The 55,132-nt window shown below is 54.6% G+C and carries 62 protein-coding genes and 1 tRNA gene (1 of these 63 cut by a window edge); 38 read left to right on the top strand and 25 right to left on the bottom strand.

Features of this window, described 5'->3' with window-relative positions; genetic code table 11:
• Window positions 1–188: the 5' end (the start) of a cell wall hydrolase gene (locus ACFOWX_RS00380; protein ID WP_381420470.1), read on the bottom strand. It extends 1,033 nt beyond the left edge of the window; only the first 188 of its 1,221 coding nucleotides appear in the window; the start codon lies at window positions 186–188; its stop codon lies beyond the left edge, outside the window.
• Between the two features lie 376 nt (window positions 189–564).
• Here ACFOWX_RS00380 and ACFOWX_RS00375 point away from each other — a divergent pair, with 376 nt between their 5' ends.
• Together ACFOWX_RS00375 and ACFOWX_RS00370 are read left to right on the top strand one after the other, a co-directional pair.
• Window positions 565–1,938, top strand: coding sequence for a class II 3-deoxy-7-phosphoheptulonate synthase (locus tag ACFOWX_RS00375; RefSeq protein WP_381420558.1), 1,374 nt, complete (start codon window positions 565–567; stop codon window positions 1,936–1,938).
• A 20-nt stretch (window positions 1,939–1,958) separates the two neighbouring features.
• A complete protein-coding gene (locus tag ACFOWX_RS00370) occupies window positions 1,959–2,492 on the top strand; it encodes a hypothetical protein (RefSeq protein WP_381420469.1) in 534 nt (177 codons plus the stop codon).
• A 38-nt stretch (window positions 2,493–2,530) separates the two neighbouring features.
• On the opposite strand, the gene ACFOWX_RS00365 is transcribed toward ACFOWX_RS00370, so the two are convergent.
• The 5 genes from ACFOWX_RS00365 to ACFOWX_RS00345 form a co-directional block, all read right to left on the bottom strand.
• Entirely contained in the window at window positions 2,531–4,825 is a 2,295-nt protein-coding gene (locus ACFOWX_RS00365) for a CHASE2 domain-containing protein (protein ID WP_381420468.1), read from the bottom strand.
• Between the two features lie 37 nt (window positions 4,826–4,862).
• A complete protein-coding gene (locus ACFOWX_RS00360) occupies window positions 4,863–6,182 on the bottom strand; it encodes a FecR domain-containing protein (RefSeq protein WP_381420467.1) in 1,320 nt (439 codons plus the stop codon).
• Between the two features lie 20 nt (window positions 6,183–6,202).
• Window positions 6,203–6,895, bottom strand: coding sequence for a response regulator transcription factor (locus tag ACFOWX_RS00355; protein WP_381420466.1), 693 nt, complete (start codon window positions 6,893–6,895; stop codon window positions 6,203–6,205).
• Window positions 6,896–7,064: 169 nt separating this feature from the next.
• Window positions 7,065–7,139, bottom strand: a tRNA-Gln gene (locus tag ACFOWX_RS00350).
• A 115-nt stretch (window positions 7,140–7,254) separates the two neighbouring features.
• The gene (locus ACFOWX_RS00345) at window positions 7,255–8,334 is read right to left on the bottom strand and encodes a branched-chain amino acid aminotransferase (protein ID WP_381420465.1); all 1,080 of its coding nucleotides are present in this window, start codon (window positions 8,332–8,334) and stop codon (window positions 7,255–7,257) included.
• Window positions 8,335–8,431: 97 nt separating this feature from the next.
• Between ACFOWX_RS00345 and ACFOWX_RS00340 the strand changes: the two genes are divergently transcribed.
• The 5 genes from ACFOWX_RS00340 to ACFOWX_RS00320 all read left to right on the top strand — a co-directional run bounded on the left by ACFOWX_RS00340 (window position 8,432) and on the right by ACFOWX_RS00320 (window position 12,642).
• On the top strand, window positions 8,432–8,950 hold the full coding sequence (locus ACFOWX_RS00340; protein ID WP_381420464.1) for a MarR family winged helix-turn-helix transcriptional regulator: 519 nt from the start codon (window positions 8,432–8,434) through the stop codon (window positions 8,948–8,950).
• Window positions 8,951–9,271, top strand: coding sequence for a phosphoribosyl-ATP diphosphatase (locus ACFOWX_RS00335; RefSeq protein ID WP_381420463.1), 321 nt, complete (start codon window positions 8,951–8,953; stop codon window positions 9,269–9,271).
• Window positions 9,240–10,244, top strand: a complete 1,005-nt coding sequence (locus ACFOWX_RS00330; RefSeq protein ID WP_381420462.1) for a Gfo/Idh/MocA family protein — start codon at window positions 9,240–9,242, stop codon at window positions 10,242–10,244. Before ACFOWX_RS00335 ends, ACFOWX_RS00330 begins: the two co-directional genes overlap by 32 nt.
• A gap of 15 nt (window positions 10,245–10,259) precedes the next feature.
• On the top strand, window positions 10,260–10,637 hold the full coding sequence (locus ACFOWX_RS00325) for a histidine triad nucleotide-binding protein (protein ID WP_381420461.1): 378 nt from the start codon (window positions 10,260–10,262) through the stop codon (window positions 10,635–10,637).
• 433 nt (window positions 10,638–11,070) lie between these two features.
• Entirely contained in the window at window positions 11,071–12,642 is a 1,572-nt protein-coding gene (locus tag ACFOWX_RS00320; RefSeq protein WP_381420460.1) for an amino acid permease, read from the top strand.
• Between the two features lie 65 nt (window positions 12,643–12,707).
• Here ACFOWX_RS00320 and ACFOWX_RS00315 read toward each other — a convergent pair whose 3' ends face one another.
• On the bottom strand, window positions 12,708–13,895 hold the full coding sequence (locus ACFOWX_RS00315) for a multidrug effflux MFS transporter (protein WP_381420459.1): 1,188 nt from the start codon (window positions 13,893–13,895) through the stop codon (window positions 12,708–12,710).
• Between the two features lie 167 nt (window positions 13,896–14,062).
• On the opposite strand from ACFOWX_RS00315, the gene dinB reads away from it, so the two are divergent.
• Complete coding sequence (dinB, locus tag ACFOWX_RS00310) at window positions 14,063–15,193, top strand: DNA polymerase IV (protein ID WP_381420458.1); 1,131 nt, start codon at window positions 14,063–14,065, stop codon at window positions 15,191–15,193.
• A gap of 53 nt (window positions 15,194–15,246) precedes the next feature.
• Window positions 15,247–15,879, top strand: coding sequence for a TetR family transcriptional regulator (locus ACFOWX_RS00305; RefSeq protein WP_381420457.1), 633 nt, complete (start codon window positions 15,247–15,249; stop codon window positions 15,877–15,879).
• A 127-nt stretch (window positions 15,880–16,006) separates the two neighbouring features.
• Here the strand turns inward: ACFOWX_RS00305 and ACFOWX_RS00300 are convergent, their stop codons facing one another.
• Window positions 16,007–16,852 (bottom strand): class II aldolase/adducin family protein, encoded by an 846-nt coding sequence (locus tag ACFOWX_RS00300; protein ID WP_381420456.1) that lies wholly within the window; start codon window positions 16,850–16,852, stop codon window positions 16,007–16,009.
• Window positions 16,853–16,961: 109 nt separating this feature from the next.
• On the opposite strand from ACFOWX_RS00300, the gene ACFOWX_RS00295 reads away from it, so the two are divergent.
• The 7 genes from ACFOWX_RS00295 to ACFOWX_RS00265 all read left to right on the top strand — a co-directional run bounded on the left by ACFOWX_RS00295 (window position 16,962) and on the right by ACFOWX_RS00265 (window position 23,140).
• A complete protein-coding gene (locus ACFOWX_RS00295) occupies window positions 16,962–17,900 on the top strand; it encodes an NAD(P)H-dependent flavin oxidoreductase (RefSeq protein ID WP_381420455.1) in 939 nt (312 codons plus the stop codon).
• A gap of 21 nt (window positions 17,901–17,921) precedes the next feature.
• Window positions 17,922–18,896, top strand: coding sequence for an NAD(P)H-dependent flavin oxidoreductase (locus tag ACFOWX_RS00290; RefSeq protein WP_381420454.1), 975 nt, complete (start codon window positions 17,922–17,924; stop codon window positions 18,894–18,896).
• A 1-nt stretch (window position 18,897) separates the two neighbouring features.
• Entirely contained in the window at window positions 18,898–19,272 is a 375-nt protein-coding gene (locus ACFOWX_RS00285; protein ID WP_381420453.1) for a ribose-phosphate pyrophosphokinase, read from the top strand.
• A gap of 86 nt (window positions 19,273–19,358) precedes the next feature.
• Entirely contained in the window at window positions 19,359–20,630 is a 1,272-nt protein-coding gene (locus ACFOWX_RS00280; RefSeq protein WP_381420452.1) for an acyl-CoA dehydrogenase family protein, read from the top strand.
• Window position 20,631: 1 nt separating this feature from the next.
• Window positions 20,632–21,063, top strand: coding sequence for a PaaI family thioesterase (locus ACFOWX_RS00275; RefSeq protein WP_381420451.1), 432 nt, complete (start codon window positions 20,632–20,634; stop codon window positions 21,061–21,063).
• Window positions 21,050–21,844, top strand: coding sequence for a TIGR03084 family metal-binding protein (locus tag ACFOWX_RS00270; protein ID WP_381420450.1), 795 nt, complete (start codon window positions 21,050–21,052; stop codon window positions 21,842–21,844). Before ACFOWX_RS00275 ends, ACFOWX_RS00270 begins: the two co-directional genes overlap by 14 nt.
• 66 nt (window positions 21,845–21,910) lie before the next feature.
• Window positions 21,911–23,140 (top strand): acetyl-CoA acetyltransferase, encoded by a 1,230-nt coding sequence (locus ACFOWX_RS00265; RefSeq protein ID WP_381420449.1) that lies wholly within the window; start codon window positions 21,911–21,913, stop codon window positions 23,138–23,140.
• Here ACFOWX_RS00265 and ACFOWX_RS00260 read toward each other — a convergent pair.
• On the bottom strand, window positions 23,137–24,603 hold the full coding sequence (locus tag ACFOWX_RS00260; protein ID WP_381420448.1) for a carotenoid oxygenase family protein: 1,467 nt from the start codon (window positions 24,601–24,603) through the stop codon (window positions 23,137–23,139). The genes ACFOWX_RS00265 and ACFOWX_RS00260 overlap by 4 nt on opposite strands.
• A 410-nt stretch (window positions 24,604–25,013) precedes the next feature.
• On the opposite strand from ACFOWX_RS00260, the gene ACFOWX_RS00255 reads away from it, so the two are divergent.
• Window positions 25,014–25,913 carry an OmpA family protein gene (locus ACFOWX_RS00255; protein ID WP_381420447.1) on the top strand — a complete coding sequence of 300 codons (900 nt, stop codon included), beginning with the start codon at window positions 25,014–25,016 and terminating at the stop codon, window positions 25,911–25,913.
• A gap of 143 nt (window positions 25,914–26,056) precedes the next feature.
• Here the strand turns inward: ACFOWX_RS00255 and ACFOWX_RS00250 are convergent, their stop codons facing one another.
• Window positions 26,057–27,217, bottom strand: a complete 1,161-nt coding sequence (locus ACFOWX_RS00250; RefSeq protein ID WP_381420446.1) for a sensor domain-containing diguanylate cyclase — start codon at window positions 27,215–27,217, stop codon at window positions 26,057–26,059.
• Window positions 27,218–27,577: 360 nt separating this feature from the next.
• Entirely contained in the window at window positions 27,578–29,239 is a 1,662-nt protein-coding gene (locus ACFOWX_RS00245; protein ID WP_381420445.1) for a vWA domain-containing protein, read from the bottom strand.
• A gap of 134 nt (window positions 29,240–29,373) precedes the next feature.
• Here ACFOWX_RS00245 and ACFOWX_RS00240 point away from each other — a divergent pair, with 134 nt between their 5' ends.
• On the top strand, window positions 29,374–29,973 hold the full coding sequence (locus ACFOWX_RS00240; RefSeq protein WP_381420444.1) for a 2-hydroxychromene-2-carboxylate isomerase: 600 nt from the start codon (window positions 29,374–29,376) through the stop codon (window positions 29,971–29,973).
• A gap of 9 nt (window positions 29,974–29,982) precedes the next feature.
• Here the strand turns inward: ACFOWX_RS00240 and ACFOWX_RS00235 are convergent, their stop codons facing one another.
• Window positions 29,983–30,789 (bottom strand): ion transporter, encoded by an 807-nt coding sequence (locus ACFOWX_RS00235; RefSeq protein WP_381420443.1) that lies wholly within the window; start codon window positions 30,787–30,789, stop codon window positions 29,983–29,985.
• Window positions 30,790–30,933: 144 nt separating this feature from the next.
• Between ACFOWX_RS00235 and ACFOWX_RS00230 the strand changes: the two genes are divergently transcribed.
• The 7 genes from ACFOWX_RS00230 (at window position 30,934) to ACFOWX_RS00200 (ending at window position 36,761) form a co-directional block, all read left to right on the top strand.
• A complete protein-coding gene (locus ACFOWX_RS00230; RefSeq protein WP_381420442.1) occupies window positions 30,934–31,353 on the top strand; it encodes a hypothetical protein in 420 nt (139 codons plus the stop codon).
• 33 nt (window positions 31,354–31,386) lie between these two features.
• A complete protein-coding gene (locus ACFOWX_RS00225; RefSeq protein WP_381420441.1) occupies window positions 31,387–33,408 on the top strand; it encodes an alpha/beta hydrolase family protein in 2,022 nt (673 codons plus the stop codon).
• A 67-nt stretch (window positions 33,409–33,475) separates the two neighbouring features.
• On the top strand, window positions 33,476–33,862 hold the full coding sequence (gene crcB, locus ACFOWX_RS00220) for a fluoride efflux transporter CrcB (protein WP_381420440.1): 387 nt from the start codon (window positions 33,476–33,478) through the stop codon (window positions 33,860–33,862).
• The gene (locus ACFOWX_RS00215; RefSeq protein ID WP_381420439.1) at window positions 33,859–35,169 is read left to right on the top strand and encodes an RluA family pseudouridine synthase; all 1,311 of its coding nucleotides are present in this window, start codon (window positions 33,859–33,861) and stop codon (window positions 35,167–35,169) included. Before crcB ends, ACFOWX_RS00215 begins: the two co-directional genes overlap by 4 nt.
• Window positions 35,170–35,185: 16 nt before the next feature.
• A complete protein-coding gene (locus ACFOWX_RS00210; RefSeq protein WP_381420438.1) occupies window positions 35,186–35,845 on the top strand; it encodes an HAD-IA family hydrolase in 660 nt (219 codons plus the stop codon).
• Window positions 35,842–36,060 carry a hypothetical protein gene (locus ACFOWX_RS00205; protein WP_381420437.1) on the top strand — a complete coding sequence of 73 codons (219 nt, stop codon included), beginning with the start codon at window positions 35,842–35,844 and terminating at the stop codon, window positions 36,058–36,060. Before ACFOWX_RS00210 ends, ACFOWX_RS00205 begins: the two co-directional genes overlap by 4 nt.
• On the top strand, window positions 36,060–36,761 hold the full coding sequence (locus ACFOWX_RS00200) for an ATP12 family chaperone protein (RefSeq protein WP_381420436.1): 702 nt from the start codon (window positions 36,060–36,062) through the stop codon (window positions 36,759–36,761). Before ACFOWX_RS00205 ends, ACFOWX_RS00200 begins: the two co-directional genes overlap by 1 nt.
• 78 nt (window positions 36,762–36,839) lie before the next feature.
• On the opposite strand, the gene gmk is transcribed toward ACFOWX_RS00200, so the two are convergent.
• Window positions 36,840–37,505, bottom strand: a complete 666-nt coding sequence (gmk, locus tag ACFOWX_RS00195; protein ID WP_381420435.1) for a guanylate kinase — start codon at window positions 37,503–37,505, stop codon at window positions 36,840–36,842.
• A gap of 59 nt (window positions 37,506–37,564) precedes the next feature.
• On the opposite strand from gmk, the gene ACFOWX_RS00190 reads away from it, so the two are divergent.
• Entirely contained in the window at window positions 37,565–38,179 is a 615-nt protein-coding gene (locus ACFOWX_RS00190) for a DUF2585 domain-containing protein (protein ID WP_381420434.1), read from the top strand.
• 6 nt (window positions 38,180–38,185) lie between these two features.
• Here ACFOWX_RS00190 and ACFOWX_RS00185 read toward each other — a convergent pair whose 3' ends face one another.
• Window positions 38,186–38,395 carry a hypothetical protein gene (locus ACFOWX_RS00185; RefSeq protein WP_381420433.1) on the bottom strand — a complete coding sequence of 70 codons (210 nt, stop codon included), beginning with the start codon at window positions 38,393–38,395 and terminating at the stop codon, window positions 38,186–38,188.
• 12 nt (window positions 38,396–38,407) lie between these two features.
• Complete coding sequence (locus tag ACFOWX_RS00180) at window positions 38,408–38,899, bottom strand: SspB family protein (RefSeq protein WP_381420557.1); 492 nt, start codon at window positions 38,897–38,899, stop codon at window positions 38,408–38,410.
• A 94-nt stretch (window positions 38,900–38,993) separates the two neighbouring features.
• On the opposite strand from ACFOWX_RS00180, the gene hisB reads away from it, so the two are divergent.
• From hisB to hisA, 3 genes are read left to right on the top strand one after another with little or no spacing between them, the layout of a single operon-like run.
• A complete protein-coding gene (gene hisB / locus ACFOWX_RS00175) occupies window positions 38,994–39,581 on the top strand; it encodes an imidazoleglycerol-phosphate dehydratase HisB (RefSeq protein WP_381420432.1) in 588 nt (195 codons plus the stop codon).
• Between the two features lie 3 nt (window positions 39,582–39,584).
• Entirely contained in the window at window positions 39,585–40,199 is a 615-nt protein-coding gene (gene hisH, locus ACFOWX_RS00170) for an imidazole glycerol phosphate synthase subunit HisH (RefSeq protein WP_381420431.1), read from the top strand.
• The gene (gene hisA / locus ACFOWX_RS00165; protein WP_381420556.1) at window positions 40,196–40,924 is read left to right on the top strand and encodes a 1-(5-phosphoribosyl)-5-[(5-phosphoribosylamino)methylideneamino]imidazole-4-carboxamide isomerase; all 729 of its coding nucleotides are present in this window, start codon (window positions 40,196–40,198) and stop codon (window positions 40,922–40,924) included. The genes hisH and hisA overlap by 4 nt, the downstream gene beginning before the upstream one ends.
• A gap of 78 nt (window positions 40,925–41,002) precedes the next feature.
• Here the strand turns inward: hisA and ACFOWX_RS00160 are convergent, their stop codons facing one another.
• Together ACFOWX_RS00160 and ACFOWX_RS00155 are read right to left on the bottom strand one after the other, a co-directional pair.
• Window positions 41,003–41,311, bottom strand: coding sequence for a PIN-like domain-containing protein (locus tag ACFOWX_RS00160; protein WP_381420430.1), 309 nt, complete (start codon window positions 41,309–41,311; stop codon window positions 41,003–41,005).
• Window positions 41,308–41,991, bottom strand: coding sequence for a DUF433 domain-containing protein (locus ACFOWX_RS00155; RefSeq protein ID WP_381420429.1), 684 nt, complete (start codon window positions 41,989–41,991; stop codon window positions 41,308–41,310). The genes ACFOWX_RS00160 and ACFOWX_RS00155 overlap by 4 nt, the downstream gene beginning before the upstream one ends.
• A gap of 43 nt (window positions 41,992–42,034) precedes the next feature.
• Between ACFOWX_RS00155 and hisF the strand changes: the two genes are divergently transcribed.
• The gene (hisF, locus tag ACFOWX_RS00150) at window positions 42,035–42,802 is read left to right on the top strand and encodes an imidazole glycerol phosphate synthase subunit HisF (protein ID WP_381420428.1); all 768 of its coding nucleotides are present in this window, start codon (window positions 42,035–42,037) and stop codon (window positions 42,800–42,802) included.
• 45 nt (window positions 42,803–42,847) lie between these two features.
• Window positions 42,848–43,255 carry a DoxX family protein gene (locus tag ACFOWX_RS00145; protein WP_381420427.1) on the top strand — a complete coding sequence of 136 codons (408 nt, stop codon included), beginning with the start codon at window positions 42,848–42,850 and terminating at the stop codon, window positions 43,253–43,255.
• Window position 43,256: 1 nt separating this feature from the next.
• Here ACFOWX_RS00145 and ACFOWX_RS00140 read toward each other — a convergent pair whose 3' ends face one another.
• The 6 genes from ACFOWX_RS00140 to ACFOWX_RS00115 are packed head-to-tail and all read right to left on the bottom strand — an operon-like array spanning window position 43,257 to window position 46,877.
• Complete coding sequence (locus ACFOWX_RS00140; RefSeq protein WP_381420426.1) at window positions 43,257–43,895, bottom strand: NrsF family protein; 639 nt, start codon at window positions 43,893–43,895, stop codon at window positions 43,257–43,259.
• A 10-nt stretch (window positions 43,896–43,905) separates the two neighbouring features.
• Entirely contained in the window at window positions 43,906–44,430 is a 525-nt protein-coding gene (locus ACFOWX_RS00135; protein ID WP_381420425.1) for a sigma-70 family RNA polymerase sigma factor, read from the bottom strand.
• A complete protein-coding gene (locus tag ACFOWX_RS00130; RefSeq protein WP_381420424.1) occupies window positions 44,427–44,888 on the bottom strand; it encodes a DoxX family protein in 462 nt (153 codons plus the stop codon). The genes ACFOWX_RS00135 and ACFOWX_RS00130 overlap by 4 nt, the downstream gene beginning before the upstream one ends.
• A gap of 29 nt (window positions 44,889–44,917) precedes the next feature.
• Window positions 44,918–45,670 (bottom strand): HvfC/BufC N-terminal domain-containing protein, encoded by a 753-nt coding sequence (locus ACFOWX_RS00125; RefSeq protein WP_381420423.1) that lies wholly within the window; start codon window positions 45,668–45,670, stop codon window positions 44,918–44,920.
• Window positions 45,660–46,568: an MNIO family bufferin maturase gene (gene bufB / locus ACFOWX_RS00120; RefSeq protein WP_381420422.1), complete on the bottom strand. Its 909-nt coding sequence runs from the start codon at window positions 46,566–46,568 to the stop codon at window positions 45,660–45,662. The genes ACFOWX_RS00125 and bufB overlap by 11 nt, the downstream gene beginning before the upstream one ends.
• 18 nt (window positions 46,569–46,586) lie before the next feature.
• Complete coding sequence (locus ACFOWX_RS00115) at window positions 46,587–46,877, bottom strand: BufA1 family periplasmic bufferin-type metallophore (RefSeq protein WP_381420421.1); 291 nt, start codon at window positions 46,875–46,877, stop codon at window positions 46,587–46,589.
• 256 nt (window positions 46,878–47,133) lie between these two features.
• Here ACFOWX_RS00115 and groES point away from each other — a divergent pair, with 256 nt between their 5' ends.
• The 3 genes from groES to ACFOWX_RS00100 all read left to right on the top strand — a co-directional run bounded on the left by groES (window position 47,134) and on the right by ACFOWX_RS00100 (window position 50,017).
• The gene (gene groES / locus ACFOWX_RS00110; RefSeq protein WP_381420420.1) at window positions 47,134–47,421 is read left to right on the top strand and encodes a co-chaperone GroES; all 288 of its coding nucleotides are present in this window, start codon (window positions 47,134–47,136) and stop codon (window positions 47,419–47,421) included.
• Window positions 47,422–47,453: 32 nt separating this feature from the next.
• Complete coding sequence (gene groL / locus ACFOWX_RS00105) at window positions 47,454–49,103, top strand: chaperonin GroEL (RefSeq protein ID WP_381420419.1); 1,650 nt, start codon at window positions 47,454–47,456, stop codon at window positions 49,101–49,103.
• 317 nt (window positions 49,104–49,420) lie between these two features.
• Entirely contained in the window at window positions 49,421–50,017 is a 597-nt protein-coding gene (locus ACFOWX_RS00100; protein ID WP_381420418.1) for a rhomboid family intramembrane serine protease, read from the top strand.
• On the opposite strand, the gene ACFOWX_RS00095 is transcribed toward ACFOWX_RS00100, so the two are convergent.
• Window positions 50,014–51,450, bottom strand: a complete 1,437-nt coding sequence (locus ACFOWX_RS00095; RefSeq protein ID WP_381420417.1) for an 8'-apo-carotenoid 13,14-cleaving dioxygenase — start codon at window positions 51,448–51,450, stop codon at window positions 50,014–50,016. The two genes, ACFOWX_RS00100 and ACFOWX_RS00095, sit on opposite strands and share 4 nt — an antisense overlap.
• Here ACFOWX_RS00095 and ACFOWX_RS00090 point away from each other — a divergent pair.
• Window positions 51,419–52,111, top strand: a complete 693-nt coding sequence (locus tag ACFOWX_RS00090) for a TetR/AcrR family transcriptional regulator (RefSeq protein ID WP_381420416.1) — start codon at window positions 51,419–51,421, stop codon at window positions 52,109–52,111. The genes ACFOWX_RS00095 and ACFOWX_RS00090 overlap by 32 nt on opposite strands.
• Window positions 52,112–52,204: 93 nt before the next feature.
• On the opposite strand, the gene ACFOWX_RS00085 is transcribed toward ACFOWX_RS00090, so the two are convergent.
• Window positions 52,205–52,600, bottom strand: a complete 396-nt coding sequence (locus ACFOWX_RS00085; RefSeq protein WP_381420415.1) for a hypothetical protein — start codon at window positions 52,598–52,600, stop codon at window positions 52,205–52,207.
• Between the two features lie 334 nt (window positions 52,601–52,934).
• On the opposite strand from ACFOWX_RS00085, the gene ACFOWX_RS00080 reads away from it, so the two are divergent.
• The 3 genes from ACFOWX_RS00080 to ACFOWX_RS00070 all read left to right on the top strand — a co-directional run.
• Entirely contained in the window at window positions 52,935–53,729 is a 795-nt protein-coding gene (locus ACFOWX_RS00080) for a hypothetical protein (RefSeq protein WP_381420414.1), read from the top strand.
• 15 nt (window positions 53,730–53,744) lie between these two features.
• Window positions 53,745–54,725: a GGDEF domain-containing protein gene (locus ACFOWX_RS00075; RefSeq protein ID WP_381420413.1), complete on the top strand. Its 981-nt coding sequence runs from the start codon at window positions 53,745–53,747 to the stop codon at window positions 54,723–54,725.
• A gap of 95 nt (window positions 54,726–54,820) precedes the next feature.
• Window positions 54,821–55,132, top strand: a 312-nt coding sequence (locus ACFOWX_RS00070) for an IS110 family transposase (RefSeq protein ID WP_381420412.1), incomplete at its 3' end; no start/stop codon positions are given.

Genomic DNA, 55,132 nt, shown 5'->3' with positions numbered 1-55,132 from the left:
GCAGGTGACGATGGCGCGCTGCGGCTGCTAAATCCGGTGACCTGCGCGATTGATGGGGCCAGCGCGAGCAAGCTGAAAGCGATTAAAACCAACAGGATTTCCCGGCCCCCTATCAAACGGCGGCGCGGCGCAGGCGCGGGACGCCTGCGGTTCGCATCATCGTTTTTCGGAAAGGGTTCCTGTATCATTATATCGCTTTTGCCAAAGGCCGGGGGAGAGATTCGCACTGATTTCGTCCATCCCTATACATTAGAATAATAAGCCATGGATTCGCGATTTTCGTCCTGTGCCAAGCTGGGACGCCCGCTTAACAACAGATTAACCGACGCAGAAAAGCAATATATTCAAGATGGTTAACCGCAGCGCAAAAATCGCGATCAGCCTGTTCGATAATACCTCTTTGGCCAAACGGCGGCGGCCATGGTTGATAATGAAAATGCGCTGTGCTTGTAATGAAATATTCGTATGGGATAACAAAGTTTCAAAAGACCTGTTTTGCTTGCACCTACTATACCTCTGGCCGTAGAAGGCCGCTCTTTGAACGAATCTATCGGAGTAAATATCATGGCGACAACATGGACGCCGGACAGTTGGAGACAGCATGAGGGCATTCAAATGCCCACATACCGCGATCAGGCCGCATTGGCAGCAACCGAAGAAACGCTGCGCAATTATCCGCCTTTGGTATTTGCTGGTGAGGCACGCGAGTTGAAGGATAGCCTGGCCGATGTATCGGCGGGTAAGGCCTTTTTGCTGCAAGGCGGTGATTGCGCCGAAAGCTTCGCTGAATTTCATCCGAATAATATCCGCGATACATTTCGCGTTATTTTGCAAATGGCCGTGGTGCTGACTTTTTCCGGTAAAGTGCCAGTGGTGAAATTGGGCCGTATGGCCGGGCAATTCGCCAAACCACGCTCCGCTGACATGGAGGAAGTGGGCGGCACCGAATTGCCGAGCTATCGCGGCGATATTATCAATGACATTAATTTCAACGCTGAATCGCGTGAACCCGACCCCGCCCGTATGGTCCGCGCTTATAGTCAGGCGGCGGCAACGCTGAACTTGCTGCGCGCATTTAGCAGCGGCGGCTATGCCAATTTGCATCAGGTGCACGCCTGGACCCATGACTATATGGGGCGCAGCGAATGGGCAAAAAAATATACCGAAACCGCCGACCGGATTGGTGAGGCGTTGGCATTTATGGAAGCTTGCGGGGTCACCCCGGAAACCGTCCCGCAAATTAAGGGCACGAAATTTTATACCAGCCATGAAGCATTGCTGCTGCCCTATGAACAGGCGCTCACCCGTCAGGATTCGCTCACCGGCGGATGGTATGACACGTCGGCGCATTTCCTGTGGATTGGCGATCGCACCCGGTTTGAGGGCAGCGCCCATGTCGAGTTTCTGCGCGGTATTGGCAATCCCATCGGGCTGAAATGCGGGCCAAGCTTGGCTCCCGATGCGCTGATTAAAATGCTCGATACGCTGAATCCTAATCATGAACCGGGCCGGATCACGCTGATTTCTCGCTTTGGCCATGACAAGGTAGAGGCTGGCCTGCCGCCGTTGGTGCGCGCGGTGAAAGCATCGGGCCATCCGGTGATCTGGTCCTGCGACCCGATGCACGGCAATGTCATCAAATCGGCCAGCGGATATAAAACGCGTCCGTTTGAACGGATATTGGCCGAAGTGCGCGGCTTTTTCGCGGTGCACCGTGCGGAAGGAACATTTGCAGGCGGCATTCATATCGAAATGACCGGGCAGAATGTGACCGAATGCACCGGCGGTGCGGTTGCGGTTACCGATGAAGGCTTGGCAGACCGGTATCATACCCATTGCGATCCCCGCCTGAATGCGGCACAATCGCTGGAAATGGCATTTTTGCTCGCGGAAATGCTTAATCAGGAATTTAACGAACGGGCGAAAAAGGCCGCCTGACGGAGATTGGCTGATATGCCATGAAATATGCGATCCTATTGGCAATAGCGGCATTGACACTGGCATCTTGTTCGACCAAAATCGACACAAGGGTGATGAGTAGCGGTGCGCAAAATGCTGCGGCCGCACGCTATATCCTTGTCCCACCCGCACAATTGGCATCCCCCGCGTATGATCAGGCCGGCGCCTTGGTCACCCAAAAACTGTCGGCAATGGGTTATGAAGCGGCGCAGGATGGTTCCTTATATCTGGAAGTCGGCATCGCATCGCGGCCCGCTTCGCTCGCGCTCAAAGAAGCTGGCAAGCTATTGGGGCCAGCCAGCACAAAGCGCGGATCCAGCCGCTGCAAATGGAATGAATATCGGCTCACCGTTGCGTTGACGCGGATCGCAGATGGCGCGGAAATATATCGCGGGGCGGCGGGCGAATATCATTGCAAGGAAAATATCGAGACGGTTCTTCCGCTGCTCGTCGATGCCGCGCTTGCCGACTTGGGCAACCCAAAGGGCGAATATGTAAACAGCCGCTGGGTTAAACGGCCTTTGTTTCAATAACAGCTTCGGGCTCGGGCTCGCGGCAATGCTGCGCCGATTCACTCTTCCAATGATTCCGGCAATTGGACCGTGAAGTAGGCGCCCGCTGCTTCATTATTGCCTCCCTCCACCGTGCCTCCATGACGCTCGGTCACGGCAAGGACATAGGTCAGGCCAAGGCCAGTGCCCTTGCTGCGCCCACGTTGGTTGCCGCCGGTTGCAAAACGCTGAAACAAATGGGGCAATATTTCAGGCGCAATTCCGTCACCTTGATCGGCGACGGTCACCGACAAAAATGGTCCGCTTTCCAGCTTGATCCGGTCAATGGTCACGGTGATGCTACTGTTATCCGGGCTGAATTTAATCGCATTATCGATCAAATTGGCAAAGGCACGCGACAGGCCCTGTGCCTCGGCCAATATAAAGCCGCTATCGCTATTGTCGGTGATATTGATGGTTATGCCGCGTTCCTTTGCCAGCGGCCAGTAATTGTCGGCAACATCGCGTATCAGGTCGAGCAATATCACATCCTCACCCGCAAATTCGGTTTCGCCCATGCGCGCCATTTCGACAAAATCCTGCGCCAATTGCATAGTTAGCCGGGCGTTACGTTCAATCCGTTTCTTTGCGCCGTCATCCATCGTCCCTTCCAACGAAGCGATGATTGCCGATTGCGGCGCACGCATATCATGCGACAATAGCTGCAACAGCCGCTCACGCTCCGCCTCGGCTGTGGCCAGCGCGGTGATGTCGGCGAGATAATAGATATAGCCCAAATGCGCTCCGCTGGCATTTTGTACAAGCGATTCGCGCATCACAAATGTGCCGCCGTCGGTGGTTTGGAAGCGGACAAATTCGGTGGTGATTGGCGCGGGGCCTTCAGCTTCGGTCACGCGCTGTTTCGCCTTTTTCGCATCATGGCTTTGCAGATATTTTAGCACCATGTCGCGGTGTTCCGGGATCACCACGCGCGCCATAACATCATCCAAAATATAACCGATAATACTTTGCCCCAGCCGCTTTTCGACCAGATCGCTGGTCATCGTCACGCGGGCGTTCAAATCCGTGACAACCATGGGATCGGGCAGGTCCGACATGGCATCGGAAACAAAACGCCGCAAATCGCGCATATGGTCAATCGCGCTCGCCAATGATGCAGATTGCCGGCCGACCAGATCGGCTGCATTCGCCTGACGCACTGGAATGGGGACCGTTTCGCCTTCCCGTTCCAGCTCCAATAGCTCGCTACTCATAAAATCACTCATCGCCTGTAATCGCCGCCATCCCCACAACGGATAGACGAGCAATATCCCCAATACCGCTGCGCCGGGCGGGAACCAAATGCCTGACCGCAATGCTATCGCCACCGCCGCCAGCAACAGAACGAGCATCGACAGCGACGCCAATAACGCGGTGCGCGGCAACCACCGTAAAAAGCCGATGAGCAGCAACCACATAGGCAGCAATGATAAAAGATCAGTCGTGATTTTTGGGGTGATCAGAATGAAGCTGTCATCCTTTATCGCCCGCAGCGCATTGGCCATAATCTCCGACCCTGCCAATATCCCTCCATCGCCAAAGGGAACCGGATAGGCATCGCCCAAACCGGTCGCGCTCGCCCCGATAATGACATCGCGGCCCTGTATCATGTCGGCGGGCAACTCATTATTCAGCAGGTCGCTATAGGATACTTCCCGGTGGCTGCCCCGCGCGGCATAGGGAATTAACAGCGTCTTGCCGCATCGCACGGCGCGATAGGGCCGCGATGGGTCGTTGCGGGTGACGCGGTATACCTGCTCCATCATATGCGGCCAGCTATTGCCGTTCCCTTCGGGATCGAAGCAAAGCTGCGTACGGCGCACGACGCCGTCGCTGTCAAATTCCAGATTAACATGGCCAATCCGGCTTGCGGCATCGGCAAATGCGGGCGCAGGCGGAACGACATCATAGGCCCTGCCATCGCTGCCCGGGCTGATAAAATGAAGCGGCATGATGACCGGCGCCGGGCCCTTCATCGCGGCGGCAAGAGCCGCATCTCCATCCGCATTGCCCGGTTCGCTTAAGATAACATCGAGCGTGATTGAGCGCGGTTCGGCTTTTTGCAGGCGTTCGATCATTTGCGCATGAACGGTCCGGGGCCAGGGCCATTTGCCAATTTCCGCAAGGCTGCGGTCATCAATATTGACTAGCAATATATCGGGGTCAGCGGCGGGCCGGGATATGCTGCTCAATTGGTCATAAAACAGATTGTCGAAAGAGGATGTCCCCTCCCACCGATTGGCGAAAAACACTAGCAGCGACGCAATGAGGCCGATGATGAGCCATTCAATACCCAGGCGGCGGCGCAGGTTCATCCGATTTTCTCACGCATTTGCCGGTGCCTGTCCGGCATCAGGGCGCAATGCTCAGCTTTTCAAAATCGGTCCAATTGGTGCTGACTTCATTGTCCAGATATTGCACCGCGCCGACCCGCCAAAAATAGGTACCGGGGGGGAGGTCGGATATGCTGATCTCTCCAGCGGAAAGCGCGGTTTCATCGGCGATGGCTACGCCGCCGGGTTGCCCGGAAAATAGTTGAAAATGAAAGCTGCGCTTGCCTTCGCCTTCGCTGAGCCATTTGAAATTATATCCGTCATCGCCTTTGCCAGCGCTGCCCTTCACGCCGTTGAGCCGCCGTTTGAAGGCAAAGGTAACAGGCTGCCCTTGAATGCCGCTACCGGCAATGGCGCGGGCGCGGACAAAATAATTCCCATTATCAAGGCCATCAAAAGAGGCTTGTTTATCGAGCGTTACAATATCGGCAATCTGGTCTACAAAACCGGCATCGGATGACAGAGTGAACCGGTATCCGCTTTCTCCAGCGGCTGGGTCCGCAGCAAATAGGATGGCAGGATCAGCCTGCAGCTTTCCGGGATCGATCAGCTTTGGCTCCGGCAGAAGGGCTTCGCGAATGACATTGCCATCTTGCGACAAGGCAATCCCCTGTCCGGCGGGCAAATCGGTAACGCCATCGCTGCTTGCTGTACCCACGGCCAGAGCGCCTTCGACCACTTCGGCAAAGTCGCGGTCCGTATCTGAGTCATAGCGGGATTGGAAATCTGTTCCGCGCACGGCTGAAACCGCCTTCGGCGTGCGGACACGGTAACGGTCATCTTTATTTTTATGGGGTACGACTTTGGACCGGGTGCCGCCTTTTACAATATCGAAATCATAATCAATGCTGCCGCCTAATATGTAGCTGCGCAATAACCGGACCCGCACGTCGCTATTGGAAGGAAGCGATATGCGCGACCCGTTGGAAAGCCCCAAAGTGACAAAGGATGATCCGCCTGTTGTAATGCGCATACCTTCGGCCACGATTTGACCATTTTGCGCCGCGCCGCTGCTATTGCCTGACAATAAGGTGACGTTGCCGCGAACCGACAAAATGCGGGCATTTTCGGCCTTATATTTCAAGAGGTCACGGCGGATGCGGATCGTTTGACCAATGGGCAAGAAGCGCGGATTGCGAATGGCATTTTCCCGCTGAACGATCCGGTAATTGCCGGGCGCCGCTAGGTAGTTGTTGCCAAGGCCGATTAAAGTATCGCCCCGTTTTACCGTGTAAATAATGGTATCTTCATCGGCTGCGCTGGCCGAGGTCGCCGCAAAAGCAACCGAAAATAAAGCGCAACAGGAAAGGAACAAAAATCGCCCGATAATACTCGACATCTGTTTCTTCCCCTTGGCGGTTACTTTGTTAATGACTCCAAGCGGTATCCATAGCCGAAAACCGTGAAAATCCGAAATCCGTTTTCAGGTTGCAGGTCCAGTTTTGAACGAACCCGCGAAATATGCATATCCAATGTACGCGTGGCGAGCGAGGCGGTGGTACGCCAGATTGTTTCCATGATATAATTGCGTGACAATGTGCGGTCTGCATTGCGGAAAAATAGGTCAGCGAGTTCGAATTCTTTGGCGGTCAGCGACACAGTCTCTCCATTGATTGCCACTGTCTGTTCGATCCGGTCGAGATGATATTTGCCATATATGGCGGTCGTTTCAAATGCGCCCGACCCCTGCGCATTGCGGCGGAGCATGGCGTTGATCCGCGCGGCGATGACGCCTCTATCTTCTGGTTTGGTGATATAGTCGGCGGCGCCAGCGTTGAGCGCGTCCGTAATATCCGCTTTCGCAGTGCGGTTGGTCATCATGATAACTGGCGGCTTTTCATCCAGCGCGCCATCCATCCATTTCAAAATTTCCAGCCCATCTTTACCCGGCATCATCCAATCGACGATCACAAGGTCAAATGTATCGCGGCTAAGTGCCGTGGATAACGCATTGCCGTCGGAAAATGTGACCGGCAAATGACCCAACTCTTCAACGATAGCTTTTAAAAAATCGATGACGTCTCTTTCGTCATCCGCAATTGCGATCCGCATAACCCTCAACCCATTCTATAACTCGTTGTTTCATAGCAAATAAAACAATCAATACTACAAGTTTAGAAGCATTTTTACATATAGACCAGCGCGACAGACGCGTCGTTACAACCATTTACAACTGTTAACATCGGGTTGTCAGTGGCGGAATTGTTTTTCGGGAGAAAAATGGCTGGGACGGCAGGGATCGAACCTGCGAATGGCGGCATCAAAAGCCGCTGCCTTACCACTTGGCGACGTCCCACCAGTTCCGGCCATCACAGCCAGGTGGTTACCATTTTCAGCACGGTTGAATCACCCTGCTGCGCGGCCTTATAGCGTTTCAAATCAAGATGGCAATCGTCCAATGACAGGAAATTTCAATCTATACGCTGCACCCATCCATAACGGTCTTCGGCAAGACCCCGTTGGATATTCACCAGCTGCCTGCGCAATTGCTGGGTAATTTGTCCCGGGCCGCCCGCACCAATAGTAAATTCGCCTTCTTCGCTCGCGACTGTGCCAACCGGCGTAACCACCGCTGCAGTGCCGCAGGCGAAACATTCGACCAGTTTGCCGCTTTGCGCATCATCGCGCCATTCGCTGATACTATAGGGTTTTTCTTCGACGATCAGGCCTTGGTCGCGGGCCAGTTGAATGATGGATTTGCGGGTAATGCCTTCCAATATCGTCCCGCTCGTCGGCGGGGTGATCATATGGCCGCCTTCCAATAAGAAGAACAGGTTCATCCCGCCCAGCTCCTCCACCCACTTATGCTCCGCTGCATCCAAAAATACGACCTGATCACAACCATGTGCCGACGCTTCTTGTTGCGCGATCAGGCTCGCGGCATAATTGCCGCCGCATTTGGCCGCTCCGGTGCCGCCGGGCGCAGCGCGGCTATAATGCTGCGACACCCATATTTTGATCGCGGGTGCACCGCTTTTGAAATAGCCTCCCGCTGGCGATGCAATCACCATATAGAGATATTCATTCGAAGGCCGCACACCCAAAAATGCCTCACTGGCAAACATAAACGGGCGCAGATAAATGGACCCGCCCTCAACATCCGGGAACCAGTCGCGGTCAATATCGACAAGCTTGCGGATCGATTCCAGAAATATCTCTTCGGGTAATTCGGGCATGGCCAAACGCCGCGCAGACCGGTTGAAGCGCGCAGCATTGGCATCAGGGCGGAATAACGCCATGGTGCCATCGGCCAATTTATAGGCTTTCATGCCTTCGAAAATTTCCTGCGCATAATGGAGCACGGCGGTTGCTGGATCGATAGTTATCGGCGCGCGCGCCGTGATGTGCGCATCATGCCAACCCGTGCCAGCGGTATATTTTACCATTGCCATATGATCGGTAAAATTGGTCCCGAAACCGGGATTTGATAAAATCTCCTGCCGCTTATCTGCGGGGAGGGGATTGGCGCTTGGGTTAATCGAAAAGTTCATCAGGTCACCGGTTATGATAAGAATCGTGCAATTTTATATGCAAATTATTTACGGAAATACTTGAACTGTCCTATGCTCTGCGGCAAGATACGTCAATATGGCTGTCCCATCTTCCTTATCCGGGGAAACATTGTCCCGCACGGCTTCGGCATTATTCCTTCGCGAAGGCGAGGTGCGGCGCGGCGTGGAACTGCTCTATTTCGGTTATACCCGGCTCACGCGCAGCATTGATGAAGGCCTCGCTGAACATGGCCTTGGCCGGGCGCATCACCGCGCGCTTTATTTTATTTCGCGGCAACCCGATTTAACGGTGAGCGAGCTGCTCGCTTATCTCGCCATTACCAAACAGTCGCTGGGCCGGGTGGTCAATGATCTGAACGAAAAAGGCTATGTCGAAACCCGCCCGGGCACCACCGACCGGCGGCAAAAGCTGCTCCGCTTGACCGAAGAGGGTGCGGCATTTGAGGCGCAATTATTCGATTCGCTGCGGACCAAATTGGCCAACGCCTATGCCGCCGCAGGGCAGGATAGCGTCACGGGTTTCTGGCGAGTTTTAGAAGGCCTGATCCCCGACGAAGAACGGGCCATAGTCGCTGCATTGCAAATGGAAGAATGAATGACCGGCATTATTACAAAATTGGAAGACACGATAACGGCGCGGCGCGGGGCATCGGCCGATAGCAGCTATGTCGCATCGCTATTCGCCAATGGCCGAGCAAAAATCGCCCAGAAAATCGGGGAGGAGGCGACTGAAACGGTGATTGCTGCTATGTCAGGCGACAAAGAGGAGCTAACCAAGGAAGCGGCGGATTTGTTGTTTCACTTGCTCATCCTGCTGGCCGATGGCGGCGTCACATTTGACGAAGTGCTCGCCGAATTGGAGCGGCGCGAGGGTGTGTCGGGTCATGATGAGAAAGCCGCGCGTGGCATCAAATAGCGAAAATTTGCGCATCGGCATATTGGGCGCGGCGCGGGTTGCAACCTATGCGATGATCGAGGCCGCACGCGATGTCGGCGGGGTCGAGGTCGCCGCCATAGCCTCACGCAGCCTGACCAAAGCACAAGAATATGCCGCCGCTCATGGCATAGCGCGCAGTGTCGAAGGGTATGAAGCGCTGATCCGCGATCCCGATATTGATGCCGTCTACGTGGCGCTGCCTCCCGATGTCCATGCGCATTGGTCGATCGCTGCGGCAGAGGCAGGCAAGCCGGTATTGTGCGAAAAACCGTTTACGCTGGACCCGTTACAGGTGGAAGCCATCATTGCTGCCGAAGCGCGCACAGGGATGCTGATTATGGAGGCGCAGCATAGCCATTATCACCCGATGGCGGCGCGGATGCGCGACATTGTCCGGGGCGGTATGCTGGGCGAATTGCATCATATCGAAGCCCTGTTTGAAGCAGATTTGGATGAAAGCCCCGGCGAGCACCGGTTTATTGAAGCGATGGGCGGCGGCGCTTTATGGGATTTGGGCGTCTATACCGCCTATTGGATCCGTTCGATGAGCGGCGCGGAGCCTGTTGTCCTGTCGGCTTGCGAAACCCGCCATGCGGGCGGCGCGGATTTGGCCACATCGGCGCAGATGCAGCTTCCCTGCGGCGCGTCCGCAAGCCTATCGTGCAATATGCAGGCAGGCGGCGTTGCGGCCCGGTTGATTGCCCGCGGCAGCAACGGCACACTTACCGTCAATAATCCGCTTAATCCGCAAAAAGGTCACAGCCTGATCCTCGAACTGAACGGCCAAGATGCAGTGACCGAGCAATTTACAATGCGCCCAACCTTCAGCTATCAGCTGGAGGCCTTTCGCGATGCTGTTCTGCATGGAAATCCCGTTGCGACGCGCGGAGAGGATAGTTTGAAAACGATACAGCTGCTTGACGCCATTCGGGCGAAAGCCAGAGCGCAGTGACACTAGGAATCTGATATGCCAATCGATGCGACGAAACCTTATGACGATCAAAATATCTTCGCGAAAATCTTGCGCGGGGAAATCCCAAATTCCACCGTTTATGAAGACGATCACGTCCTTGCCTTTGAAGATATAAATCCGCAGGCACCCTATCATGTGCTGGTCATTCCAAAAGGAGCCTATGTCAGCTGGGATGATTTTAGCGCCAATGGCAGCGACGCCGAAATTGCGGCCTTTATCCGCGCGGTAGGGCATATTGCGCGCGAAGCCGGATTGACCGAGCCGGGATACCGCCTGCTCGCCAATATCGGCATGGACGCCCATCAGGAAGTGCCGCATCTGCACGTCCATATCTTCGCTGGCCGGCCGCTGGGGCCAATGTTGGTGCGATAAGGACGAAGGCCGGAACAGGTCATCCTGAACTTGTTTCGGAATACCGATGGCGCTGCTTGTAAACTGTGACGCCAAGCCCCGTTGCAATTCACGTTGTAAATGATCCGAGGCCCGGACCTTTCATACAAACACGCAGTCACCCCCGCGACGGCGGGGGTCCATCACCCAAGCCATTGGTTTGATCTACCCGATGAGTTCAAAATTAGACATTAGGCGATGGATCCCCGCCTTCGCGGGGATGACGACCTTGTGTTTCGGGCTGGCACTGCTTTTTGAACCTCAACGCAACCATGGTCAGCGCCTTACAAATGACCATCTCCGCAGTTTTTCACAATATTTCGCGCATAGGCTGTTGCGCTGCGATATTTTGCGGTTAGTGTCCTTGCGATCAGGGTAGCAGGCGGGATGGCCTGCGCTTTATAGGGAGATTCCAATGTTATTTGGCCGGATTAAATCGATTGACGCCATATTGGCGACAGCGCAGAAAAAGGCGTTGCCGCGCACGCTTGGTGCGTTGCAGCTCACTTTATTCGGTGTCGGCTGTGTTATCGGCACGGGGATATTCGTGCTGACCTCCGCAGGCGCGCAAAAGGCCGGTCCCGGCCTTATGCTTGCTTTTTTGATAGCAGGGTTGATCTGTATCGTTGCGGCGCTTTGTTATGCGGAAATCGCGTCAATGCTGCCCGTTGCGGGCTCCGCCTATACCTATACCTATTCGGTGATGGGGGAGATATTGGCCTGGACCGTTGGTTGGGCGCTTGTTCTGGAATATGCTGTGGCTGCGTCAGCTGTGTCGGTCGGGTGGTCCGGCTATTTTTCGGGCACGATATTGAATGAGACCTTCGGGATACAATTACCAGCTTGGCTGGCGGGTGCGCCGCTTGCTTTTGGCGGGATTGAAGGCGGGCTGATTAACTTGCCTGCGGTCGTCATCGCGTTGCTGGTGACCTGGTTGCTGATGATCGGAACCAGCGAGTCTGCGAAAGTGAACGCGGTGTTGGTGGCGATTAAGGTGACGGCACTGACCGCCTTCATCGTTTTGACACTGCCCAAAACGGAAATGGCGAATTTCAACCCATTCTTGCCAGCAGGCGTCTTTGGCGGTTTTGGTACGGGCGTTGGCGCGGTTGGCGCAGCTGCAACGATTTTCTTCGCCTATGTCGGCTTTGATGCGGTATCGACCGCAGCAGAAGAAACCAAAAATCCGCAGCGTAACGTCCCCATCGGTTTGATCGGATCGCTGCTTATCTGTACCATATTCTATATATTGGTCGCGGCAGGCGCGGTTGGCACCATCGGCGGTCAACCGATTATGGGACCCAATGGCGTTCCTTTCCCGGCCGGTTCCGAAGAATTGGCACGGCAATGCGCCATGGCCGAACATTCGGCAAAGCTGGTATGTTCGAATGAAGCGCTCGCTCATGTCCTGCGCGAAATTGGCTTTGGCACGGTGGGTAACTTCCTGGGCTATGCGGCCTTTATCGCTTTGCCATCGGTGATCCTGATCCTGCTATTTGGACAGACACGCATCTTCTTTGTGATGGCGCGGGACGGGTTGCTGCCCGAAAGTCTGTCGAAAATCCATCCCAAATGGGGCACGCCCTATGTCGTGACCGCCATCACCGGCGGCGTGGTGGCTTTTGCAGCAGCGCTACTGCCTGTGGGTAAGCTTGCCGATGTGGCCAATGCGGGAACGCTGTATGCTTTCTTGATGGTGGCAATCGCGGTGCTGATCCTGCGGGTGAAGGAACCGAACCGCGAACGCAGCTTCCGCTCTCCGCTCATTTGGGTGGTTGCGCCTGCGACGATTGCGGGTTGTATATTTCTTTATGTCAACCTGCCGCTTGATGCGATGCTGGTCCTGCCAGGTTGGGCCGCGATCGGTATGCTGATCTATTTCCTTTATGGTTATAAGCATAGCCACGTCGGCAAAGGCATTATCGAGGTACACAGCCTTGACGATGACGCGCCGCACCGGCCGGTTGATGATGGTCCAGTGGTGTAAGTCTTTGCACTGTAAAGATAGAGGAAAAGGGGGGCTTCGGCCTCCCTTTTTTATGCATCCCGGGTTTACTCGGAAGCTTCCAAGTTCGTTCGGCGGCGGGTGAAAAGCTTGCCGCGTTCGCACCATAAAATGAAAATCAGGCTCATCCCGCCGCAGACGCAAAAACCAATGGCAATGGAGATAACGCTGCCGTCAAACTGCTGCCCAATCAGCGCGCCGATGACCGCGCCCATCATTGTGCGGACCATATTTTGAAATGACGACGCAGCCCCCGCCATGGCGCCGAAAGGCTGCATCGCGATGGACGAAAAATTGCTGCCGATAAATCCGATCATCGCCATATTGATCGTTATCAGTACCAGGAAAAGCGGCAGTGAGTTGGGCCAGATTTTCGCAGCGATTATTTGCAGCAATCCCATGAGGATGAATATAAATACCGCGCTATGCGATACGCGCCGCGCGCCAAAGCGTTCGACGATGCGGCTATTGGTGAAATTGGCGCAGGCAATGCCAATGGCGATAATTGCAAAGCCAATGGGGAAAAAATCGCGGGCGTTAAACGTCTCCCCAAATAGCTGTTCAGATGCGTTCAAATATCCGAATAAAGCGCCCTGCGCCATGCCGCTGCCCAAAACATAGCCCATGGCCATACGGTTGGTGATAATGGCTTTCCACGTTCGGGCGATGGAATCTGGCTGTATTGGGATCACATTGGCAGGGTCCAATGTTTCGGGCAGCCGCCGCCATATCCATAGCGCGAGAATGATGCCCAATGCGGCAAACATATCGAATATCACCCGCCATGGCGCGAATTTTAGGATCAGCGCGCCTAGTGTCGGGGCAATGATGGGAACGATCATAAAGGTCATGAAAATCATTGACATACGCCGCGCCATTGCGTCGCCTTCAAATTGATCGCGAATGACCGCTGCGACCAAAACACCCATGGCCGCCCCGCATAGGCCCTGACAGATACGCAGGATGAGCAATATTTCAAATGACGGAGCGTAACTGCACGCAAAGGAGAATAGGGCATATCCGATGATTGTCGGCATCATCACTGCCTTGCGCCCATAACGGTCCGACAATGGTCCGTAAAATAATGATCCGACCGCCATGCCGAGCAAATAGCTGCTGATGATATATTGCACTTGGTTGGCATCATTCAGGCCAAATGCCGAAATCATATTCGGGAAAGCGGGCAACATCGTATCGATGGCAAGTGCATTGATCGCCATCAGCGAAGCCATCATAGCTACCAGCTCATTTTCGCTGGGCGTCTTTATTTTTTGGCTTTCCGCTATGGTCATCACCCCGCTATGCCGCGTTGCCGCTATATAAGCTATAGGGAAATCACCCACAGCCGGGGGCCGCAGATTATATGCTGCATATATCCGATAAAGGCGATATTCTGCCCCCAATGCAGAGCACAAGCCGCCCGGACAATGTATCGCCGCAATCGCTGCGCAAAATCATCCATGTCGATATGGATGCGTTTTTTGCCAGTGTGGAACAACGCGACAACCCCGAATTGCGGGGTAAGCCAGTTGCGGTTGGTGGGTCGTCAAAACGCGGCGTAGTGGCCGCCGCCAGCTATGAAGCGCGCCAATTTGGTGTGAAGTCAGCGATGCCGTCATCGCGTGCGTTACGGCTGTGCCCCGACTTGATTTTTGTGCGCTCACGATTTGATGCCTACCGAGAAGTATCGCGGCAGATACGAGAGATATTTGCCCGCCATACCGATTTGATCCAGCCGCTGTCGCTCGATGAGGCCTATCTGGATGTCACCCATGACAAGCAAGGGATTGGCAGCGCGATCAAAATCGCCCGCGCCATCCGCGCTGCCATTGCCGAGGAAACTGGCTTAACCGCCAGCGCCGGGGTCAGTTACAATAAATTCATCGCCAAAATCGCCAGTGATCAGAATAAGCCCGACGGCATGTGCGTCATCCTGCCCGAACAAGGGCCGGATTTTGTCGCGAGCCTGCCGGTGCGGCGCTTTCATGGGGTGGGGCCGCGTACGGCGGAAAAAATGGCGAAGCTTGGCATTGAAACGGGCGCAGACTTGCGCGCAAAGGATCAAATATGGCTGATCCGGCATTTTGGCAGCTGGGGTGAATATCTTTATCAAGCGGCTCGCGGCATTGACGACCGGCCCGTTAACCCCGATCGCACCCGCAAATCCATCGGCGGGGAACGCACCTATTTTGACGATAAACAAAGCGAGACTGAATTGCGCAGCGCGCTCGACGAAATTATCGCGACCGTTTGGGACCGGATCGAAAATTGCGAAGCGGCGGGGCGGACGGTCACGTTAAAGCTGCGTTATGCCGATTTCCAAACGCTGACCCGTTCGCAAAGCGCGGGGCATATGATCCGAGATCGCGCAGAATTTGCCGCCATTGGCCATCAATTGCTCGGCACGATACTGCCCGCAAAAATGGGCATCCGCTTGCTCGGCCTGACCTTGTCCAATCTGGCCGGAGCAGATGGGCAAGAGGAGAATGATAACGGGCAGGCGCATTTTATCTTTGACGATATTGAAAATTGAAGATATTTTTCATATATCACAAAAGTGATTTATCCTCTTAACACAGGTGACTTATGGCCCGCCCGCAAACAGACATAGAAGCCGGCAGAAAATTGTTGCTGGCCACGGTCGAAAAATTGATCGGCGAACGCGGCGCGATGGATATTTCCATGACCGAACTGGCCGCTGCTGCGGGCATGTCGCCGTCCAATATCTACCGCTTTTTCGACAGCAAAGAGGCATTGCTGGAGGCGGTTGCAGAGGCATGGTTTGCGGACAAGGTCGCGGTGATGGAGGAGGTCACCGCCTCCGATATGCCCGCGCAGGAAAAAATGCTGGCCTTTTTTGCGCGGCGTTTTGTGCTGATGCGCGAAAGATACAACGAAGATCCCGGCCTGTTCGAAAGCTATTGCTTGCTGGGTAATCAGCATTTTGACGTGGTCAAAGGCTATGTTGATTTAGGCGATCATTATCTGGCGATGGTGGTCGCCGATGCGATGGAGGAGGGGTATTTCAAAGGCTATTCGATCGATCAATGTGTCTCGTTGATCAATCAAATGGTCAATCCTTATTGTAGCCCCGATGTCATGCGGCTGGTGCTGCATAATTTGTCAGAAGATAAATTGGCGATCATTATTGCTACGATTTTCCGCGGGCTTACTGCGGCGCAATCCGATACAGCCTCGGCCATGCGCGTGGTTTCTTAAGGGCGCGCGGTTTCTTCAGGCACAATTCGGTGGGGATCGAGCTGGAGCCGTGTTGCGCTTCAAACTTTAGCGACTGTCCAGCACATAAGTTCGTCACCCCCGCTTTAGCCAGAATGACAAACGCAGCTTAATAATCATGCCCCGGATTTGTCCGCTGCAATTTGCGCATCAAGCCCGGCCAGATCAGATTGTCGCCAAGGCCGGGTACAAATGCGCTCGCACCTTGCTGATATACGCGCTCACCCATGGCCTTGGGCTCTTCATTCAGCTTGTCTTCGCTGCCCACGGCCTGCGCCAATATTTGTGTCTTGCAGGCATTTTCGAGGAAATACATCCGCAAAAACGCAATCGCGCAATTTTGCCCAACGGTCAGCGTGCCGTGATTGCGCAACATCAAAAGGCTATGTGTGCCCAAATCCGCGATCAGCCGCTCCCGCTCATCCAGATCGAGCGCGATGCCTTCATAATCATGATAGGCCAGATCCTCCTGCACCTGCATCGAAAATTGCGAATAACGGCGCAGCCCATCTTTTTGGATCGATACGGCAATGCCATAGGGCGTGTGGACATGGATGACGCATCCGGCGTCATGCCGGGCGCTATGCACCGCGCTATGGATGGTGAAGCCGGCGGGATTGATGAAATAGGGTGTGTCTTGTTTGATATTCCCGTTCAGGTCGATTTTAACGAGCGATGATGCCGTCATCTCGTCAAACAGCACGCCGTAGGGATTGATCAGAAACCGTTCTTCGCCATCTTCATCGGGCAAGCGTGCGGAGATATGCGTGAAAACCAAATCGGTCCAACCATGCATGGCGCATAGCCGGTAGGTCGCGGCAAGGTCACAGCGCAGCCGCCATTCGGCGTCGGACACTTTGCTCTCCAGCCGCTCTATACTGGCCGGATCGGGTATATTGAAACCCGGGGCCGTGTTCATTGCATTTTGCGTTTCTTTTGCTGCGGTCGCCATCATTTCTCTCCTCACGCGAGTCCTCTTACCTCGATTAAAACATATTGACCGCTTGACGTAAACGTAAATCTCCGAAAGGTTGCAAAAAACGACTCAAATGGAGAGAGCCGCCATGATCCGCAACCGCGTTACCGAAATGCTGGGCATCGAATATCCGATTGTGCAGGCACCGATGGGCTGGATTGCGCGTTCACCTGTGGCGTCGGCCATGTCGAATGCGGGCGGGATGGGGATTATCGAAACGTCATCGGGGGAACTCGACAATATCCGCGAAGAGATATTGAAGATGCGCGACCTTACCGAAAAGCCGTTTGGCGTGAATATCGCGCAGGCTTTCGTCCGTGACCCGGGCATTGTCGATTTTGTTGCGGATCAAGGGATTAAATTTGTCACCACATCGGCGGGCGATCCCAACCGCTATTGCGGCCCGTTAAAGGAGGCGGGGCTGACCGTGTTTCACGTCGTCCCCAATTTGGCGGGCGCATTTAAAGCGATTGATGCAGGCGTCGATGGGTTGGTGGTCGAAGGCGGCGAGGGCGGCGGATTTAAGAATAAGGATGATGTCGCGTTGATGGTGCTGTTGCCGCTGATCCGGGAGAAGGTCGATGTGCCGATCATCGCGGCGGGCGGCATGACCTGCGGGCGGACAATGGCGGCGGCCTTTGCCCTCGGCGCAGAGGGCATCCAAATGGGCACGCGCATCGTTAGCTCGGCGGAAAGCCCAGTGCATGACAATTGGAAGCAGGCGATATTGGACGCCCCCGAAACCGGCACCGTCTTCCTAAACCGGCATGGGCAAGGGCCAGCGTTGCGAGCGTTAAAGACCGAGCGGACGGCGGCGATTGAGTCCAATCCGCCCGAACATATTATGATGGAGATGAGCAATGCGCTCGACCTGTATTTCGGCGGCGATATGAATGCGGCGATCGCTTTGTCGGGACAGGTCGCCGGGCGCATTGATGAGGTTAAGCCCATCAAAAGGATTGTTGACGAAGTAATTGCCGAATTTCACACCGTGATGCACAGCATGAGCGCATTGGCGGAGGCATAAATTTAGAGGGAGTTTTTGAATATGAAAACACGGATCACAGAGCTGTTCGGGATTGAACATCCGATCATTCAAGGCGGAATGCATTATGTCGGTTTTGCCGAAATGGCCGCCGCCGTATCCAATGCGGGCGGTCTTGGCATCATCACGGGCCTGACGCAGAAATCGGCGGCGGACCTCGCCAACGAAATTGCGCGCTGTAAAGATATGACCGACAAACCATTTGGCGTTAACCTGACATTCCTGCCCGTGGTCAATAGCCCCGATTATCCGGGCATGGTGAAAGCCATTATTGATGGCGGAGTCAAAGTTGTCGAAACCGCTGGTAACAACCCGGTTCAGGTGCTGCCTGCGCTGCATGACGCCGGGATTAAAGTGATCCACAAATGTACCAGCGTGCGGCATAGCTTAAAGGCGCAATCGATCGGATGCGATGCGGTCAGCGTTGATGGATTTGAATGCGGCGGCCATCCCGGCGAAGACGATATTCCCAACATGATCTTGCTGCCCCGCGCTGCTGATGAGCTGGAAATTCCCTTCGTTGCCTCGGGCGGTATGGCCGACGGCCGCAGCCTCGTTGCCGCCATGGCAATGGGCGCGGAGGGCATGAATATGGGCACACGTTTCATCGCCACCAAAGAAGCGCCGGTGCATGAGAATGTGAAAGCGGCCATCGTGGCGGCGAGCGAATTGGACACCCGCCTTGTCATGCGTCCGCTGCGCAATACCGAACGGGTGATGACCAACGCGGCGGTCGAACGCTTGCTGGAGATTGAAAAAGAAAAAGGCGATAATCTGCAATTTACCGACGTGATTGAACAGGTGGCGGGCGTCTATCCGCGGATTATGATGGAAGGCGATATGGATGCAGGCGCGTGGTCTTGCGGTATGGTCGCTGGCCTTATCAATGACATTCCGACCTGTAAGGAGCTGATCGACCGGATTATGGCGCAGGCGGAGGAGATTATTCAAAAACGTCTGGCCGGGATTGCTGCTTAATATGGAAAAGGCCGAAAATCCTGCCGCCAAAAAATCGCGGATGAATGTCGATGACGTACGCAGCTTGCTGTGTGAAGCCGCGCAGGCCGGTCAGGTTTTCAGCTATTCCGAATTGCTGATGCTATTGGGCTATAGCTTTTCGCGCCCGAAAATGCGGGCTTTGTGCAAGGTGCTCGACGCCATCGATGCCGCCGGGCGCGGTGTTGGCGAGCCGGAGCTGGCCTGCCTTGTGGTGCGCGAAGATGACGGTCTGCCCGGGCAGGGATGGTGGCTTGCCCGCCATGATTTTGTCGGCGAATTTGAAAGCCATGCCGCGCGCCGTTATTTGAAAGACGTGCAGCAGATTGCCTTTGACTATTGGCAGAAAAAGGCATGACCGCGCCGTGACTCGCTTGCCAACCTCTCCAATGCTGTGCGGAAATAGGTGCCACCGGTTCAGGTAAACGAGAAATGGAGGCTGTGATGCTATTTGAAATCCCGAAGGAGATTACAGACTATCTGGCGGTGCTGGATGAATTTATCGAGCGGGAGATTAAGCCGATCGAGCAGCGCAGCGACAATATCCGCTTTTTCGACCATCGCCGGGAAGATGCACGGACCGATTGGGACCGCGGCGGCCTGCCCAATGAAGAATGGGAGGCGCTGCTGCATGAAATGCGCAAGCTTGCCGACGCGGCGGGGCATTATCGTTATGCGCTGCCACAGGAATATGGCGGGCAGGACGGCAGCAATCTGGGCATGGCGGTGATCCGGCACCATTTGGCGGCCAAGGGGCTCGGCCTGCATAATGACCTGCAAAATGAAAGCAGCATTGTCGGTAATTTGGTGCAGCCATTGATGGTCCGCGATTTTGGGACGGAGCAGCAGAAAGCCGAATATATCCCCGCCATGCTCGAGGGAAAAATGATGTGGAGCTTTGGCCTGACCGAGGAAGCGCACGGGTCGGATGCCACATGGATGGAAACACGCGCCGTAGCAGAGGTGCGCGGCGGCGAGGAAGGCTGGCGTATCAATGGCGAGAAAATGTGGACGACGGGCAGCCATGTCGCCACCCATTGCATGGTTTTTGCCCGGCATAGCGGCGATGATGGCAGCGCGCGGGGCATAGGATGTTTTCTTGTGCCCTATGGCACCCCTGGCTTTGAAATTGGTGAATATATGTGGACATTCAACATGCCCACTGATCATCCCAAAGTATCCTTTAAGGATGTGTGGGTTCCGGGGCGTATGGTGCTGGGAGACGTTGAAAATGGCCTTGCCTGTGCACAGCATTTTGTCCACGAAAACCGCATCAGGCAAGCGGCATCGTCATTGGGTGCGGCGCAATATTGTATCGACGAATCCGTGCGTTACGCCATAGAGCGCAAACCATTTGGTAAACCGCTTGCGGTGAATCAGGCGATACAATTTCCGCTTGTTGAGCTGCAAACCGATGCGGAAATGCTGCGGCTGCTGATTTATAAAACCGCCGCTGAAATGGACGGCATGACCAAGCCAGAAGTCGCCATTCGCCTGTCCGATAAAGTATCCATGTGCAATTATAAAGCCAACCGGCTTGTCTGCAACGCCGCCGATATGGCGATGCAAGTGCATGGCGGTATTGGCTATTCCCGGCATAAGCCGTTTGAACATATCTACCGCCACCACCGCCGTTACCGCATCACCGAAGGCGCAGAGGAGATACAAATGCGCAAGGTCGCTGGGCATATGTTCGGTTTCATGGGAAGGGGATGATATGAACGCGTTACCAGCAGGATTTATTCCGCATTTTCGCAAAAGCCCGCTCACCGACCCTTGGGAGCCGCTATATTCAAAAATAACCGACGCGGCAGTGATTATAGCGATGCGGGCCGGGTCACAACATTGCAATTCACGCGGCTTTGTTCATGGCGGTATGATTTCTGCACTGGCCGATAATGCGATGGGCCTATCCTGTGCAAAGCAACATCAACCGGCATTAGGGCTCGTCACCGTCACATTGAATATGGAGTTTCTGACTGCGGCCAAAGAGGGGCAATGGTTGGAGTTTATCACCAGCTTTACGAAAATTGGGCGCAAGATAGATTTTGCCCAAGGACGAGTGGAAGCGGACGGAGAAATTTGCGCGCTGATGTCTGCGACTTTTGCAGTGCCGAAAGTAAAGGAAACAGAAAGTGCAACAAGCTGACGATTTTCTGGATGAATGTGAAGCGCTTCACGGTTTAGTTGCGCGCTTATCCGACGCCGATTTTGAACAAGAAACATTGTTCAAACGTTGGACCATCAGCAATATCCTGCGCCATCTGCATGTCTGGAATATCGCGGCCGATCTATCCTTGACCGATGAGGCCGGATTTACCGCTATGCTGCGCGGTCTGATGGGAGGGGCGAGGGGTATTCGCTTTACCGAGGCGGAGGCGGCCTATTTGGGCGGCCTATCGGGGCAGGCGTTGCTATCGGCGTGGATCGCACGTGCGCGCGAGACGGCAGCGCATTTTGCCTCCGCCGATCCCAAGGCACGGCTGAAGTGGGTGGGGCCGGATATGAGTGCGAGGTCAAGTATTTCGGCGCGGCTGATGGAAACATGGGCGCATGGGCAGGCGGTATATGATGTGCTGGGGCAAGACCGGGTCAATTGCGACGCGATTGGCAATATCGTCCGGCTAGGCGTTAACACATTTGGCTGGACCTATAAAAACCGCAGGATGGAGGTGCCCGCCGCGATGCCATATGTCCGGTTGACCGCGCCGTCAGGGGTTATCTGGGACTATGGCGAGGAAAGCAGCGACGAACGCATCGAAGGCGCAGCGGCGGAATTTTGCCAAGTGGTGACGCAATGCCGCAATATTGCCGATACGCAGCTGCGCGTCACTGGCGAAACCGCGCGCGAATGGATGGCCATGGCGCAATGTTTTGCCGGACCGCCCAATGACCCGCCAGCACCCGGACGTAGGCATAAGAGCGTATAGACCTGCCTGCGGGGGCATAGTAAACCAAGCGCTCAGAAAAATAGCCGCAGAGTGAGGAGATAGACAATGCCCGACATTTATATTCTAGGCGGTCATCAGTCGGATTTCGCGGAAAATTGGACGCGGCAAGAGCGCAGCTTATACGATCTGTTCGCCGATACATTGAAGCAAGGCATGGCCAAATGCGCCCTTGATGCAACCGAGATACAGGTGGGCCATGTTGGCAATTTCGTGGCAGAACTATTCACCGGACAAGGGATGCTGGGCGGTTTTTTTGGTCATGTCGATCGGGCTTTTGCAGGAATGCCGGCCGCGCGGCATGAAGGGGCCTGCGCCTCCGGTTCACTGGCGATATTGGCGGCGATGGCCGATATTGAGAGCGGGCGTTATGATCTCGCCTGCGTGCTGGGCATCGAATTGATGCGCAACGTCAGCGGGCATCAGGCATCGGAAAATCTGGGTGCAGCCATATGGGTGGGGCAGGAAAGACAGGATGCGACCTTTATCTGGCCCGCCATGTTTTCCGACCTCGCCGATGAATATGACCGCCGCTATGGTTTGAAGCATGAGCATCTGGCCGAAATTGGCCGGATCAATTTTGCCAATGCCAAACGCAACCCCAATGCGCAAACGCGCGGCTGGCAATTTGAAGAAGGCAGCTTTGCCGCGAATGACGATTTGAACCCCGTGGTCGAAGGATGGATGCGGCGGCAGGATTGTTCGCAAATTTCGGACGGGGCGGCGGTGCTGTTTTTGGCATCGGCAAAAGCCGCGAAAGCCTATGCCGACCGGCGCGGTATCGCCGCCGACAGCTTGCCGCGCATAAAAGGATGGGGGCATAGAGTCGCGCCCATGTTGATGCAGACCAAGCTGGAAGATAGCAAACATCACGATTATGTCCTGCCCTGGACCCGCGCAGCGATCACCGATGCCTATGCCCGTGCGGGAGTATCGGGGCCAGAGGCGCTCGACGCAATCGAAACGCATGATTGCTTCACCATATCGGAATATATGGCGATCGAACATTTTGGGATCACCGCCCCCGGTGAGGCTTGGAAAGCGATTGAGGCCGGGCGAATCGCGCCAGGGGGTGATATTCCGGTCAATGCCTCAGGCGGCTTGATGGGGACCGGCCACCCGGTTGGCGCAACTGGTGTGCGGATGATGCTCGATGCCGCAAAACAAGTGAGCGGCACAGCGGGCGACTATCAGGTGCCCGGCGCGCGCAATGTCGGCCTGTTTAACGTCGGCGGTTCGGGGACGACCAACTGCGCCTTTGTTGTCGGCACCGATTAAGCGGCTTCAAACTCGCTCGCTTGCGCCCATACGGCATGTGTGCCGCTGCTGATCCGGTGGGGCAGGATGATCCGGCATACCGGCCCCGCCGCAATGTCACGCGCATCCAATATCACGCATTCGGACCGGTCGGCTTTCATATCGGTAATGAAACTGATCAAATAGCCATCATCCTCCTCGGACGCGCCGATGCGGGGGACAAAGGGCGCTTCGGAGCCATAGCGCTCTTCGCCAAAATCATAGGCCTCAATCGTTCCAGCCTCCAGATCATGTTTGCGCAGGCCGGTGAATAGAAACCAGTTTTGTTTGCCCACTACGCTATAAATATAGCGGTTTTTGCGGGTCGCATATTGTTGGTTGATCGTGCCAAATTCGACATATTCTTTGTCATATAGCACTTCTTCCACCGTCTGCCCCGTGGTCATGTTGAACCGCCAGCGGTGCAGATGCGTCTTCATCGAATGCAGGTCAATATTGGCGGCCATTGCCTTATATTTATCGCCAAACTCTTCCAGTGGGGAGGGATAAGGATTTTCCTGAAAATATCCATCCATCACTATCTCGTCGCCCTCTTCGTAGGCGTTGGTGAAATGTAGGACGTAAGTGGGCGCAGCCTCAAACCATTTGACGTCCGCGTCGCTGCCCATGCGCGGGATGATGCCGAAGCGTGATGGCATGGACCTGTCGAATATCGGCACATAGAACCCTTGCGCAATTGCCGCCTGCGGCCAAAACATCGGGAAATCGTTCAGGATCGAATAATTTTCCGAAAAAGCCATATCGTGCGGCAACCGAGGCGCGGGCAGGGTGACGGGGGTATAATGTTTCAGCTCATTATCCGCGCCAACAACGCCATAATGCATATAGGGAGCTTCTGTGGAATAATTGAAAAAGCGCAGCTCGCCGGTATTCGGATCCAGCTTCGGATGCGCAGAAATGCCATCCTTGGGTGTCCATCGTTCAATGCCCAGCGTTTCCAAGGTTGCGGGATTGATCCTGTAGCCATCGCCGCATTGCCAGAAAGTCGAAAGCACATTGCCCGCATGCACAACGACATCGGTGGAGGAGCTATCCTTCACATAGCCATGCGCGCCCCAGCCTTTTTCTTCGGATTTTTTCGGATTGCCCATGCATCCGATCCATAGCGAGCGGCCTGCTTCTTGTTCCGCTTCAAAAGCGCGGGTGCGAATGAAGCGGTTGCGATATTCCGCCTTGCCGCCCGATATCCGCATCAAGTGCAGCATTCCGTCGCCATCAAAGGGATGATAGCGGCCAATCGCGTCATGCACGGGATTTTCGGTATTGCGAATATAGACGCCGTCAATGTCGGATGGAATTTCGCCAATCACTTGCATATCGGTCGCATCAACTTCTTCATGTACAGGCGACCATGCGCCGGTAAGATACGGGTGGTCGCCGGGGTTCAAAGTCGCGGCAATCTTATTCACTAATGTAATAGGCATGATGGCGGTTCTCTCCCAAACTGTTGGTCGTTTCTCATACCCTGTATACCGGATACCGGCGAATCAGCTAATAAGAAATTCCGGCGGAGCAATGCGGTGTGGATTCTGCAATTTCAGTGATTTAGCTATCGCCGAATCTATCGCCTGCAATTGCGCCGTTCCATTCGTCGCAAGCGGCACGGCAAAAACTGTTCGCCGCATCATAGGCTCGCACTGCCCGATCAACGGGGGATTTTCCAGCTTATGTTCATCTGACAGCAAGGAAGGTCGGAACAGGTGAAAACCAACGCCATGACCGTGGCGTCATATCGTTATGGGGGCTCTGACAAAACCGGTGGTTTTACCGCCATCCGGTCAAAGGAAAGATCAGGAACAGGCTGAATTTTCCGTTGTTTTGAAGGAGTAGAGTAATGAATAAATTTCCAGGAAAAGCGCAAATCGCGATTCTGTTGGGTGCAGCGGCGATATTTGCGCCTGCCAGCCTGTCGGCTCAGGATCAAGAAGACGCGGTACCAGAAACATCTGCACCGACAAATTCCGATGTAGTCGTTTACGGCACACCTCCGGCTGATCTGACCGGGTTGGAGGAAGGTCCGGTTGTCGAAGGTGTGATTTCCGCGCGCAAAGACGAAAGAATGCAAGTGACCACCGCCGATGGAACCAGAACGGTTGTGTTCATCAGCGATGCGACCACGATCAAATCGAAAAAAGGCCTGTTCGGTCTGGACCGCGACAAATTGGCGGCCAATCAATTGCTCAATGGTTTGCCGGTGAAGATCAAAACCGTGCAATGGAGCAACAGCCTAGTGGCCAGCAAAATTGATCTGAAAGACAAGGATTTGAAAACTGCTTCGATGATACAGCTGGGTACAGAGCAAGGCTTTGCTGAGCAAACAGCGGCGACAGAGGCGTTGCGCGGCCGCGTAGCCGATATTGACCAATATAATATCAAAGGCACCACCAATGTCTATTTTGACACCGGCAAATGGCGCCTAACCCCGCAAGCCGAAGCGGAACTATGCGGCGCGGCAAGTCAAGCGGGCGCAACCGAAAATGCGCTGCTGCTGGTGGTGGGCTATACCGATTCCGTGGGTGATTATGACTATAACCAAACGCTGAGCGAAAAACGCGCCAGCAAAGTGGTCAACCATCTGCAACAGGCCTGCGGTTGGAAACCATACCGGATGCTAACCCCCACCGGCATGGCAGAGGCCGACCCCGTCGCCGATAATAGCACCCCCGAAGGCAAGGCACAAAACCGCCGCGTATCGGTGAACATCCTGGTCAGCAAAAGCGTCGACGGGCTGTAAAGCTCTTCCTATATTCCCCCTCGCGCCGCCCATTGGCGCGGGGGCGGTGGCAAGGTTGGGCACGGGACGACCAGTCCCGCACCCGGGTACCAATCGCGATTAACCCATTGAACATCGGGTTGATTCCAAGTTGCGTTACAGCTTCATGCGGCTTTTGACAGAGGCGGTTGATCGGCAATGTGCAGGCGGTTGCGGCCCGCCGCTTTGGCGGCATATAGCGCAGCATCGGCCTCGTGCATGGCGGGTTGCAAGTTGCATCCTTTACGGATTGCCGCAGCGCCTGCGCTAAGTGTCACTTTCACGGACAGATCAGACAGCGATCGCCCTATGTCATGCGACAGTTGGCGGCGTAGCCGTTCAACCTGATCCACCCAATCGCCTCCGCGCAGTAACAGCACGAATTCCTCTCCGCCAATCCGCGCGGCAAAGGCGGTACTGCGCGACAGACTGGCACCGACGATGCGCAATACATCGTCACCGGCGGCATGGCCGTAACGATCATTAATCGCTTTGAAATGGTCGCAATCGACAATCGCCAATGCATCATAATCGTCCGCGTCTTGGGTAAAAACACGCTCCAAAGCGCGCCGATTGGGCAGGCCAGTGAGCGTATCGGTTTCGGCGTCCTTCTGTGCGCGCATGGCCTCTGAAAAGGCGCGGTCGCGTTCCTTCATGGCGCGCTGCACACGGATGGCCAGCATGGCGCATACGCATATCAGCTCAAACCCAAATCCCAACAGCATCCCTTCTGCATAAAATTCCAGAGACGGCCGCTGCAGTGTCTCTATCACCGCAGCCAAAGCGCCGACGCCAATAAGCGGCGCAAGTGCAACCGTGAGCACGGCAGCCTCCCGCGACCCATGCGTCATCCGCCATATCAAAGTCGCGGTGATACCCAATAGGACGAGTAACATCATGCCGCTATTAACCGCTAAGATAATCGGCTCCTCGGTCCAATAATAGCTCGCAGCACTTATCAAGTTTACGGCGGGAAACACCGTCGCAAGGCCAATTTGCACGGCGCGCGGCGTCGAACGGAGAACCAGATGAAAAATCATTAAGCCGGTCGACATCAACACGGCGCCTTCGGCCATTATTCGCCAAAAAATATGTCCAGGCTCGACCGCATTGGCGACGGATGCGATGGGCGGAAAAGTAAGGGCGAGCGCGCCAACCGAAAGCGCGTGCAAGGCAAACAGGCCGTAAACGCGGTCCCGCGTGGCCAGCGCGAAGCCAAGCCCGCCTATGGCAAACACAGTCACAAGCGCATAATATGCTCCAGCCACGATTTGCGATATATCCAAGCCATCAATCCCTTTTGCGGAAAACGGATAGCTGGGATTGGTTATTTTATGGTGAATGAATGGTTTTTGGGACTTGGGGGGAGGGGTGCGGACCATGATTGTCACGCGGAGGCACGCTGGGTTGGGGCTACACCTTCTTCGCGCTACATAGGCCAAGCGTATATCGGTTGGTACTGCGCGATTTATTTCGCGCAAATACGCAAAGACACAACAGAAAAGAAGGGCGGTAGCGAGGCCTTCAATCGCCATTTTGGCCTCAGTGTCTTTTGATGAAGCATAGCGTTATGCTACATGTGACATCATCGCCGCGCCCATGTCCACCGAGGACTATGGCGCTGCGATAACGTCCACTGCTTACCTTTATCCTCGTTTATCCTCTTGGGGGTCGAACTTTTTGGGCAGGATGCAGCGGCCAGCGTCATATTTGCCGACGCTGCGTATCACTTGATCCTTTTCGGGTTCGATCCGGCGGCCCGACAGCTGGCTGTCCAAAACGCGCTGTACCGCATTGTCGAGCCGGGTGACGAGATAACAATCGATCGCCGGCGGGGCGTGGGGATTGCCTACGCCGCTGTCATCGGTCAGGAATAGATAGCGTGACTGGGTCGCCGCCGCCATAGCGCGCATGACATATTCCGCTTCATCCGCAACGCCCGATGCCGCGACGGGGACGATATGCACCCGCTGTGCCCGCAGAAATTCCGCAGTTTGCCAGCTTCGGCCGAATAGATCATCGTGCGGCGGGGCATCGGCGACCAGCAATAGCGACCGGATAGCGCCCGGACGCCAATTTTGTTGTGCAGCGCGGATAAGGGCTTGGTCCATGGCCTCCGGATAATCCCCGCCGCCGCCCGCGCTTTGCCGGGATAGGTCGGATTGGCGCATGTCAAAATCGCTGGATAGATTTTGTGTTTGGGTGACATATACATCACCAATGTCACGGTAAAAGATGAAGCCAACCCGAATATCAACCTCGCGGTGGCGGGCGCGCACGCCGTCCAATATCGATTTCAATTCGCTTTGCAGATATGTCAATTCGTCCGACATGCTGCCGGTTGTGTCGATGGCGAGCATCAGGTCCAACTTATCAACCTTTTCCGCGTCGGCACGGGCGGCGGTTAAGGTGATGGCGTCACTGCCCAAATTTGGTGACAGGTTTAGCATCCCGCGTTCAGCGATCACCATGTCGCCTTGTTTTACCTTTATGCTGATGTTCGGGCTTAATCGGTCGAGCTCGGGGAAAAATACCGCCTTGCCATCGGCCTGTGTAGCAAGCGCCAGGCTATTTCCGTCGCTGCAGGTGATTTCGACATTGGCAAAGGGCACCGCCCGGCCGCCGCTATCCTCAACCGCAATGGTGAGGAGGCGAGAGGTATCAAGCACTGGTAAATCTCGCAGCTTTTGTCCCAAATTAGATTGCTTGACATAGCGGGCATAGAGTGCCGGATTGAGCAAGTCATCATGCTCCCCGGCGGTCAGCAAGCCCGATTGAGGCCGCGCATCATCGCGGATCGGCGGGCGGGGATATGCCGTAGAGGAGACAGACCCGTCAGCAATGCGGCTCTCCTTGCCGCGATCATCGCCGACGTCATCAGACATTACGGCCGAAACCGGGGTCGCCGCATCCATTGCCGGGGATTCCGCGCGACTTCCAGTTACAACAATCGAACCGGCATCATCGCCGCCATCGCCTGGCTCCGATGATGAAGCCGCAGGTGGAGGCGGCGGCGCGGGCGGGGGCGGAGGAGCGAGTGGCGGCGGTGACGCAGCTGGTGGAGGCGGCGGAACAGGCGAAGATGCTGCGACTGGTGAGTAAACATTTCGGTCATCTTGCTGCTGGTCCCGGCTTGGTTCCGCCGCTAGGTTATACAGAGCGGGGGCATTGCGACAGAATCCCTCGCTTTTTGGGATCATCCGGTTGTTGCTATCCGGCGTCGCCGCCTGCACTTTGCTAATCGCACCGGGTCCGGCGACCGGAACAATCATGGCTGTTATTAACAGGCCGTTGATAATGGAACGCATAATGAAAATCCCCCTCTTTCCTGATTTAATGATATTATATATCATTTCTGTCGCTAAGCTGAACAAAAATCTTTGCTTTACGGTATCAATCACATCTATCCTCTTTCGCATAAACGAAGGAAGTGGGAAAGAGCATGAAACAAATTGATTTTATTTTCGATTTTGGCAGCCCCAATGCCTATCTGGCGCATCATGTGCTGACCGATATTGCCGCGCGGACGGGCGCACGGGTCAATCCTATTCCCTGCCTGCTGGGCGGGATATTCAAGGCGACGGGTAATCAGGCACCGATGCTCGCCTTTGCCGGGATTAAGGGCAAGATGGCTTATGAAATGCTTGAGATGCGGCGCTTTATCGCTCGCCATGGGCTGACCCGGTTTAAGATGAATGCGCATTTTCCGGTTAACACGTTGCTGTTGATGCGCAGCGCGGTAGCGGCGGAGCAGGCTGGGTTCCTGCCCGCTTATATGGCCGCCGGCTTTCAGGCGATGTGGGAGGATGACCGCAAGATGGACGAGCCCGAAATATTTGCCGAAGTTATGGACAAGGCCGGACTGGACGCGGCGGCTTTGCTCACCGCAGTGCAGGATGAAACGGTGAAGGCACAACTAGCGGCCAATACAGCGGCGGCGGTCGAGCGCGGCTGTTTCGGTGTCCCCACTTTCTACGTGGGGGATGAGATGTTTTTTGGCAAAGAGCGGCTGGTGCAGGTTGAGCAATTGCTGCGGTCATAGCCGCTCATGTTATTTGCGTTTCAAACTGTCCTGTAACGCGTCAATTTGGCCGCGCAGTGCCTGTATCTCATGCAATATATCCTCGCGTTCCTGATGGCTTGCTTGCCCTTCGGCTTCTTGCATGGAGCTAACGATAATGGCGATGAACAGGTTTAACACGATGAAAGATGACAATAAGACAAAGGGAACAAAAAAGACCCAAGCGTAAGGATATACTTCCATCACGGGACGCACGATACCCATTGACCAGCTTTCGAGCGTCATGATCTGGAACAGCGAATAAAAACTCTCCCCAATCGTGCCAAACCATTGCGGGAAAGCCGCGCCGAATAACTTTGTCGCCATCACAGCAGCAATATAGAAAATCAACAGCAGCAGGACGACCACCGACCCCATCGACGGGATCGCAGAGAGCAGGCCCTGCACCACGCGGCGCATGCTGGGGACGATCGAGATCAAACGCAACGCCCGCAATATGCGCAGCGCCCGCAGAACAGAGAATCCAGCTCCAGCCGGCAAATAGGCTGAGACAACGATCACCAGATCAAAAATATTCCAACCATCCCGAAAGAAACGCTGACGATAGGCAAATAATTTCAGGGCAATTTCGCCGGTGAATATCGCTATAGCGATTTTATCGAGCGATTGGATCAATCCGCCCGCAACGCTCATCACGTCGCTGCGTGTTTCAAGGCCGAGCGTGACAGCATTGATGATGATAACCGTCAAAATGAAATTGCTAAACCATGGGCTTTCCACAATTCGGACCGCAAAATTTGGTTCGGCGTCTTGTTCCAGTGTCGCTTGAGCGGTCATAGCGGCTATCCTAAAAGAGTGTTTATATGCTTCCATATTGCTCATTTTCTAAAAACAACAAGAGGCATTTACATTATTGACGGCGCAATTTTTTTGACGATTATGAAGCGCAATTATTGCGATACACGCCGCTAGGAGAGTGATGTGCCATTTTTGATTGCAGCAACTTTATTTGTGTTAACTGCGCAAACGACAATCGCTTCGGAAAGCGACGGCGGCGAACCAACGAATAGCGAGCTATATGACAGCTTTTTATATTGTTCCGCCTATCATCTGGCAAAGACTAATCTGGAACAGCTGGAGGGAGATGCAGCGGACAGAGAGGAGGTGGAGGGCAAAGCATTTCTGACCGCCGCTGCATTATTGGAGGTTGCGGCAACCGATGATGAGCTTGGTGATCAGCTGCAAGAACGAGCGCTCGCGATGATTGACGATTATCAAAATGGCGGCGATCAGGCCAAATCAGAATATGCTGGTCTAGGCGAAAATTGCATAGAATTGCGGCCCATCGCCCAAAATATAATCGATGAAGCCCAAGCGGGGGAGCTGACCAACGCGATTTAAGCCGCGCGGTTATGGGGTGTTAGGGGGGATTTGATGTACCGATATAAATATATGCTCAAAGCGGAATTGTGCGCCGCGATTATTTTCGCTCCGGCGGCGGCGATGGCGCAAGATGCCGCTACTGCTGCGCTGCCGATGGAGACAGCCGGTGGAGATGTTGCCGCTGCTGCGGCCAAACAAAATACATCCGCTGCCGCGCCTGTAAAATTGCCGATGGAGGCTTTTGCGAAGCTGCCTTTTGTGGAGCAACCCAGTATCTCTCCGGATGGAACGCATTTGGCCGGCCTGTTCGCGATTAATGGTCAACAGCGCATCGTTATAACGCCATTGGTCAAAGACGCGGGTAAGCAGATCATTTTGGGCGTGCCGGATGAAACATCGGTTTATTCTGTCCGGTGGGTCAACGACAATAATATATTATTGGGCGTCTATTCATTGATCCGGGTGGAATCAGACCGTTGGTATGTATCGCGCTTATTGTCGGTCAACCGGGTGAGCGGGGAGGTGCAGCGTTTGTTGCCGCGCATGGGCGGACAAAATGCAGCTGATGTCCTGTGGGTACCATCCGATGGCAGCAATGAAATTCTGGTGAGCGCACAAGACAGCATTTACACCAATGTTGAAGGTTTCTGGCCAAGCGTTTACAAGGTCAACGTGGAGACCGGCACATTTCGGCGACACGTACCAGGAAAGTTCGATGTGCTTGATTGGGGCGCAGACGCCGATGGCAATGTTCGGCTCGGCATTGCCTATGACGACGCAACCCGCCGATCGACATTATTATATGCGAAAGAAGATTCGCGCGGCTTTCGCGCCATAGAGCGTGCCAACCTTCGTGAAGATGAACGGCTGAATATTCCCTTTTTGTTTATACCGGGCACCGACAAGGGGTTGGTGATGAAAGACAATGATGATGAAAAAACCATCATCGTCGAAACTGACATGGCGACCGGCCAAGATGTCCGCACCGTTTTCGAAGCGGATAGCGGTGATGTGGAATCGGTCATGCTATCTTATGACGGAAAAGCGTTGCTGGGGGTTGAGACGAGCGAGGCTGGTGAAAAAATCTGGTTTGATGGAAAGCTAAAAGCGGCGCAGGAACAGCTCGAGGCGGCGGCAAAAAATGCCGACGTTGATATTATCAGCTTTAACCGAGACCAGAGCAAATTGGTAGTGCGGATTAGCTCACCAGACAATCCTGGTTTGATCTATATTTATGATACGAATAGTCAGGACCTTGCCCAATTCGCGTCGGTTAATGAGCAGATCGGTAATCGGCGGCTGGCCCGGCCAAAGCTGGTGCAATATAAGGCGCGAGATGGACTGGAGATAGAAGGTGTGCTGACGCTGCCCAAAGGGCGCACGGGTAAAAATCTGCCCTTCATCGTCATGCCGCATGGCGGACCATGGGCGCATGACACGCTGACCTATGATTATTGGGCGCAGTTTTTGGCCAATTCGGGCTATGCGGTGTTGCAACCCAATTTCCGGGGATCGACCGGATATGGGAAGAAATTCGTCGACGCGGGTAAAGGACAAATGGGCCTCGCCATGCAGGATGACGTGACCGACGGCGTAAAATGGGCGGTGGAGCAGGGCATTGCCGATCCCAAGCGTGTGTGCATTGTCGGCGCATCCTATGGCGGATATGCGGCCATGTGGGGTGTGGTGAAGGACCCCGACCTTTATCGTTGCTCCATCTCTATCGCCGGTGTTTCCGCTGTACGCCGCGAGGTGAATGACTTTGGCAATAGTGTCCGGGAGCGCCTTTACCGCGATCAATGGCGCGAAATGGCGGCAGATTTCAACGCAATTTCACCGATTAACGGAGTGGACCGAATAAAGGCTCCATTATTGCTGATCCACGGAAAAAAAGATGTGACCGTCGATCATATTCAATCGGAAAAAATGCATAAGGCGATGGAAAAGGCCGGGAAGAATGTGGAATTTGTCTCAATCCCGCTGGCCGACCATTATTTCACTAGGGAAGAAGATCGCAAAACCTTGCTTTCATCCATGGCCAGTTTCCTGGCGAAGCATAACCCAGCGGATTAGAGGGCACTTGGGCAGGCCGCAGCCTTCCCTTGTTTCTTTTCGGATAAAACCCCTCTAAGGCGGGGGTATGAAATCTATTTTCCTTGTTATGGCGGGCGGCGCGATTGGCGCGGCGATGCGTCATCTGCTGGGCAGCGGCCTCTCGCGTTTCAGCGATCAGTCCGGCTGGCCATGGGGCACATTTGCCGCAAATATCAGCGGCGGTTTGGCCATGGGCTTGTTTACGGCCTGGCTGGTAACGACCGGACGCGGGCTCGATCATGATATCCGGCTGTTCATCGGTGTTGGCCTGCTCGGCGGGTTCACGACATTTAGCGCATTCAGTCTGGAAATGGCGATGATGATTGAGCGCGGCGCGGCAATGACGGCCTTTGCCTATGCCGCGGCATCGGTGGTGCTGGCTCTATTGGCCGTTTTTGCGGGCCTTGCAGCAGGCCGGGCGGTGTTCGCATGAAACAGCCCGCTCCATCCAAACAAGGCGCGAAGCCAAAGGCGAAATCGCCGCCCGCAAAAGCAGCCGATCAGCAAGGTATCCGCGAATATTCGGTTGGCCCGGATGATGATGGCATTCGCCTCGACCGTTGGTTCAAGCGGCATTTGCCCGATACCAGTTTCAACATTGTATCGCGCTGGGCCCGGACGGGACAGATCCGCGTCGATGGCAAACGCGCCGCGCCGGGTGACCGGATTATGGCGGGTCAGAAATTGCGCGTTCCGCCTGCGGATGCCGACGCGGTCGCCGCTCGCCCCGTGCGCGCGCGCAAGCGGACCGAACTGACCGACGATATGATCGATTTTGCGCAAAGCATGGTCATCTACCGTGACAAGGATGCGCTTGTTTTGAATAAGCCGCCGGGGCTTGCAACGCAGGGCGGGACCAAGACAAGCGAGCATGTCGACGGTTTGCTCGACGCGCTCTATTTTGACAGCGATCAACGGCCAAAGTTGGTCCACCGGCTGGATAAGGATACGTCGGGTGTTTTGCTGGTCGCAAGGTCGTCGCGCAGCGCAGCGCATTTTTCCAAAGCCTTTTCCTCGCGCACCGCACGGAAAGTCTATTGGGCGCTGGTCATGGGAGTGCCGTCGGTAGAGGACGGGGTGATCGAATTGCCGCTGGGCAAGCAACCGGGAAGCGGCGGCGAAAAAATGTGCGTCGACCATGAAAATGGGCAGCCATCGAAAAGCCGCTACCGCATTATTGAGCAAGCGGGCAATCGCTGCTGCTGGGTGGAGTTGCAACCCTTTACCGGACGCACGCACCAGCTGCGCGTGCATATGGCGGCGATTGGCCATCCCATTGTTGGCGACGGCAAATATGGCGGTAAAGAAGCGTTCCTAACCGGCGCGATCAGCCGCAAAATGCACCTGCACGCACGCCGTATCCGCATCGACCATCCGGCAATGAATAGCGCAAGCGGAGAAGCGCTCGACGTGACCGCAAACCTGCCGCCGCATATGGCGCATAGCCTTGAGGATTTAGGATTTGATCTGGCTCTGGGCGATGCGTTGCCGCTTGCGACGCCCAAATATAAAAATACGCTGGAAGCGAAAATCCGGCTGAAGAAAAATATCGCCAAAGAAATGCGCAAAGAACGCAAAGGCGAACGCCGCGCGCGCGGAGAGGTGAAAGCAGCGGGGAAGACAGGCGTTAAGGGCAAGGCGGCAAGAGGCAAAAGCGGGAAAAGCAAAAGCGCAGGGCCAGTGAAACATATCGCGCCCAAGCAAAGCCGAACAGCGGGGCAGGCGCGTAAGCGCAAATGATGCGGACATTCACCACATGACCCGGCTCGCCCTGTTTGATTGCGACGGCACTTTGGTCGATGGTCAGGCCAATCATTGCCTTGCCATGGAGGCGGCCTTTACAGAGCAGGGGTTGGAGCTGTTGCCGCGTGATATCGTGCGGCGGGTGATTGGCTTGTCGCTATTTGAATCGATGCGGCTGTTGGTGCCGAGCGGCGAGGACGATCTGCATCATGCGATGGTCGCGGGGTATAAGAAAGCCTTTATCGCGATGCGCGGCCGGGCGGAGATTGAAGAACCGCTGTATGATGGAATTGGTGACTTGTTGCACCGCCTGCATAAGGACGGCTGGCAATTGGGAGTGGCGACGGGCAAATCGGACCGGGGCCTGACCCATTGCCTTGACCATCACCGGATAAAGCAACTCTTTGTGTCGCTGCAAACCGCCGACCGCCATCCGTCAAAGCCCCATCCTTCCATGGTGTTTCAAGCCATGGCCGATGCCGGGGTGGAGGCCGGGCGCACAGTGATGATCGGCGATACCAGTTTCGATATGGAGATGGGCCGTGCGGCGCAGTGCCGCACCATCGGCGTCTCATGGGGCTATCACAGCCCAGACGAACTGCTGCAAAGCGGCGCGGAGCAAGTGGCATATAGCATGGCAGAACTGTCCGCGATATTGGAGGAAATGGCATGACCAGTGATGAAGGTAAAGCGCGGCAACGCTATCTGGTGATCAGCGCGGCGCGGTTGGCAGGTGCAATATTCATGGCCATCGGGCTGGGCATCATTGCCAATGGGTTTATGGATTTACCGGTGGAGGCGGGATATATGCTGTTCGCCATGGGCGTGATCGAGTTTATCGTCGTGCCTGTTTTGCTGGCGCGAATGTGGAAAACGCCGGAGGAATAATGCGGCGTTTTTGGACAGATGTAATTGTCGAGGCGGGGCGGGATGGTTACCGCGTGCTGCTCGACAAGCGGACAATCAAAAGCCCGTCAAAGGCCGATCTGCTGCTGCCCCATGAAGCGATGGCGCGGGCGGTCGCCGCCGAATGGGATGCGGTGGAGGAGAAGATTGATCCGGCGCGAATGCCCGTCACTGGCTTTGCCAATGCTGCGCTCGACAGGATCGCGCCGGACCGCGCTACATTCGTGGAGGCGATTGCCGCCTTTGGCGAAACCGACCTATTTTGTTATCATGCCGAAGCGCCCGAGGAATTGATCCAGCGGCAACGCGAAATATGGGGCAAATGGCTGGCATGGGCACAGTCGCGTTATCTGGTCAATTTTACCGTCGTGCGCGGTATCATGCACGAAAAACAGCCCAACGCGACAACTGAGCGGTTGAAAGCGGCGGTGGCGGAGCTGTCTATATGGCAATTGGCGGCGGCATCGAAATTGACGCATTTGTCCGGATCGCTGATCGCGACGCTGGCGCTGACGGAGGGTGAAGCGGATCCGGCGGCGCTGTGGCACGACCTGATCCTCGACGAATATTGGCAGGAGGAAAAATGGGGCGCGGACGAATATGCGATCAAAAACCGACGCGACCGAGAGGCAGATTTTTTGAACGCAGCGGCGTTTATGAAACTTGCGGGAATAAGCGAGTAGGGCGGGAAATATGCATTCTGAACTTGTTTCGGGATACATAAAGCGCTGCCCATCACCCTAAAAACATCGCCCCCACAATTATCCATTTACCAATTTGCGCGCAAATCCGATCAGGCCTTTTTGCCGCGACCGGCTGAGCCGTTCGGCGGCGAGTATATGTTGTATCTTGGTGAAGCAGGCTTCGATATCATCATTGATCAGCACATAGTCATAGCCGTCCCAATGGCCGATTTCCGCCTTTGCCCGGGACATCCGTTCGTTGATAACTTCATCGCTATCGGTGCCGCGTCCGCGCAGCCGCGCCTCCAGCTCGGCGATCGACGGCGGCAGGATGAAGACGCGGACCACGTCATTTCCGGCCTCTTGATATAGCTGCTGCGTGCCTTGCCAATCGATATCGAACAGGACATCCTTGCCCTGTTCCAGCATTTCCTCCACCGGCGCTTTGGGCGTGCCATAACGGTGACCGAACACATGCGCCCATTCCAGAAATTCGCCATTTTTGGCCATTTGTTTGAATGTATCGGTATCGACAAAATGATAATCGACCCCGTCCACTTCGCCGGGGCGCGGCGGGCGGGTTGTGGCGGACACCGATAATGAGATTTGCGGGTCGGAATAGAGCAGCTTTCGTGCCAGCGTTGACTTGCCCGCCCCTGACGGCGAAGACAGTACGAAAAGCAACCCGCGCCGGTCCAATTCGACCGCACCATTTTCTGCGACATTATTTTTTTCTTGAGCCATATGTGTCTCTGGCTCAAATGGGGGATGGACGTCAAGTGGGCGTGATCGGGGGAATAAAAATGTCAAATGCTTGGCCGCTGCGGATCAGCAAATGGAGCGCGGCGATTGCGCTGCTTCTCGTAATCATGTTTGCCGGAATATTATTCTCGATGGGCCGCCCGCCTATATGTGCCTGCGGATCGGTGAAATTGTGGCATGGCATTGTCCAATCTTCGGAAAATAGCCAGCATCTGTCCGATTGGTATACGTTCAGCCATATTATCCATGGTTTCATCTTCTTTGGCCTGGGGCATTTGCTGCGTAAGAAATGGCCTGCGTTCTTCACTCTGGGCGTCGTGGTTTGTTTGGCGATATTGGCCGAAGGCGCGTGGGAGGTGATGGAAAATTCATCCGTGGTCATCGACCGCTACCGCGAAGCAACGATCAGCTATGGCTATGAAGGCGATAGTATCGTCAACAGCATGGCCGATATTGGCTGGATGCTATTTGGCTTTTTGCTCGCATCGCGTTTGCCGTGGAGAGCAACATTGGCGGCGGCATTGTTATTTGAGGTGATGACTGCTTATTTGATCCGCGATAATTTGACGCTGAATATCTTGATGCTAACCGCCGCGCCGCAGTCGGTGAAGGATTGGCAGGCGCAAGGGACCGGTTATTGGCTCACAGGGAAATAGGGGCGGTTATTCGCCGCTGATATTCTTTTCCTTGCGCCGGTCATAAATCGCCTTAGCCAGCAGCGCGCCGCCGACGAGTGCCGCTCCGGGTAGTGAGCGGGTGGCAATACGGGCGGCGGCAAGGCCCACGCCAAATGCGATCAGTCCTTTACCCCGGCTTTTGCTGCGCACCCCGGTGCTGACAGCGGCTCGGGTCATTTCGGTGATGATTGACATTGCGGTTCGTCCTTATTTCTTGCGGCCGAAATCGACGCTGACGACGTTGGAGCCATCTTCTTGCGCTTCGGCAATGGCGGCCGCGCTTTCCTCGTCATTTTCCGCCTCTTCATGCGGCTCAGGACCGCCATCTTTGTCATCGACATGGAATTGCAGCGCGAAATCCACCGCCGGATCGACAAAAGCAGTGATCGCCGAATAAGGTATGACCAAATGCGAAGGTATCTGACTAAAAGACAGGCCGACTTCGAAATGATCGGCCTCCACTTTCAAATCCCAATATTTATGTTGCAGCACAATCGTCATTTCGTCGGGAAAGCGTTCGTGCAGATGCGACGGTATCGCCACGCCCGGGGCCTGGGTTTTGAAGGTGATATAAAAATGATGATCACCGGGCAGGCCGGTTTCGGCAATCTCACCCAATACGCGCCCCACCACCGCGCGCAATGCCTCCTGCACTACATCATCATAGGGAATCAGGCTTTCGGGCAGGTCATCACTCATTTCTATTTGGTGGACCGGCTTTTCACCGAAATCAAGGCTCTTTTGCGCTTTTAACCCACTTGCGAAAGATTTGGGTATCTTTATAGCACCGGCCATGCGCAACGGAATTATCAGCCGCAAGACCAGCGAGACGTCGATTGACGTTGAGGTCAATTTGGACGGCACGGGCCAATATGAGATTAGCACCGGCATCGGTTTTCTGGACCATATGCTGGAGCAGCTATCGCGCCATTCGCTGATCGACTTAAAGGTGAAGGCGGTGGGCGATCTGCATATAGACCAGCATCATACCACCGAAGATACCGGGATCGCGATTGGCGAGGCGGTGCTGGCGGCGCTCGGTGAGAAACGCGGGATCACCCGTTATGGCAGCGCTTATGCGCCGATGGATGAAACGCTGACCCGCTGTGCGCTTGATATTTCAGGGCGGCCCTATTTTGTGTGGAAAGTCGGCTTTACCATGGACCGGATCGGCGAATGGGATACCGAGCTGATCGAACATTGGTTCCATAGTTTCGCGACGAGCGCCGGGATTACGCTGCATATCGAAAACCTGTATGGCAGCAACAACCATCATATTGTCGAAAGCTGTTACAAGGCGCTCGCCCGGGCATTGCGGATTGCGGTGGAAATTGACCCGCGAAAGGCGGATGCCATCCCGTCGACCAAGGGGAAGCTGTAACCCATGGCAATCGCGCTTATCGATTATGGCGCAGGTAATCTTCATTCGGTCCATAATGCGTTAAAGGCGGCGGGCGCGGTGGATGTTGCCATTACGGCTGACCCCGATATGGTTGCGGGGGCGGACCGCATTGTTTTGCCCGGTGTCGGCGCTTTTGCCGCCTGCATGGCCGCATTATCCGCGATTGACGGTATGGTGGAGTCGATGGAGCGCCGGGTGCATGACCATGGCGTGCCGTTTTTGGGCATATGCGTCGGGATGCAGCTGCTCGCCGATGCGGGCGTCGAACATGGTACCCATCCCGGGCTGGGCTGGATTGGCGGCACCGTGCGGCGGATTGAGCCTGCCACCCCCGATATTAAAGTGCCGCATATGGGGTGGAATGATGTCACCCCGGCCCATCCGCACCCGATGGTGGAGGCGGGCGAAGCTTATTTCTTGCATAGCTATCATTTCGATGTGTCGCATGATGCCGATATATTGGCACGGACCGACCATGGCGGCGCTTTGGTCGCGGCGGTCGGGCGCGGCAATGTGATTGGCGTGCAATTCCATCCCGAAAAAAGCCAAGATTACGGGATCAATATGCTGAAAAGGTTTTTGACATGGGCTCCATGATTGTTTTTCCCGCGATCGATTTGAAGGCGGGGCAAGTCGTGCGTTTGGCCGAGGGCGACATGGACCGCGCAACCGTCTATGCCGACGATCCGGCCGCGCAGGCTTTGTTATTTGCCGAGCAAGGCGCAGAATTCCTGCACGTCGTTGACCTTGACGGTGCCTTTGCCGGACGGCCCGAAAATGCCGAGGCGGTCGAGGAGATTGTTGAAAATTTCCCTGGCCATATCCAACTGGGCGGCGGTATTCGCAATGTGGAAACGGTCGAACGCTGGTTTGACCTCGGCGTATCGCGGTTGGTGATTGGTACGGCTGCGTTGAAAGATCCGGAATTTGTCAAAGCCATGGCGCGCGAATTTGAAGGCGGCATTGTCGTCGCCGTCGATGCCCGCGACGGCATGGTCGCCACCGAAGGCTGGGCGGAAAAATCGGATATGCCCGTGCTCGATTTGGCCCGCCGGTTTGAGGATGCGGGCGTCGCGTCGATCCTGTTCACCGATGTTGGGCGCGACGGGATGTTGACCGGCTGTAACATCGAAGCCACGGTAGACCTCGCACGGCAATGCAGCTTACCGGTTATCGCGAGCGGCGGGGTAAAAGGCATTGACGATATCCACGTCCTCAGCCTGCACGCAAAAGACGGCATCGAAGGCGTGATTACCGGCCGCGCGATTTACGACGGCCGTCTCGATCTGGCGACTGCGATTGCAATGGCGGGGCGATCATAAGGTATTAAACTTGCTTCCCTTTATTCCAAATTGAAATAAACCATTAGACACCTTTTGAGATTGCCACTCAATATCTGTCTATATACTTAATATTCGTGCCATCTGTATAGTCAGAGGACGTTTCCGAAGGGCGGGAGCCATTACGAAACCGACAATATTGCTGGATAGAAATGCGTTTCTTTCAACTCTGTTTTTAGCAAGTCGTACATCAGCTGTTAGCACCGACCAATTTCCTTCCTTTCCCAGCGACGTGATCCACTGGAGGTCTGTCACGCCGGCTGAATTGAATTTGTCTCTAAGGGCGATAATTTCATGCTTACCCTCAAAGAGCGCCTGTAATGATCGCGCCATAACTGGTGGAAGGTTCTCGTCGATCAGTAATTTCAATTTTGTGAAGCCAATCGATGTTCAAATTCTATTGCATGTTTAACTTGTCGAAGAGAAATTTCAAATTGGCGCGCAACAGATTTAACGTCACCGTCCGCTTGATATGCTTCCCATAAACGAGCAGTAGGGATAGACGTTTGATCTACGACAGGTTGTCCAAAAGCTAAGTTAGGGTCTATCGAAATTTGTTTATTGCGGCCACTTACATACCATTTGGTGACTGAATTAGAATCAAACTCTAAGTCAACAAAGCTTGGCTTGACAATGGCGTGGAATGCAAGTTGGCCATTTTTCACATCTATTGCTTTCGCGTCATCAGAACCCCAAACTTCCAAAAATAGAGTTCTGCCATCGGTTTTAAATTGATGCGTTGATAACGGATAGTCAGACTCTGCAATCTCCCTTGCGCGAGATAGCAGTGTTCTCACAGCCTGAATGCTCAAGCCTGCTTTTACGAATGCATCTACAAATCGAATTTCAATCAGGTCTAAGAAGCCAAAATAACAATCATCATATTCTGAATAGCGGCTGTTCCATAATGGCGGCTGATTTTTTGCACTGGTGCCGGAACCAGACGTATACCCCTCGAGCCATCGCTTGATTCGTTGGCTTGAAACGCCAGTTAACCTAGCTGCTTCGGCAGGTTGATATGACGCAAAGTTAGTGTGGTTAAATTCCATATAGGCTCTATAGCATCTCAATTATTAAATGAGAATCCCGAATATGACCGTCCGTATCCGCGTTATCCCTTGTCTTGATGTTGCCGGTGGCCGGGTGGTCAAGGGCGTCAATTTCGTCGACCTGAAAGATGCGGGCGATCCGGTGGAGCAGGCGCAGGCCTATGATGCGGCGGGCGCGGATGAGCTTTGCTTTCTTGACATTGGCGCGAGCCATGAAGGGCGCGATACCATCATCGATGTGGTGCGGCGCACAGCCGAGGTCTGCTTCATGCCCGTCACCGTCGGCGGCGGTGTGCGGGGTGCAGAAGATGCGCGCGCGTTATTGTTGGCAGGAGCTGACAAGGTCGCAGTGAACAGCGCAGCAGTCGCTCGGCCGGAAGTCGTGGCCGATATTGCCGAACGCTTTGGCAGCCAATGCTGCACCGCGTCGATTGATGCGAAGCGCAGGGCCGATGGCGGCAATGGCTGGGAAATTTATACCCATGGCGGGCGCCGGCCCACGGGTATTGATGCGCTCGATCATGCGGTAAAACTAGCGCAATTGGGTGCAGGTGAGTTGCTCGTGACCAGCATGGACCGCGATGGGACCAAGGCCGGATTTGATCTTGCGCTGACCCGTGCGATTGCCGATGCCGTATCTGTGCCGGTCATCGCATCGGGCGGCGTGGGCAATTTGCAGCATTTGGTCGACGGCGTGACGCAGGGCCATGCGAGCGCGGTGTTGGCGGCCTCCATATTCCACTTTGGCGAATATCGCATCGCCGACGCGCATACAGCTTTGCGAGAGGCGGGCCTTCCGGCACGGGGGTAGGCCGCTGGGTCGCGATCGGCGCAAAGGGAAGAGAAGGGGGCAGGAATGAAGGACAGCAAGGTCAAGATTTTCTGGCGAATAATTTTGGTAATATTCTACTTATTGGCCGGGATCGCGCATTTGCGATCGCCCGCTGGTTTTCTGGCCATCACCCCGCCATGGGTGCCCTATCCTGCGGAAGTTGTTATGGTAACGGGCATTGCCGAAATAGCCGGAGCCACCGGTTTGATGATCGGACGGTTTCGCTATGCCGCTGGCATCGGGCTTGCGCTATATGCGCTTTGCGTTTGGCCTGCCAATATTCATCATATGGTGAATAATATCGAAGTGGCAGGGCAGGTCGCACCGCTTTGGTATCATGTGCCGCGAATGATTGCGCAGCCCTTCATCATCTGGCTTGCGCTATGGGCGGGCGGCGTGACCGATTGGCCGTTTCGCCGCCGCAGCCCATAATTTACCAACGGATCATCGGCGGTACGATTATCCGCCCAGCGAGCGATGCAATGCCGACCGCCAGAGTGAACCAGAGGCCAGTATAGGCCAAGCTGTCGAAAGGGCAGAAGAAGCTATATGCAAAAGCGCCCATTCCGCCCGCAGCTAGGCCGGTGAGCCAGCCTGCGCGTTTGGCATTGGTCGGTGCGCCCCGGCGTAGAGCCAGCACTATCGGAATGGCGGTGGCCAAAGCGGTGATGCTGCTAAATCCAAAGCAGCGATAGACAGAGGCGGTCGATGCGGTGCTCAGCGTATCATCGCCGGTCATCAGCGCTATGATCCCGCCAAGCGGAAATAGAGCGGCGAAAGCGACGGCAACAATCCAGCCGCTATTCTGTTTGCCAACCGATGGTTTGGCCATTGCCAGAACGCTATATGCGGTTGCCCCGCCGAGCATCGCCAATATCCCCGCTCGCATCAGGAACATGGCGGTCGGCTGACCGGCGAGCAAGTCGACACGGAAATCGCGCAGCAACGATATCGCCGCTATGCCCACCAGTGAAATCATCGCCGCCAGCAACAGCGCTGGCACGGTGCGTACGGGTTGTACCGGGCGCAGGTCATCAACCAGCGCGGAAATATCGAAACCTGTTTTGGTCATGCTATTCATCTTATTCACTTTCAATCAACGCGGCGAGTTTTTTTAGCCCGCGATGGATATTTACTTTTACCAGCGATTCCGATTGTCCGGTTTTTGCACCGGCTTCGGCTATGCTGAGCCCCTGAATTTTGACATATTGGATTACCTCGGCTTGTCCTTCGGGAAGAAGGTTGAGCAGCCGGTCGATACTGATTTTCGCGCCGACGATATCTTCATGGCCTTCCTCGGCAACGTCGAAATCAAGCGCTTTGGCTTCATGCTTATAGGTTTGCCGAAGACGATCGACCCACCGGTAGCGAGCAATCGCGGCAAGCCATGGCAGAAACGCACGGCTGCTATCATAACTGGCCAATTTGCGGTGAACCGACATCAACGTATCTTGGACCAAATCATCGACAGCATCGGCGCTGATTTTCTGCGCATAGAAACGCGACAGCCATTTTCCCGATTCCTCAAGTAATACCGCATAAGACTTTTTGTCGCCGTCTTGCGCCCGGATCATCAACGCGCGCAGGCTTTCCTCCGAGGATCTCATTCGGCAGCTCCTTTTCGTTTTCCGGCGAGCAAATGGTCCAGCGTTAACAGACCGCCGCCGCGCACGATAAGGGTGAGGGCGAGGACAACCCAGAGAATATGCACGCTCCACCAGGCTTCGGGATAGACGAAAAACTGTATGACCAATGTCATCACGAGCAATCCCGCTGCACCGAAACGTGTGAACAGGCCGAGAATAATCAAAATCGGCAGGAAATGTTCAGCATAAGTAGCGATCAATCCCGTGACTTCGGGGAACGGCATGCCATATTCGTCGCGGAATAAATCGACCGTCAATTCCTTCATTTGCAGCCAGCTGCCATCCTCAACCTTCGTCCGGGCGGAGCGCCAGAATATCCCGGCAAGTGCGATGCGCACGAATAACAGGCTGATCGCCTCTGCCGCTCTGCCAGAAATCACCGCTACCGCTTTGTCATATAGCCCGACTATTTTCTTCATCCATCATACCTTCCTGGTCAGTCGCTGATCTAGTCAAGCGGCGCTATAACAAGCGCTCCAGCCCCGATCAGGGTCAATATTGGCTCCAGCGGAGCGTCTTCTCCTCCTTGTTCGAGGATGGCCGACAAAAGGTTACTGATGGATGTCATTTTATTGCAGAGTGCGAATATCAAGCCAGTCAACTCGTCCAGCGGTTCCAACAGCACTTGCCTATCAGGCCGCGTGATGAGCAGCGCTGCGGCATCGGAGCAGTGCGGCGCACTTGATAACTGCTCCATAAGCAGCGCGGGCATAGGTGCATATAAAGGAACTGTGAGCGCGGCAGGGTGACGAATCAGTGTCAGCGCCAGCATCGCGGTTTCATCCAAACCGCCCAAATCGGCCAATTGCATAGCTTGCGCATCGGCGGCATTATAGCTGGTTAGCCATGCCCATTCGATTTGCGCCAATATCTGCGTTGAATGATCCGCGCTGGTTGTTTCTAAATAGGCCGGAAAAGCCGCGCCGATCCGGTTGGCATCGCTGGCCCGTGCGGGCGGCGTTTCCACATATTCGCGCGCAATGGCGTTAAAATCGGTGTCGCCCATATGAGCGCGCGTCAACGGGAAACTATCCTCCAGCGCGGTAAGCCGGGCGTAGCTGATGCTATTCGCATGGGCTTTTAGGCCGAGCAGCACCCGGTCCAAGGGCCCGTCAAACAGCGCCGGATCGAGCGCGTCGGGCCCATTATTAATGGTATCGACAAAGTTATTTAGCGCCCTCGCAAAATGGCTATCCGGCATGAACCGGCTCCAGTAGGGGAGCGAGCGTAGCGACTTCGTCCATCACCGCCTGCGCCTTCGCCGCCTCGGCGATCAGCGTTTGATAGGCGGGAACATCGGTGTCCCATTCAATCAAAACCGGCTTTGGCCCACTGCGTGCAATAAACCGCTCGAATAGCTGCCAAGTGACATCGCTCACCGCGCTGCCATGGTCATCGATTTTCAGCGGGCCGCTATCATGCGTTTCCGTGGCATGGCCAGCCAAATGGATTTCGCCCACCCAGTCAGGGTCAATCGCATCGACATATACTGCGGCAGAAAAGTTCAGATTGCACGCCGACACTTCAACATTGTTGATGTCGAAAATCAGGCCGCATCCGGTGCGGCGGATCAGCCGTTCGATAAATTCGATCTCGCTCATCTGATCACCTTGATAGGCGAGATAGCGCGACGGATTTTCGATGAGCATCGCTCGTTTCAACCGGCTCTGCACGCGGTCAATTTGGGCCGCAAAATGGTCAAGCGCAGCGTGGGTATAGGGTATGGGGAGCAGATCGGCGAACCGGTCATGCGCATTGCCCGAAAAGCTCAGATGGTCGGACACAGATGCCGGATTATAGCGTTCACAAAGGCCAGCGATTTTTCCTAAATCATACTCATTCAATCCATCTGCGCTGCCCAGTGACAGGCCGACCGAATGGAAACTGATGGGATAGAGATCGGCGATGGCGGTCAGCCAGTGATGAGGCGGGCCGCCATCGCCGAAGTAATTTTGCGGATGCACCTCTAGCCAAAAGGGGTTGGTTTGGCCATTTCGATCCAGCACATCGTGATAATGCGCAGCTTTTAACCCAATACCGGCGGCAGGGGGAAGACCGCTGGATTGATGATGTGCATTATCGGCAGGTTTCGTTGGCATCCGCAAAATATAGACCTATCAGCCTTTCTGTGGAACCGGTTTTGCATTGCCCTTTTTCGGAGCCAGCGAGCCGCCCATTTTTACGCAAGAACCTTTGGCAACATATTTCCACGCATTGCCTTGATAATCGATTGTAGATGTTCCTGCGCAGCTGGTACCGGGGCCAGCGGCGCAATCATTTTTGCCCTTCAGCGATACGCCATAGCATTTTTCTTTCGAAGATTGCGCGGTGGCCGGAGCAGCAACCATGGTCGCAGCCGCCGACAAAGCAGCGGCGGCGGCGGTGATTTTGATCAGAGTATTGGACATCGTATTTCCTTCAAATTTTCTGCGCCGGGTTGCAGCGCCGGGGATTTGTTGAAGCGCAGTTGCATTGCGCGTTCCCCCTATGGTTCGCCGCACCTGTTATCATGGTTACGGCTGTCCCAAAAAAATTTTCTCACAATGAATGGCGGCGAATCCTTGACGTGGGGATTTGAGCGCCTATCTGCACTCTCGTTAGCACTCAAAATCAGTGAGTGCTAAAAACCCATTTTGAGCAACTGATATTATAGAAAGGTACAACATGGCATTTCGTCCGTTGCATGACCGCGTTCTCGTCCGCCGTGTCGAGGCAGAAGCAAAAACCGCTGGAGGGATCATCATCCCCGATAGCGCGCAGGAAAAACCGCAAGAAGGCGAAGTCGTCGCCGTTGGCGCTGGCACCAAGGCCGAAGATGGCAAGGTAACGCCGCTGGACGTCAAGACCGGCGACCGTATCCTATTTGGCAAATGGTCGGGCACCGAAGTCAAGCTTGATGGTGAAGACCTTATCATCATGCAGGAAAAAGACATTTTGGGCATCGTTGCCTAATTTCTCCCTCTAAAGAATAAAGGAACAAAATCATGGCTGCAAAAGACGTGAAATTTGGCCGCGATGCGCGGGAACGCATTTTGAAGGGCGTTGATACGCTCGCCGACGCGGTAAAAGTGACCTTGGGCCCCAAAGGGCGCAATGTTGTTATCGATAAAAGCTTTGGCGCACCGCGCATCACCAAAGACGGCGTGACCGTTGCCAAAGAAATTGAGCTGAAAGACAAGTTCGAAAATATGGGCGCGCAAATGATCCGCGAAGTCGCCAGCAAGGCGAATGACGCGGCCGGTGACGGCACCACCACTGCGACCGTATTGGCGCAGGCAATTGTCCGCGAAGGCATGAAGTCGGTTGCAGCGGGCATGAACCCAATGGACCTGAAGCGCGGCGTCGATTTGGCCGTGACCAAGGTTGTGGAAGACCTAAAAAAACGCTCCAAGCCCGTATCGGGCAGCGCGGAAATTTCGCAAGTTGGCGTGATTTCGGCCAATGGCGATACGGTTGTCGGCGAAAAAATTGCTGAAGCAATGGACAAGGTTGGCAAAGAAGGCGTCATCACCGTTGAAGAAGCCAAGGGCCTCGAATTCGAGCTGGACGTTGTTGAAGGTATGCAGTTTGACCGCGGTTACCTGTCACCTTACTTTATCACCAACACCGAAAAAATGTCGGTGGAACTCGACAATCCCTATATCCTGATCCACGAGAAAAAGCTGTCGTCGTTGCAGCCGATGCTCCCAATTTTGGAAGCAGCGATGCAATCTGGCCGTCCGCTGCTGATCATTGCAGAGGATATTGAAGGCGAAGCGCTGGCAACTCTTGTCGTCAACAAGCTGCGCGGTGGTTTGAAAATCGCGGCTGTAAAAGCCCCCGGTTTTGGCGATCGCCGTAAAGCGATGTTGGAAGATATTTCGATCCTTACCAAAGGCGAAATGGTCAGCGAAGAGCTGGGCATTACGCTCGATAAGGTAACGCTCGATATGCTGGGTCAAGCCAAGCGCGTCACCATCGACAAAGACAATACCGTCATTGTCGACGGCGCTGGTGAAGCCGACGCGATCAAGGCCCGCGTTGAAGCGATCCGGGCACAGATCGAAACCACGACTTCCGATTATGACAAAGAGAAGTTGCAGGAACGTCTGGCCAAATTGGCTGGCGGCGTTGCCGTCATCAAGGTTGGCGGCGCGTCTGAAGTCGAAGTGAAAGAGCGCAAGGACCGCGTTGACGACGCATTGCATGCCACCCGTGCCGCTGTCGAAGAAGGCATCGTCCCTGGCGGCGGTACAGCACTGCTTTACGCAACCAAAGCGCTCGCTGGCTTGAAGGGCAGCAATGATGACCAGACACGCGGTATCGACATCGTGCGTCAGGCGATCATGGCACCTGTCCGTCAAATCGCCAGCAATGCCGGTTTCGATGGAGCCGTTGTTTCGGGCAATTTGCTGCGCGAAGATGACGAAAGCCAAGGCTTTAACGCCGCGACTGACGTCTATGAAAATCTCGTCGCAGCAGGCGTGATCGACCCCACCAAGGTTGTCCGCACCGCGTTGCAGGACGCCGCATCGGTTGCTGGCTTGCTGATCACCACTGAAGCCGCGATTACCGACGCACCGGAAGATAAAGCCGGCGGCGGTATGCCCGACATGGGCGGCATGGGCGGCGGCATGGGCGGCATGGGCTTCTAAAGCCAGCTCGTCTTTGACGCGAATAAAAATAGGGCCGGAGGGGCAACCTTCCGGCCTTTTTATGTCTCAAAAACAGTGAGATATTTCACGCAAAGGCGCGAAGATTTTTAAGAGCGAACCCCTATGGCTGAAATCGCCGCAGTTACCCAACCGCCGGATAAGGCGCTGCGCGCATTGTAAGAAATTGGCATTCTTTCTGAATCTTTGCGGCTTTGCGTGAAATAGGCCGCGCAAAAGCTCAATTGAGCGTGATCCGGCGTTGAAGGCCGGCTTTTTACTCCCTTGCGGTCAACTCAGCAAAAGCCCATATTACCATCATGATAAAGCGGCTTGCTCCTATTTTTGTTATCTGTCTGATTATGGCGGGGGTACATATCGTCAATATGCTGTCGGGCGGCTCGCTATCTGCTTTTGGCGTTCACCCGCGCGAGTTGAGCAGCATCCCTGCCATTGCGGCCGCACCGTGGCTGCACGGCGATGTGATGCATTTGGTCAATAACCTGATCGTCTTTGCCGTGCTGGGATCTGTTTGCATGGTCTATGGCCTGCGCCATTTTATTGTGGCCAGCCTGCAGATCATTGCCATTTCCGGCCTGTGCGTTTGGTTATTCGGGCGCGATGGTTTGCATTTGGGGGCGAGCGGATGGATATTTGGCCTATGGGCGCTGATCATCGCCATGGCATGGTTTGAACGCAGCATCCGCAATATCGCCATCGCGATCATCATCATCGCGCTATATGGCACCATGATATTTGGCCTGCTGCCTACTGATCGTTTCATATCCTTTGAAGCCCATATTTTCGGCGCATTGGGGGGCGTGTTTGCAGCATGGCGGTTGACCAAAGCGCCCGATTTACAGCTTGCCGTCAAACCAGCGCGCAGCCGGGAAACCGATTTGAAATTCTGGTCCTAACCCGCCACCCAATTGCCGTGAAAACCCGGCGGGACGCGGTGCGGGATATGAACAGATGCCACCGGCGCACCTTCAAAATCCATGGCATCGAGGATCACATAGTCGGTGGTATCGTCCGTCATATTGATTACAAAACCCATTAACCAGCCATCGCCTTCGGGCGCATCATTGCTGCGCGGAACAAAAACAAATTCGCCCGGATTGCGGCCGGGGCCAAAATCTTGCACTTGCCGCGTGCCCTCGACCAAATCATGGCGGAATAGCCGCGTATCCGCATGGTGATCGAACAGCTCCTCCATCACCAGCGCGGTGGTAAAGGCATAGCGATAGGCTTTGCCGATGAAGCGTTCATCGGGGCGCGGAAATTCCTGCGCCTCGGCATCAATTATTGCGCGGCTTACATGCTGTGTCTTTATATCGATGGTCCAGCGTTCAAACGGGCATTGGTTGGAATCGGGGCCAACCTTGCTGCTGGCAAACATGGTGTCATGGGCACATAGATCGATGACCACAGTGCCTGCATCCGTTTCATAGGCGTTCGCGAAATGAAACACCGCGCAAGGATCGACATGGCACCATAGAATGTCAGCGCCGCGTCCGTCCTTTGGCAGCAATCCCACGCGGGCTTTATGCTTGGGATTCCAAACATAGGGAAATCCATAACCCGCCAGTAGCCGCGTCATTGAAAATGTCACCGGCAGGTCGAGTATGATCACGTAATTTTGCGTAATCATGCAATCATGGATCAGCGGGCCATTCTGCACGCGGATAGGCTCTTCGCGCCGGACGCGTCCATCTTTATCCACCACAATATGCCAGATCGTATCTTGCACATCACCCTTGTAACAAATGGCATGGAGTTCGCCCGTTTCAGGGTCCAAATGCGGATGCGCGGTAAAGCTATTTTGCAATGTCCCGCCAAATGGATCATGCGCCACGGTATTGAGATCATCGTCCAAATGCACAGGATACGCGCCAGCCTCGACAAGGCCATAGATTTTCCCGGCATGAGCCAGCACATTGGTGTTTGCCGTATCGAATAGCGGACTGCGCGGTCCGGGGGCAGGCGGTTCACCCAATTGCGCACTGACCGCGTTGGAGCGCAGCCACCGGTTTTTATACCACAGCGCCTTGCCATCTTGAATGCGGACACCGTGGACCATGCCGTCGCCAGTGAACCAATGATGGGTCGCGGGATTGGCCGCAATCGGATTGGGGCCAATGCGCAAATAGCGGCCATTTAGCTCCGCCGGAATGCGGCCCGTCACCGTCAGCGTCTCCAGCGTTTTTTCCTCCGTCATCGGCGTGTGCGGACCGGTGAGGAAAGGGTGAGGGGCATCGGCCACTTTGGCCCTTGTTCGGTTAAACTCGGCAATTTTCAATATCGCAGGAGTAACGGCCTTGCGGATCATCGCTTCGACGGCGGAGGGCATATACGAACTCCTTGTTGCAGGACCATGGGATTATGTTTACGTTGCTAACATGGGATCAAAAGATAACAGCGTCAACATTAAAAATGATACCCCGCGTTACCATCATGGCGACCTGCGCGGTGCATTGATTGCCGCGGGGTTGGAACTGATTAAAGAGCGGGCAGCCGATGATCTTTCTTTGCGTGAGGTTGCCCGTCATGTTGGGGTCAGCGCCACCGCCATATATCGCCATTTTCCCGATAAGCAGGCGCTGCTTTTCGCTCTGTGTGAGCGCGGGGCGCAGGATATGGCTGCCCTGCAACAGGCCGCCGTGGATGAGGCCGGCGGCGGAGAGGCGGGTTTTCGGGCGGCGGGCCGCGCCTATATCCTGTTCGCGCTGGCCAATCCCGGGCTATACCGGTTGATGATGGCGACGAAGGCATCGGCGGACCATTATGACGCCAACGCGTCCGCGATGGAGGCACCGATGACGATATTGCACAATTGCGTGTCCGCCGTCCTGCCCGCAGGTGCAGGGCCCTTGCAGCATAAGGTGACGGGGCTGCACGCTTGGTCGATGGTGCACGGCATATCGATGCTGATGCTCGATGGCCTGGTCGCGCCCGATGGGGAGGTGATTGACGCCCTAGTGCAAATGCCGATTGATCGGCGGGGGCAGTGAAACGGTGATGTGGCGGATTATTTCCGGAATAATCCTAGGTGTTCAGTCCCGGCATTTGATGGTGTAATATTTAGTAAACTGGCACCGTAATTCCTACTGGACCTGCTCATAATCTATAATCCGAACAACAATAATCTCACTTAATGAGGCACCGTCTTTCTCAACAATGCGATAGCTACCAGAAATCGTCATTTTTATCGGCGTTCCGCCGTGCAATGAGTTAAAACGCATCTGCTTTAACAGGGCAGCGTATTGATCTGTGTAGAGTCCACTTTTCGAGAAATCGACAGCAAAAGTACGCTTTGGACAATTCTCAATCCTCAAATAATCGCCATGCCGATCGGGGTAGATTGATACGGTGAGCTGAGTAAAATTTAGCGCTGCAGATTGAAGGTTTTCACAAACGGCTTCCTCACGAGCGGAAGCCTGAGCTGCGTGCACGCAGCCACTCAAAAGAATGGCCGAAAGAGAAACGAAAATTCGTAACATTGCTACAGTGGCTCCACTATTAAAGGTTTAAATTATTTGCAAATCGCATGAGAAGAACCGGAAAATTTTATACTTTACTTTGAATTACGCACTGTCCTCGGGATTTTTTCGGGAACAGGAGGTTCGCTTTGCCCCCGTCTCAATTTGTTATGGCTTCGCGGCTGCGGGAACAACATCACTGTCATCTGTTTGCACAGGCCGGACAATGCAAAAATGGTAGTCGGCGTGAATAGCTGGAAAAACACATATTATAAATGCCGTGTTAACCATAATTTAACGCAATATATCCAAATGGGTTTCAACGGTTTCAATTTATTCCGGCTTGGATAGCTACATGGCAGATGGTTTTTTTGATCCCCCCATTTTTATCAAAGAATTACAGTCGAAAACCGTTGACCTAGCCGCAACGCCCTATTTTTTTAACGATGGGGGGACTCCGACTTATCTTGCGCAGGTGCCGAACGGCGTGACGCCGCTCATTCCTGCTCCTACCGACCCAAATATTGCCATTGGCCGCGAATATGATGTTTGTGGTACTATCAGCGTAAAACCCACACCGCCTTATGGTGTCGAAACGCAGCTTGGCTTTGTCGGCGACGAAATAATTTTTGATCCCCATTGGGCAACACGGGAAAATGCCGCTGCTTTTGGTATTACATTGGTGCAAGAAGGTGAGCTAGTCGAGCTTAGCAGCCCGCAAATACAATTGTCGCAGATTGAATATGAATACGGTGTTTTTGCAGGCCATTGGTCGCCCTATCAAGACGTTGGTAATACGCTATTGAGCGTGGTGTGCACCGATTTGGAGCACCATGATTTCCCGCATATTTTTGCATCAACCGATCCTGAATTTCCGCTGGTGATATCGGTTGCCCGCTATTGGCCAAAGCACGAGAAGATCCGGCTGGCTGATTTATGGGTTCCGCGCGGATCGGCACTCTATATTCCGCCAATGCCAGCGGTGATGGGCAGTGATTGCATTGACTTGCACAATAACCGAAATTCGGCGCGCGCCTGTTGGGGCGATATCCGTCAAAATGCGCTTCAAACGCACACTCTGCTTCAGACGGAAGGCACATTTACCAATTGGTTTTGGAACCCGAAACCGACCACGCATAGCAATTTGTAAGAAAAGGCGATCCCCATGAATATGCAAACCCTCAACAACGAATTTTCCGCCCTGAATGCGCGTTTTGATAGCGGCGGCGATTTGGCGGTTTACAAAACATTGTTGGAGTCGACCAACGCGATCCCATGGAAAATTGATTGGGCCACAATGCAATTTTCCTATATCGGACCGCAAATTGAACCTTTGCTTGGATGGGCACAAGACAGCTGGAAAACCGTCGAAGATTGGTCGTCGCGTATGCATGAAGATGACCGGGAATTTGCGGTGAATTACTGCGTTTCGCAATCGGTTGCCGGGCTCGATCATGAGATGGATTACCGGGCACTGACAAAAGACAATGGCTATGTCTGGATCCGCGATGTCATCCATGTCGTTCGCAATGATGCGGGCGAGGTTGATTGCTTGATCGGTTTTATGTTCGACATTAGCGAGCGTAAAAAGATCGAACAGGAGCTGGTCAGCTTACAAGAAAAACTAGAACGCCTGTCTTACGAAGACGGCTTAACCGGCCTGTCCAACCGCCGTATGTTTGACAAATACCTGGCAGACGAATGGGCCAATGTTGGCGACGCCACTAAACCCCTGTCATTGATCATGCTGGATATCGACCATTTCAAACAATATAATGATTTTTACGGCCACTTACAGGGCGATGAATGTCTGAAATCGGTAGCAGCCGCGTTGAAAACTGTGGCGAAAAACGACCGCGATATTGTTGCCCGGTTTGGCGGCGAAGAATTCGTCTTGCTGCTCCCCGGAACGAATGATGCAGAGGCAGTTGCGGTCGCAAATGAATGTTTGAACCAGATAGCCGCGTTAAAACTACCCCACGAAAAGTCAGCAACCAGCCCGCATGTAACGGCCAGCGTTGGGGTGAAAACTATCGTGCCGCCAGCAGGCATGGTGCCCAGTGATTTTGTCAAATCGGTCGATAAGTTACTGTACACGGCTAAAAATACCGGACGTAACACAGTCGTGTCATCGGGGGCAATATAATCCCTCGAACTCCGGTGACATTGCGTAATTGATGTAGCCACTCTCCTAGTTAGCACGGAGTCGCAATGGAGCGCTCCAAAGGAGGAGAGTGACCGATGAGTATATTTGCAGGTTTGGATGTATCTGACAAGACGTGCCACATATGCGTGGTTGATGGCGGTGGTGTTGTTATCCGCCGCGATGTGGTGGCGAGTGATCCGGATGTTTTGGCAAAATGGCTGGCGAAGCATGCAGCAGGCCTTGAGCGGGTGGTGCTGGAAACAGGGCCGCTATCGACCTTTTTGTATCACGGCCTTGCGGAGCGGGGTGTGCCGGTGGTGTGCATCTGCGCGCGCCATGCCAAGAAAGCGCTTTCGGCGCGGGTGAACAAGAGCGATGTGAACGATGCCGAGAGTTTGGCGCAGCTG

It is taken from the genome of Sphingorhabdus arenilitoris, from assembly GCF_042651485.1.
GTDB lineage: Bacteria > Pseudomonadota > Alphaproteobacteria > Sphingomonadales > Sphingomonadaceae > Sphingorhabdus_B > Sphingorhabdus_B arenilitoris.
The sequence above is the reverse complement of the archived record's forward strand: the minus strand, read 5'-3'. Positions and strand labels throughout refer to the sequence as shown.

Bases quoted from the DNA above. Each gene is read 5' to 3' on its own strand.
- ACFOWX_RS00375 (WP_381420558.1), top strand. From the start codon at position 565: ATGGCGACAACATGGACGCCGGACAGTTGGAGACAGCATGAGGGCATT.
- ACFOWX_RS00370 (WP_381420469.1), top strand. From the start codon at position 1,959: ATGAAATATGCGATCCTATTGGCAATAGCGGCATTGACACTGGCATCT.
- ACFOWX_RS00365 (WP_381420468.1), bottom strand. From the start codon at position 4,825: ATGAACCTGCGCCGCCGCCTGGGTATTGAATGGCTCATCATCGGCCTC.
- ACFOWX_RS00360 (WP_381420467.1), bottom strand. From the start codon at position 6,182: ATGTCGAGTATTATCGGGCGATTTTTGTTCCTTTCCTGTTGCGCTTTA.
- ACFOWX_RS00355 (WP_381420466.1), bottom strand. From the start codon at position 6,895: ATGCGGATCGCAATTGCGGATGACGAAAGAGACGTCATCGATTTTTTA.
- ACFOWX_RS00345 (WP_381420465.1), bottom strand. From the start codon at position 8,334: ATGAACTTTTCGATTAACCCAAGCGCCAATCCCCTCCCCGCAGATAAG.
- ACFOWX_RS00340 (WP_381420464.1), top strand. From the start codon at position 8,432: ATGGCTGTCCCATCTTCCTTATCCGGGGAAACATTGTCCCGCACGGCT.
- ACFOWX_RS00335 (WP_381420463.1), top strand. From the start codon at position 8,951: ATGACCGGCATTATTACAAAATTGGAAGACACGATAACGGCGCGGCGC.
- ACFOWX_RS00330 (WP_381420462.1), top strand. From the start codon at position 9,240: ATGATGAGAAAGCCGCGCGTGGCATCAAATAGCGAAAATTTGCGCATC.
- ACFOWX_RS00325 (WP_381420461.1), top strand. From the start codon at position 10,260: ATGCCAATCGATGCGACGAAACCTTATGACGATCAAAATATCTTCGCG.
- ACFOWX_RS00320 (WP_381420460.1), top strand. From the start codon at position 11,071: ATGTTATTTGGCCGGATTAAATCGATTGACGCCATATTGGCGACAGCG.
- ACFOWX_RS00315 (WP_381420459.1), bottom strand. From the start codon at position 13,895: ATGATGGCTTCGCTGATGGCGATCAATGCACTTGCCATCGATACGATG.
- dinB (WP_381420458.1), top strand. From the start codon at position 14,063: ATGCAGAGCACAAGCCGCCCGGACAATGTATCGCCGCAATCGCTGCGC.
- ACFOWX_RS00305 (WP_381420457.1), top strand. From the start codon at position 15,247: ATGGCCCGCCCGCAAACAGACATAGAAGCCGGCAGAAAATTGTTGCTG.
- ACFOWX_RS00300 (WP_381420456.1), bottom strand. From the start codon at position 16,852: ATGATGGCGACCGCAGCAAAAGAAACGCAAAATGCAATGAACACGGCC.
- ACFOWX_RS00295 (WP_381420455.1), top strand. From the start codon at position 16,962: ATGATCCGCAACCGCGTTACCGAAATGCTGGGCATCGAATATCCGATT.
- ACFOWX_RS00290 (WP_381420454.1), top strand. From the start codon at position 17,922: ATGAAAACACGGATCACAGAGCTGTTCGGGATTGAACATCCGATCATT.
- ACFOWX_RS00285 (WP_381420453.1), top strand. From the start codon at position 18,898: ATGGAAAAGGCCGAAAATCCTGCCGCCAAAAAATCGCGGATGAATGTC.
- ACFOWX_RS00280 (WP_381420452.1), top strand. From the start codon at position 19,359: ATGCTATTTGAAATCCCGAAGGAGATTACAGACTATCTGGCGGTGCTG.
- ACFOWX_RS00275 (WP_381420451.1), top strand. From the start codon at position 20,632: ATGAACGCGTTACCAGCAGGATTTATTCCGCATTTTCGCAAAAGCCCG.
- ACFOWX_RS00265 (WP_381420449.1), top strand. From the start codon at position 21,911: ATGCCCGACATTTATATTCTAGGCGGTCATCAGTCGGATTTCGCGGAA.
- ACFOWX_RS00260 (WP_381420448.1), bottom strand. From the start codon at position 24,603: ATGCCTATTACATTAGTGAATAAGATTGCCGCGACTTTGAACCCCGGC.
- ACFOWX_RS00255 (WP_381420447.1), top strand. From the start codon at position 25,014: ATGAATAAATTTCCAGGAAAAGCGCAAATCGCGATTCTGTTGGGTGCA.
- ACFOWX_RS00245 (WP_381420445.1), bottom strand. From the start codon at position 29,239: ATGCGTTCCATTATCAACGGCCTGTTAATAACAGCCATGATTGTTCCG.
- ACFOWX_RS00240 (WP_381420444.1), top strand. From the start codon at position 29,374: ATGAAACAAATTGATTTTATTTTCGATTTTGGCAGCCCCAATGCCTAT.
- ACFOWX_RS00235 (WP_381420443.1), bottom strand. From the start codon at position 30,789: ATGACCGCTCAAGCGACACTGGAACAAGACGCCGAACCAAATTTTGCG.
- ACFOWX_RS00225 (WP_381420441.1), top strand. From the start codon at position 31,387: ATGTACCGATATAAATATATGCTCAAAGCGGAATTGTGCGCCGCGATT.
- crcB (WP_381420440.1), top strand. From the start codon at position 33,476: ATGAAATCTATTTTCCTTGTTATGGCGGGCGGCGCGATTGGCGCGGCG.
- ACFOWX_RS00215 (WP_381420439.1), top strand. From the start codon at position 33,859: ATGAAACAGCCCGCTCCATCCAAACAAGGCGCGAAGCCAAAGGCGAAA.
- ACFOWX_RS00210 (WP_381420438.1), top strand. From the start codon at position 35,186: ATGACCCGGCTCGCCCTGTTTGATTGCGACGGCACTTTGGTCGATGGT.
- ACFOWX_RS00205 (WP_381420437.1), top strand. From the start codon at position 35,842: ATGACCAGTGATGAAGGTAAAGCGCGGCAACGCTATCTGGTGATCAGC.
- ACFOWX_RS00200 (WP_381420436.1), top strand. From the start codon at position 36,060: ATGCGGCGTTTTTGGACAGATGTAATTGTCGAGGCGGGGCGGGATGGT.
- gmk (WP_381420435.1), bottom strand. From the start codon at position 37,505: ATGGCTCAAGAAAAAAATAATGTCGCAGAAAATGGTGCGGTCGAATTG.
- ACFOWX_RS00190 (WP_381420434.1), top strand. From the start codon at position 37,565: ATGTCAAATGCTTGGCCGCTGCGGATCAGCAAATGGAGCGCGGCGATT.
- ACFOWX_RS00185 (WP_381420433.1), bottom strand. From the start codon at position 38,395: ATGTCAATCATCACCGAAATGACCCGAGCCGCTGTCAGCACCGGGGTG.
- ACFOWX_RS00180 (WP_381420557.1), bottom strand. From the start codon at position 38,899: ATGAGTGATGACCTGCCCGAAAGCCTGATTCCCTATGATGATGTAGTG.
- hisB (WP_381420432.1), top strand. From the start codon at position 38,994: ATGCGCAACGGAATTATCAGCCGCAAGACCAGCGAGACGTCGATTGAC.
- hisH (WP_381420431.1), top strand. From the start codon at position 39,585: ATGGCAATCGCGCTTATCGATTATGGCGCAGGTAATCTTCATTCGGTC.
- hisA (WP_381420556.1), top strand. From the start codon at position 40,196: ATGATTGTTTTTCCCGCGATCGATTTGAAGGCGGGGCAAGTCGTGCGT.
- ACFOWX_RS00155 (WP_381420429.1), bottom strand. From the start codon at position 41,991: ATGGAATTTAACCACACTAACTTTGCGTCATATCAACCTGCCGAAGCA.
- hisF (WP_381420428.1), top strand. From the start codon at position 42,035: ATGACCGTCCGTATCCGCGTTATCCCTTGTCTTGATGTTGCCGGTGGC.
- ACFOWX_RS00145 (WP_381420427.1), top strand. From the start codon at position 42,848: ATGAAGGACAGCAAGGTCAAGATTTTCTGGCGAATAATTTTGGTAATA.
- ACFOWX_RS00140 (WP_381420426.1), bottom strand. From the start codon at position 43,895: ATGACCAAAACAGGTTTCGATATTTCCGCGCTGGTTGATGACCTGCGC.
- ACFOWX_RS00135 (WP_381420425.1), bottom strand. From the start codon at position 44,430: ATGAGATCCTCGGAGGAAAGCCTGCGCGCGTTGATGATCCGGGCGCAA.
- ACFOWX_RS00130 (WP_381420424.1), bottom strand. From the start codon at position 44,888: ATGAAGAAAATAGTCGGGCTATATGACAAAGCGGTAGCGGTGATTTCT.
- ACFOWX_RS00125 (WP_381420423.1), bottom strand. From the start codon at position 45,670: ATGCCGGATAGCCATTTTGCGAGGGCGCTAAATAACTTTGTCGATACC.
- bufB (WP_381420422.1), bottom strand. From the start codon at position 46,568: ATGCCAACGAAACCTGCCGATAATGCACATCATCAATCCAGCGGTCTT.
- ACFOWX_RS00115 (WP_381420421.1), bottom strand. From the start codon at position 46,877: ATGTCCAATACTCTGATCAAAATCACCGCCGCCGCCGCTGCTTTGTCG.
- groES (WP_381420420.1), top strand. From the start codon at position 47,134: ATGGCATTTCGTCCGTTGCATGACCGCGTTCTCGTCCGCCGTGTCGAG.
- groL (WP_381420419.1), top strand. From the start codon at position 47,454: ATGGCTGCAAAAGACGTGAAATTTGGCCGCGATGCGCGGGAACGCATT.
- ACFOWX_RS00100 (WP_381420418.1), top strand. From the start codon at position 49,421: ATGATAAAGCGGCTTGCTCCTATTTTTGTTATCTGTCTGATTATGGCG.
- ACFOWX_RS00095 (WP_381420417.1), bottom strand. From the start codon at position 51,450: ATGCCCTCCGCCGTCGAAGCGATGATCCGCAAGGCCGTTACTCCTGCG.
- ACFOWX_RS00085 (WP_381420415.1), bottom strand. From the start codon at position 52,600: ATGTTACGAATTTTCGTTTCTCTTTCGGCCATTCTTTTGAGTGGCTGC.
- ACFOWX_RS00080 (WP_381420414.1), top strand. From the start codon at position 52,935: ATGGCAGATGGTTTTTTTGATCCCCCCATTTTTATCAAAGAATTACAG.
- ACFOWX_RS00075 (WP_381420413.1), top strand. From the start codon at position 53,745: ATGAATATGCAAACCCTCAACAACGAATTTTCCGCCCTGAATGCGCGT.